Source organism: Rhodococcus indonesiensis, from assembly GCF_047782815.1.
Classification (GTDB): Bacteria; Actinomycetota; Actinomycetes; order Mycobacteriales; family Mycobacteriaceae; genus Rhodococcus; species Rhodococcus indonesiensis.
Window position 1 is genome coordinate 1 of record NZ_CP180630.1, and the last position, 57,671, is coordinate 57,671.

Consider the following 57,671-nt stretch of genomic DNA (forward strand, 5'->3'; position numbering starts at 1 on the left):
GTGACCGACGAGCCGAACGCGCTGGCCGACGTGTGGCCGGACGTCGTCGCGGAGCTGACCGCCGACGGCGAGGGCCTCAGCAAGGGCCAGAAGGCGTGGCTCGCCCTGGTCAAGCCGATCACACTGGCACAGGGATTCGCACTGTTGTCGGTTCCGTCCTCGTTTGCGCAGGAAGCCATCGAGCGGGATCTGCGCGAGCCGATCCTTCGTGCACTCCACCGCACCCTCGGGCATCGTGTGGAAGGACTAGGCGTCCGTATCGAGCCGTCCGCGACCGTCGACGATCCCGCCGAGGACCCGTACGCCGTGCCGCGGGACACGCTGCCTCTCGAGGGTCTGCCGCCGGACCCCCGTTCGCCCGAGCCGCACTCGTTCGACACGCGGCCCATCGTCGCCGGCCCGCCCGAGTCCCGCCCGCGCGAGTCCGAGCGCCACGACATGGCGCACCCGTTCCGGCGCCGCCGCCCGTCCTCCCTCGACCACGGCATGCTCGAGGTCGACACGGGGGAACTCGAGGAGGTCGACGACGACCGGGAGGCGATGACCGCGGTCCGCGAGTCGTGGCCGTCCTACTTCACGCAGCCGCCGCCCCCGGCCACCGCGTCCCCGACCGGCAGCAGCAGCCTCAATGCGAAGTACACGTTCGACACGTTCGTGATCGGAGCGTCCAACCGGTTCGCCCATGCGGCCGCGGTGGCGATCGCCGAGGCCCCCGCCCGCGCATACAACCCGCTGTTCATCTGGGGCGCCTCCGGATTGGGCAAGACGCACCTGCTGCACGCTGCCGGGCACTATGCACAACGACTGTTCCCGGGGATGCGGGTCAAGTACGTCTCCACCGAGGAGTTCACGAACGACTTCATCAACAGCCTGCGCGACGACCGCAAGGTGGCGTTCAAGCGCAGGTACCGCGAGACGGACATCCTCCTCGTCGACGACATCCAGTTCATCGAGGGCAAGGAAGGTATCCAGGAGGAGTTCTTCCACACCTTCAACACCCTGCACAACGCGAACAAGCAGATCGTGGTGTCGTCCGATCGTCCCCCGAAGCAGCTCGCGACGCTCGAGGAGCGCCTGCGGACCCGGTTCGAGTGGGGCCTGATCACCGACGTCCAGCCGCCCGAACTCGAGACCCGCATCGCGATCCTCAGCAAGAAGGCCCGCATGGACCGGCTGGACGTACCCCACGACGTCCTCGAGTTGATCGCCAGCAGGATCGAACGCAACATCCGGGAACTCGAGGGGGCGTTGATCCGGGTGACGGCCTTCGCGTCGCTCAACCGGCAGCCGCTGGACCTGACGCTGGCCGAGGTGGTGCTCCGGGACCTCATCCCGGACTCGACGGCTCTCGAGATCAACTCCGCCACCATCATGGCGGTGACAGCCGAGTACTTCGGTACCTCGATCGACGACCTGTGCGGGCCCGGCAAAGCGCGACCGCTGGCCCAGGCCCGGCAGATCGCGATGTATCTGTGTCGGGAGCTCACGGACCTGTCCCTGCCCAAGATCGGGCAGACCTTCGGCCGGGACCACACGACGGTCATGTACGCGGACAAGAAGATTCGCAAGGAGATGACCGAGCGGCGAAAGGTCTACGACCAGGTCCAGGAGCTGACCGCGCGCATCAAGCAACGCTCCAAGCGCTGAGCCCCGCCGAACTGGCGCACAGGGCCCGGACGATCGTGTCCGGGCCCTTCTTCGTGTCCGGAACCCGGCCGGCGGCCGGCGGCGGGCGTGATTCTCGAGACGAATCGACGGTGACTCACACCTGTGGACAACGGTGTGTACAACGTGGGATCTTTGTGGACGGACGGTGTACCGATGTTGAACACTCTCGAGCTGTCCACATCCGTCCTCGAGAATTCCTCGAGTTCATCCTCGAGAGTCCGAGTCTCGAGAAGCCCGCCCCACCAGCGTAGACGGTCGTCGGTCCACAGATTCCACAACCCCTATTACTACTTCTGTGTTTTCTCTCTGAGACTTCTCTTTCAAAACAGGGTTGTGGAGGACTCGAGTGCACAGGGTCTCGAGAGCCATGTCCCCCTCGAGGCTCCGGCTTTCCAACTGATCGACGAGCGCATACCGTGGAGCGACGTCCCCGCTGCCGACGTCGGTGTCGGGGCCTTGTGCCAGACTTCGTTGAATCGATCGACAGCCAGGAACAGCGAAAGGATCCGCGGGGCGATGGAGCTTGGAAGCATGAAGTTTCGTGTCGCTCGCGAGGACTTCGCCGACTCCGTCGCGTGGGTTGCGCGCAGTCTTCCGTCGCGACCGCCGGTGCCGGTGCTCGGTGGCGTCCTCCTCGGCGCGGACGACCAGGGACTGACAGTCTCCGGGTTCGACTACGAGGTCTCCGCGCAGGTCCACGTCTCCGCCGAGGTCATCACGTCCGGGCAGGTGCTCGTCTCGGGCCGCCTGCTCGCCGACATCACCCGCGCGCTGCCCAACAAGCCCGTCGACGTGGTGCTCGACGGAACGCGGGTGCTCATCAACTGCGGCAGCGCGAAGTTCTCCCTGCCGACGATGCCGGTCGAGGACTACCCGCAGCTGCCCGAGTTACCGCAGCAGACCGGTTCGCTGCCCGTCGAGATGTTCGCCGAGGCGATCAGCCAGGTCGCCGTCGCGGCGGGCAAGGACGACACACTGCCGATGCTGACCGGCATCCGGGTCGAGATCGACGGCACCCACATGGTCCTCGCGGCCACCGACCGGTTCCGTCTCGCGGTCCGCAAGATCGAGTGGATGCCCACCGTCGAGTCGGCGAGCGCCGCGGTGCTCGTGCCGGCCAAGACTCTCTCCGAGTCTGCGAAAACCGTTGGCGGATCCTCCAATTCGCCTGTCCAGCTCGCACTGGGCGCCGGCTCGTCGGTCGGCGCGGAGGGCCTGCTCGGTATCGTCGCGGACGGCCGTCGTACCACCACCCGTCTCCTCGACGCCGAGTTCCCCAAGTTCCGTCAGTTGCTGCCCACCGAGCACACCGCGATGGCGACCGTCGAGATCGCGCCGCTCGTGGACGCGATCAAGCGCGTCGCGCTCGTCGCCGAGCGTGGGGCGCAGGTGCGTCTCGAGTTCACCGAGGGCGGCCTGCTGTTGTCGGCCGGGGGTGACGACGCCGGCCGGGCGGAGGAGTCGCTCGCGGCGGAGTTCCAGGGCGAGCCGCTGATCATCGCGTTCAACCCCGGGTACCTGCTCGACGGCCTCGGTTCGCTGCACAGCGAGAAGGTGTCGTTCGGCTTCACTACGCCGAGCCGTCCCGCCGTACTGCGACCGGCGCTCGAGGAGGCGCCCGAGCCCGACGCCTCCGGCACGTTCGCCGCCCCGGACAGCGACTACACCTACCTGCTGATGCCGGTGCGCCTGCCGGGCTGACCCGGGGGAGGAAACGGTGGGCCCGTGTACGTTCGCACCTTTTCGCTACGCGATTTCCGTTCCTGGGAAGCCGTTTCGCTGAATCTCGCACCCGGACCGACGGTGTTCCTCGGCCGCAACGGACACGGCAAGACCAACCTGCTCGAGGCGCTGGGCTATCTGTCGACCCTGACCTCGCACCGGGTCTCCGGTGATGCGCCGCTGCTGCGGACCGGGACGTCGCGCGCCCTGGTGGGCGCCGTCGTCGTCAACGGTGGCCGGGAACTGGGCATCGACGTCGAGATCAACGAGGGCCGGCCCAACCGCGGCCGGATCAACCAGTCACCGACCCGGCGCCCACGGGAGATTCTCGGCATTCTGCGGACCGTGTTGTTCGCGCCGGAGGATCTGTCCCTGGTGCGGGGTGATCCGGGGGACCGGCGCCGGTTCCTCGACGAACTGCTCGCCACCCGCATCCCCCGGATGAGCGGCGTGCGTGCCGACTACGACAAGGTGTTGCGCCAGCGTTCCGCGCTGCTCAAGACGGCCGGAGGTGCGTTGCGCCGCGGCAGCCGGTCCGGCGACGGAGCGAACGCACTCGCGACGCTCGACGTGTGGGACGGTCATCTCGCGGCGCACGGTTCCGAGCTGCTCGCCGCACGCGTCGCCCTGCTGCACGAACTCGCCCCCCATGTTGCCGAGGCATACCGGTCGATCGCCCCCGAGTCGCGGCCGGCGCTGCTGCGTTACCGCAGCACGGTGGGCGAGGCGTTGCCGCCGGAGTTCGCCGACCCGGACCGCGCGCCGCTGTCCGACGACCGGGAGGTGATCGAGGCCGCGTTCCTGACCCGGCTGGCGCAGGCGCGGCCGAAGGAGATCGAGCGGGGCGTGTGCCTGGTGGGTCCCCATCGCGACGAGCTCGACCTGATTCTGGGGGACCAGCCGGCCAAGGGTTTCGCCAGCCATGGGGAGTCCTGGTCGTTCGCGCTGGCGCTGCGCCTGGGCGCGTTCTCGCTCCTGCGGGCGGACGGCACCGACCCGGTCCTCATGCTCGACGACGTGTTCGCCGAGCTGGATCGCCGGCGCCGCACGGCGCTCGCCGCCGTCGCGGCCTCGGCCGAGCAGGTCCTCATCACCGCCGCGGTCCCGGAGGACGTGCCGGCCGAGCTGGCCGCGGTCCGATTCGGGGTGCGGGCCGAGGACACCGACCGGGGACGGCTCTCGGCGCTGACCGCGCTCGACGGCGACGATCCCGCACAGCCGGATCTGGACGGAACCGTGGACGGAGCACTGCGATGAGCATCGAGAACCCGGACGAACAGCCGTCTCAGCCGCCGTTGCGCGGGATCGACCTGGCTCGTCGCGCACTGGAGGAGGCCCGGGCGGCAGCGCAGGCGAGCGGCAAGTCGGTGGGGCAGGGACGCGCCTCGCGCGGGGCGCTGCGACCACGGCGTCGCCGCCGCGGATGGTCCGGTCCGGGCCCCGATGATCGGGATCCGCAGCCGCTCGGCGCATTGACGAACGCGATAGCCAAGCAGCGGGGATGGGTAGGCCGCGTGTCGGAGGGCACCGTGCTCGGGAGTTGGGCACGCGTGGTCGGCGACGACATCGCCTCGCACGCGACGCCGACGACGCTGCGCGACAAGGTGCTGCACGTCTCGGCCGAGTCGACCGCGTGGGCGACCCAGCTGCGCATGATGCAGGCGCAGATCCTCGCGAAGATCGCTGCCGCGGTCGGGCACGGGGTGGTCGAGGAACTGCGGATCACGGGGCCGACGGCGCCGAGCTGGCGCAAGGGGGAGCGGCACGTCCGCGGCCGCGGCCCGCGGGACACGTACGGCTGAACCCAGCCTGGATTTATCTGTAACCCGATGTTACGTTCAAACGCGTCGATTGTGCGCTGTTCCACACTCCGCATCGGGAGGTTCGTCCATGTCCACATCGCTCACCGAACCGGACCGGGTGCTGCTCCAGGCCCGCGACGTCGAGTTCGACTGGAGCGCCCTGCCCCTGCACTGGGTGCCCGGTGATCCGTTCAGCACCCACGTGCTCAACGTCCTGCATCTGTTGCTGCCGGCGGGGGAGGAGTGGTTCGTCGAGACGTTCAAGGAGGCGTTGCCGCTCATCCGCGACGAACAACTGCGCGAGGACGTCGTGGGATTCATCGGTCAGGAATCGGTGCACGCCGACGCGCACCGGAGGGTACTCGAGCAACTCGAGGCGAAGGGTCTCGATCCCACCCCCTTCACGGACCAGATGCGGTGGCTGTTCGGCCGGCTGCTCGGCCGACGACCGCTCACGGGACTGCGGGCGGAGAACTATCTCGTCGAACGGCTCGCCATCATTGCCGCCGTCGAGCACGTCACCGCATTCCTGGGGGACTGGGTTCTCAACGCGAAGGGTCTCGACGCGGCGGGCACCGATCCGACCATGCTCGACCTGCTGCGCTGGCACGGTGCCGAGGAGGTCGAGCATCGCAGCGTCGCCTACGACGTGATGCGCTACTTCGACCCCGGGGAGGCGCGCCGGATCCGCACGCAGCTCATCGTCGCCCCGGTCCTGTTGTGGCTGTGGATCCGCGGTGCCCGCTTCCTGATGGCTCACGACCCCGTGCTGGCGGCTGCGCCCGGACATGCTCGCGCACCTCATCTTTCGGACTGGTCGGCGGCCAGTCGACGCGGTACGATGCCGGGGCCCGTGGACCTCGGCCGGCGCATGTCGCGATACTTCCGCCGCTCGTACCATCCCAGCCAGGAGGGTTCGACCGCCCAGGCGGTCCGCTACCTGGCGTCCTCGCCCGCGGCCCGGGCGGCAGCCCGATGACCGGCCTGCTGCCGCGGCACGGTCGCCCGTCGGACCTGCGGGGCCGGAACCGCCCCGACCGGGCGATGGGCGTGCTCGGATCCGTCGTGGACAGATACCTGAGCCTCGTCACCACGCTCGACTACGCCGGTGCCGCCGGCGCCGCGGACATCGATCGGCAGGTGGATCTTCTTGTGGCGGAGAAGATTCCCGTCACGGCCGACGGCGATGTGGTGCGGTTGACGCTGCGCGCCCCGGACGGTGCCGAGTTGCCGGCGTGGCACCCGGGCGCCCATCTCGACTTCCATCTGCCGTCCGGGCGGCGGCGACAGTACTCGCTGTGCGGGGATCACGAGGACCGCAGCCGTTACACCGTCGCGGTGCGCCGGATCCCCGGCGGTGGGGGAGGGTCGCTCGAGATGCATGCTCTCGAACCGGGTGACCTCGTGGCCGTGCGCGGTCCGCGCAACGGGTTCCCCTTCGTCGCCGAGGGGACGGCCCTGTTCGTCGCCGGCGGGATCGGCATCACCCCCGTCCTGGCGATGACCCGCGCCGCACACCGCGCCGGGATGGACTGGCGGCTCGTCTACACGGGCCGTACCCGGTCCGCGATGCCGTTCCTCGACGAAATCGGAACATGGGATTCGTCAAGGGTTTTCGTGCGACCGGACGACGAGTTCGGCACGCCGACGGGGTCCGATCTGCTCGCCGGCGCACCCGCCGGCGGAGCCGTCTACTGTTGCGGGCCCACCCCGATGCTGGACGCCGTGCGGGCCGGCATCGACGCCACACCGGCGTCGGCCCTGCACTTCGAACGGTTCGGTGCCCCGCCCGTCGTCGCCGGCCGGGCGTTCGAGGTCCAACTGGCAAGCACCGGGGAGGTGCTCGCCGTCCCGGCCGACGAGTCGGCGCTCGAGATCATCCGCCGGCGCCTGCCCGGCATCGGCTACTCCTGCCGCCAGGGTTTCTGCGGAACCTGCCGGGTGCGAGTCCTGTCCGGCACCCCCGACCACCGCGAGAACCGGCTCACCCCCGAGGAACGTCGCGAGGAGATGCTCGTCTGCGTCTCCCGCGCCGACGGTGGCCGGCTCGTACTCGATCTCTGAGGAGAACGCATGACCACTCGCACCGTCACGAACGGACCCGTCCGGCTCCACGTCGTCGAGGAGGGCAACCCGGCGGGGCCGGCACTGCTGCTGGTCCACGGCTGGCCCGACACCCACGCCCTGTGGGACCGCGTGGTACCCGAGTTGGCCCGCGACTTCCGGATCGTCCGGTTCGACAACCGCGGTGCCGGTGCCTCGACCGTGCCGCGCGACGTCGCGGACTACCGGCTCGAGCTGCTCGCCGGGGACCTGTTCGCGGTGATCGACGCGGTGAGCCCGGACGTGCCCGTCCACCTGCTCGGACACGACTGGGGGGCGGTGCTGTGCTGGGAGGCCGTATGCGAACCCGGGGCGGCCGAGCGGATCGCGTCCTACACCTCGGTGTCCGGGCCGAACCTCGACCATCTCGCCTCGTGGATGCGCCGTCGGCTGCGGGATCGGCGCCCGCTCGGTCCGCTCGAGCAGGCTGTGGCGTCGGCCTACACGGTGCTGTTCCAGACCCCCGGCCTGCCCGTGCCGGCGCTCCGGTGGTGGTTCTCGCGGCACTGGCCCGCATTCGTCGGATTCTTCGATCGCTCCGATCCGGCGCTGATCGGACCGGTCGCGCCCACGCTGGCCGACGACATGGTGCACGGACTGAAGCTGTACCGGGCGAACCTGCGCCGGCGTCTGCGTGCACCGCGCGAGCGGCACACCGACGTGCCCGTGCAACTGATCCAGGGGCTGCGGGACCGGGCGGTGCGGCCGGTCGGGTACGAGGACACCGAGAAGTGGGTGACCGATCTGCGCCGGGAACCACTCGACGCCGGACACTGGTCGCCCCGCTCGCACGCCGGGGAGCTCGCGGCCGCGGCCGCGCGCTTCGTGCGCGACGTCGAAGCGCGGCACACTGCCCGAACCCCTGCGCTCTAGACCCCCGCGCTCTAGCGATTCACCTTCCCGCCCTCGCGACGCCGCGCCTGCGGGCCGGTGAGCGGCGTCGACGGCCCGTTCTGTGTCGGACGGGGCAAGTACGGTCCCGGGCAGTAGGATGAATCCGAATGCGCGCGTGTGCGCGAGGCCCAGGCGGAAGAAGGAGAGCTACCAACCCGTGGCTGCCCAGAAGTCGAACAAGAGCAACAGTGACTACGGTGCTTCCTCCATCACCGTCCTCGAGGGGCTCGAGGCGGTGCGCAAGCGCCCCGGCATGTACATCGGTTCCACCGGTGAGCGCGGTCTGCACCACCTGATCTGGGAGGTCGTCGACAACTCGGTCGACGAGGCGATGGCCGGCCACGCCACCAAGGTCGAGGTGACCCTCCTCGAGGACGGCGGCGTGCAGGTCGTCGACGACGGCCGCGGCATCCCCGTCGGGATGCACGCCTCCGGTGTCCCGACCGTCGAGGTCGTGCTGACCCAGCTGCACGCGGGCGGCAAGTTCGATTCCGATGCCTACGCGGTCTCGGGTGGTCTGCACGGCGTCGGCATCTCGGTGGTCAATGCGCTGTCCACCCAGCTCCAGGTGGAGATCGACCGCGACGGCTACCACTGGGAGCAGACCTACCAGTCCTCCAAGCCCGGGAAGCTGGTCAAGGGCGAGCCCACGAGGGCCACCGGCACCACCGTCCGGTTCTGGGCGGACCCGGACATCTTCGAAACCACGACCTACAACTTCGAGACGGTCGCGCGGCGACTGCAGGAGATGGCCTTCCTCAACAAGGGCCTGACGATCACGCTGACCGACGAGCGGGTCGCACCGGAGGAGGTCACGGACGAGGTCGTCAGTGAGCTCGCCGAGGCGCCGAAGAAGGCCGAGGAGCAGGAACAGGCCGAGATCGAGCAGCAGCACAAGGTCAAGGTCCGCGTCTATCACTACCCGGGCGGCCTCGAGGACTATGTGCGGCACATCAACCGCACCAAGCAGCCGATCCACAACTCGGTCGTCGGCTTCACCGCGAAGGGCACCGGCCACGAACTCGAGGTCGCGATGCAGTGGAACTCGGGCTACTCCGAGTCCGTCCACACCTTCGCCAACACGATCAACACCCACGAGGGCGGTACCCACGAGGAGGGCTTCCGCGCGGCGCTGACCTCGGTGGTCAACAAGTACGCGAAGGACAAGAAGCTCCTCAAGGACAAGGATCCGAACCTCACCGGCGACGACATCCGTGAGGGACTGGCCGCGATCATCTCGGTCAAGGTCGGCGAACCGCAGTTCGAAGGCCAGACCAAGACCAAGCTCGGCAACACCGAGGTCAAGTCGTTCGTGCAGAAGGCCTGCAACGAGCACCTGTCGCACTGGCTCGAAGCCAACCCGGCCGACGCGAAGACCATTGTGACGAAGGCGGTCTCGTCCGCGCAGGCGCGCGTCGCCGCTCGTAAGGCGCGGGAACTGGTCCGCCGCAAGTCCGCCACCGACCTCGGGGGCCTGCCCGGCAAGCTGGCGGACTGCCGCTCCAACGATCCGAGCAAGTCCGAGATCTACATCGTCGAGGGTGACTCGGCCGGCGGCTCCGCCAAGTCGGGCCGGGACTCGATGTATCAGGCGATCCTGCCGCTGCGCGGCAAGATCATCAATGTCGAGAAGGCGCGCATCGACAGGGTCCTCAAGAACAACGAGGTCCAGGCGATCATCACCGCCTTCGGCACCGGTATCCACGACGAGTTCGACATCTCGAAGCTGCGCTATCACAAGATCGTGTTGATGGCCGACGCCGACGTGGACGGCCAGCACATCGCGACTCTGCTGCTGACGCTGCTGTTCCGCTTCATGCGCCCGCTGGTCGAGCACGGGCACGTCTACCTGGCGCAGCCCCCGCTGTACAAGCTCAAGTGGCAGCGTTCCGAGCCGGAGTTCGCGTACTCCGACCGCGAGCGCGACGGTCTGCTCGAGCGTGGGCTCGCGTCCGGCAAGAAGATAAACAAGGACGACGGCATCCAGCGGTACAAGGGCCTCGGCGAGATGAATGCCAAGGAACTGTGGGAGACCACCATGGACCCCAGCGTGCGCGTGCTGCGTCAGGTCACGCTCGACGACGCGGCCGCCGCCGACGAACTGTTCAGCGTGCTGATGGGTGAGGACGTGGAGGCGCGTCGCAGCTTCATCACCCGTAACGCGAAGGACGTCCGCTTCCTGGACGTCTGACTCGGTCTTGCGGACGCCGGAAGGGCGGTGCGAGTGGCGGTGTGACGAGGTTCACACTGTCGCTTTCGCCGCCCTTCGGCGCGTCGGCGGCGCGGGGTGGCCCCGCGAATGTTACTGGTCGGTATCGTTTTCGGCTCGGTGACCGGTTCGATACACGACTGCCGCCGGTCGGGGGAGTGATCGTGCTCCTTTCGTGATCCGCGCTCGGGCGGATATGGTGCGTGCACTCAGGAACGTCTCTTCCGACCACTCCACCCGCAGACGCACCTCCTCGACGCCGAGCGGTGTGGCGCGGGTGTGGGTCGGCGGCGGAAACCGGGTGGAAAGTGAGCTGGAAAGATGAGTGACGAATCGCCACCTCGGCAGCGGTGGTGGAACATCGAAGGGTGGGGCCTTCGCTGGAAGGTGACCGCCGTTCTCGCAGTTCCCGTGACCGTGGCCATGGTGCTGGGCGGCCTGCGCGTGCAGCAGGAGCTCTCCAACGCCGTCCACTTCTCGTCCGCTGCCGACCAGGTGGCCGTCGTGCCCGACCTCGTCGACTTCGGTACCGCCTTCGGTACCGCCTCCGCGACGCTGGCGGCCGGGACCGGTGTCACGAACGAGATCGAGAACCTCGACACGGCACTGGAACGCGTCCGGGCGGTGTCGCAGAATCCGGAGCTGGATCCGGTCATCGCCGCCGACCTCACCCGCACGGTGGCTGCCGCCGAGTCGTTGCGAGACCGCATCGCGGCCGGCGACATCCCGCTGCCCGAGCTCAATGAGCAGACCAACACCATCCGCAAGGACCTGATCCGCATCGTCGAAGCCATCGTCGAGCCGATCGAGGATCCGTCCGTGCTCGCCGAGGGCACCCGACTCGTCGATGCGTGGGCTTCCCAGCGCTATTTGTTCGACCAGGTGATGGGCATCGTGGCGATCCTGCGGGACCCGGACCAGCCCGGTACCGCACTGGTGTCCGCGTCCGGCTCCGAGCTCGCCATGCTCGAGACGCTCGCCCGGTCGTACCCGGCCTCCGATGCGCAGATCCAGGAGCTGCGCAGCGGCGTCGCCGAGCGCACCGCGATGATCGACGCCGCCGGCGACGGCCCGCTGCCCATCCTGAACCTGCGCTCGTCGCTGCTGGAGAGTGTCGAGGTCTACGGCACCCTCATCGACGAGGCGTCCGACGCGATCAGCAGCACCGTTCTCGCCCGCGCCTCCGACACCCGCTCCGCCGCCCTGCGTGACACCGCGATCGTGCTCGGCGCCCTGCTCGCCGCGCTGGTCCTGGCGCTTCTGGTGTCGCGGTCGCTCGTCGGCCCGATCCGGCGCCTGCGCTACGGCGCTCTCAAGGTCGCCCGGCAGGAACTCCCCGACGCGATCGACCGCATCAAGGTGGGCGACAACGTCGAGGACATCGAGTTCACCCGGGTCCCGGTGCACACCACCGAGGAGATCGGCCAGCTCGCCCGCGCCGTCGACGACATGCACGGGCAGGCCCTGCGCCTCGCCGGCGAGCAGGCCCACCTCCGCCTGCAGATCAACGACATGTTCGAAACCCTCGCCCGGCGCAGCAAGTCGCTCGTCGAGCAGCAGCTCGGCCTCATCGAACGGCTCGAGTACGAGGAAAAGGATCCGGCCCGGCTCGAGAGCCTGTTCCGGCTCGACCACCTGGCCGCGCGCATGCGCCGTAACGGTGACAACCTGCTGATTCTCTCCGGAACCCGGATGCGGCGCGGCCATTCGGCACCCGTGCAGCTCGGTGATGTCCTCCGTGCCGCGATGTCCGAGGTCGAGGACTACCAGCGGGTCCAGATCGGCTCGACGCCGGAAGGCGCCCTCAGCGGTACGGTCGCCACGGACATCGTGCATCTGCTCGCCGAGCTCGTCGACAATTCGCTGCGGGCGTCGCCGCCGGACAGCACCGTGACGTTCAGCTTCGCGCGCGCCGTCGACGGTGGCCTGCTCGTCGAGATCGCCGACCGCGGTATCGGTATCCCGGCCGAGGAACTCGACGCGATCAACGAGCGTCTCGCCCTCGGTGGCGAGGTCGGTCCCGACACCGCCCGTCACATGGGTCTGTTCGTGGTCTCGCGCCTCGCGGCCCGGCACGGCCTCACCGTGCGGCTGCGGCCGACGTTCGACACCGCGCGCAACCCGGGCATCACCGCCAGCGTCCACATCCCCGACGTGCTCCTCGTCTCGCCGCTCGCCCTGTCGCAGACCGGGCCGCAGCCGCGCACGGGCGAGGACGGACGTCCGGCCGAGACGCTCGCGCCGCGGCCGCCCCGCGATGTCACGGCCCCGGCCGCGTCGGACCATGCTTCTGCACCGGCACTGCCGCAGCGGCAGCCGGCGTCCGCACTGCCGCAGCGCGAGCCGGCATCCGCACTGCCGCAGCGGCAGCCGGCACCCGTGGTTTCGGAGTCGGCTGCGGGTCTGCCGCAGCGCCAGCCGGGTGCCACGCCGGGTCTGCCGCAGCGCCGGCCCGGATCCACTCCAGGCCTGCCGCAGCGTCAGCCGGGTGCCGCCGCGGAGCGCCAGCCCACGCCGCTGTCCGACCTGCCCCGGCGGCAACCCGGCCCGACGCCGGTCCTGCCGCCGCGTCGCACGGAGACGGTCTCGTCCGCTCCTGCTCCCGCCCCGACGGCACCGGCGCCACGGTCCCCGGGCAACGGGCTGCCGCAGCGACGGCCGGGTGCCACGCCGGGCATCTCGCCCCAGCCGACGACGGCCGCACCGAACAACGGTGCTTCGGGCAACGGTGCTTCGACCAACGGTGCCTCGGGCAACGGTCTGCCGCAGCGCCGGCCGGGGAGCACCCCCGGTCTGCCGACACCGCCGGCCGCATCGGAATCCGCGCTTCCGCAACGGAATTCCGAGCCGGCCGCCGTTCGGGACGAGGCGGCTGCGGCCGACGGACAGGCGGGCCGCGCCGCCCGGCACCGGTACCGGACGAACCCGGCCAAGACGGCGTCGTTCTTCCAGCCGCGTACCGAAGCCAACGCATTGCGTCCGGGTGCCGGCACGCCGATCTTCGCCGACATGATGTCGAGCTGGCTCGTCGATCCGACGACTCAGCCCGAGGACCGCCGTCCGGAGTGGAACTCACGGGCGGATGCCGGGTGGAGGGCCGCGCAGGAGGCCGCACAGGCTCCGGTGGAGCAACTCACCACCGCGGGTCTTCCGCGGCGTGCACCCGGTCATAGGCTGGTGCCCGGTGCGGTCGCCTCGCCGGCGACCGGATCCGTGCCGGCTGTCCGGCGGCGCGACCCGGAGACCATCCGGGCCAACCTGAGCCGTCACCAGCAAGGGGTTCGCAACGGGCGGGCCTCCGCGCACGCGTCCACCCAGACCGACGAACAGGGAGTTCGATGAACATTGACCATGGATCCGACGTGACTCGTCCTCTGGACTGGTTGGTGTCGAACTTCGCGCGCGAGGTTCCCGGCGTCTCCCACGCCGTGCTCGTGTCCGCGGACGGCCTCCTCATGGCGGCCAGCGCACACCTGCCCGTCGACCGTGCCGAGCAGCTCGCTGCCGTCACGTCCGGACTCGCCAGCCTGTCCAACGGCGTGTCCCAGCTCTTCGAGGGCGGCGGAGTGCTCCAGTCCGTCGTCGAGATGCAGCACGGCTACCTGCTGCTGATGAGCGTGGGCGACGGATCGCACCTGGCGGCCCTGACCGCCTCGGAGTGCGACATCGGGCAGGTCGGTTACGAGATGGCACTCCTGGTCGATCGTGTGGGGGCATCGGTCGAGGCCACTCCGCGCATCGGTCTGGGGTCCTGACGTCGAGGTGGCCATGGAAGAACGCAAGGCGGAGTCGCCGCCGGCCCAGCCCAGTCTGGTCCGGCCGTACTCACTGACCTCGGGGCGGACCAGCCCCGCGGTCGAGCTGGCGTTGGAGGCACTGATCCAGGTCCTCCCGGGCACGGACGACCGTGCCCGGGACCTGGACAACATCAACGCCACGATCGTGGCGTTGTGCAGGGAGTCCCCGTCGGTCGCCGAGATCGCGGCGCGGGTGGGTGTGCCGATCGGGGTGGCGCGCGTACTCGTGGCGGATCTCGTCGAAGCCGGGCACGTACGGATCCTGGCCACCCTGAAAGACGATTCGAGCGACGCGGAGCGTCGTGAGCTGATTGAAAGGGTCCTCAGTGGACTTCGCGAACTCTAACTCCCCGAAGCGGGTGACCTCGACGAAGATCGTGATCGCCGGGGGCTTCGGCGTCGGCAAGACCACGTTGGTGGGGGCGGTCTCGGAGATCGTGCCGCTGCGCACGGAAGCGTTGGTCACCAACGCCAGCGACGGCGTCGACAACCTGAGCGCGACACCGCAGAAGGCCACCACGACCGTCGCGATGGACTTCGGCCGGATCAGCCTCGCCGAGGATCTCGTGCTGTACCTGTTCGGCACGCCGGGTCAGCACCGGTTCTGGTTCATGTGGGACGACCTGATCCGAGGTGCGATCGGGGCCATCGTGCTCATCGACACCCGGCGGCTGGACGAGAGTTTCGCGGCGGTCGACTTCTTCGAGGCCCGGAACCTGCCGTTCATTGTCGCGATCAACGAGTTCGACGACGCCCCGCGCTACCCGACCGAGGACATTCGCCAGGCCCTCGCGGTCTCGGCGGACGTGCCGATCGTCTCGATCGACGCGCGCGATCGCGAGTCCGCCAAGTCGGCCCTCGTGACGGTGACCGAGTACGCGCTGCGCAAACTGCACCAGCCGGTAGCGCCCTGATGGACACACACGTGCACCTGTTCGGCATGGGCACGTGGGTGCTCGTCCTGGCGTACGTGACGGCGACGATCGGGTTGCTCGTGGGGCTGGCCAGTGCCCGCAAATCGTTGACGGCCGGATCCGAACGGTCACGGTTGTACTGGCTGATGCGGGCCGCGCTCTCGACCGGTGGCGTCGGGGTGTGGCTGGCGCACTTCCTGCCGATGGCCGGGTTCACGGTGGACGGCAGCATCATTCGATACGACCTGCCCGGGATCGTCTTCTCGATGGCGGTGGCGCTGGTGTCCGCCTTCGTCGCCATGGTGGTCGTGCAGCCGAAGCGGATGTCGCGCCGTGCCCGGCCCTCGCGTGGTGCCGCGGCGGTACGGCTGCTGGGCGGCTCGCTGGTCCTCGGTGCCGGGATCGCCGGCGTGCACTACTCGATCATGTGGGCGATGGAACTGCAGGGCACCGTCGCATACGACACGACCTACGTGGCGGTCTCCGTGGTGGCGGCCTGGCTCACCGCGGTGGTGATCCTGTGGCTGGTGACGGTCGCCGACCGCCGGTGGATGCGGATCGTCGGCAGCATCGTCGCCGGGGCGGCGGTGATCGGCGTGCACTTCCTCGCGATGGCGGCGGTACGCGTGACGGTGGATTCGTCGACGGCGGCGCCTTCGGGCGTCGAGGTGTTCGCGGTCCTCTTCCCCGTGTTCGTGCTCGGCATGCTGATCCTGACGGTTCCGATCATGGCGTTGCTCATGGCCCCCGATCGGGTGGCGGCCGCCCTCGAGGCCGAGGCCGAGGCGTGGGCGCAGGAACACCGTCCGATCGACCCGCGGAGCTCGGTCGCCTGATCCGACGGCTGCGGGACCGGGACCCTCCCGAATTACATCGATGCGATACGCTCCGATGGCTGTCGAGGGGGGCGGAGTCGCAGCCCGTATCGATTCGGTGAGGCGCGCCACCACGAGCACGGACCGCTTCGCGCGCCGTGCTCGGAAGGTCACGATGTCCCACGAAATGCACCACTTCTCCATGGGGATGTGGGTGTTCTTCCTCGCCTGTGCCACCTCCGTCGTCGGATCGTTCGTCGGTCTCTCCTGTGCCCGTCAGTCGCTGACCGCGCCCACTGCCCGCGGCCATCGCCGCTGGATGGCCATGGCGGCACTGTCGGTGGGCGGTGTGGCCGTCTGGCTCATGCACTTCATCGGGATGATGGGCTTCGACATCCCCGGTACCGCAATTCGGTACGCGCTGGGACCGACCGCCTTCTCCGTCGCGCTGTCGGTGGCCGCTACCTGGTTCGGGCTCTGGCTCGTCAGCTCCCGTGCCTCGTGGGTGAATCGCGTGCCGTCCCTCGCCCGCCTGCTCGTCGGCGGCCTCGGGATGGGTCTCGCGGTCAGCCTCATGCACTACAGCGGCATGTGGGCCATCCGGATCCAGGGCTCGCTCGAGCACGACCCGAGCTTCGTCGTCGCCTCGGTGGCCATCGGTGTCGTCGCGGCCACGGCCGCCCTGTGGCTCGCGCAGACCGCGGACCGATGGGTGCTCCGCGTTCCTGCCGCCCTGCTCATGGGCTGCGCGGTCGTCGCACTGCACTACACCGGCATGGCCGGCGTACGCGTCGAGGTCGATCCGACCGTCCCGCTGCCGTCGGGCCGGACCGTCACCGCTCTGCTGTTCCCCTCGTTCGTGCTCGGCATCGCCGTTCTCGCCGTGCCGATCGCGGCGCTGCTGCTCGCCCCCAGCCGGGGCGACATGGCACTGGAGGAGGAGTTCGCCCGCTGGGCCACCGACGACGACGCCTCCGTTCCGGGGCGGTCGTGACGGAAATTTCGGGCGCCGGGACGGACCGGCCGAGCGGAATCGCCGCATCGGTCGCTGTGCGAGCTGACCTGCACCTATAGACTCGGGTGGTTGCGAGACGCGCGCCGGACGGAAGTCCGCGGCGTTCGAGCCGAGTAGAAGAAGGAGCTCATGACCGACACCACGTTGCCGCCGGAGGGGCCGGGGCACGACCGCATCGAGCCCGTCGACATCCAGCAGGAGATGCAGAGCAGCTACATCGATTACGCGATGAGCGTGATCGTGGGCCGCGCCCTGCCCGATGTGCGGGACGGTCTCAAGCCGGTGCACCGCCGCGTCCTGTACGCAATGTACGACAACGGGTTCCGCCCGGACCGCGGCTACGTGAAGTCGGCACGTGCCGTCGCCGAGACGATGGGCAACTACCACCCGCACGGCGACGCCTCGATCTACGACACCCTCGTGCGGCTCGCGCAGCCGTGGTCGATGCGCTACCCGCTCGTCGACGGCCAGGGCAACTTCGGGTCCCGCGGTAACGACGGCGCAGCCGCGATGAGGTACTGCGTCCCAGGCGACACGCTCGTGCGAATGCCCCACGGCCAGAGCATCCGCATCTCGGAAATCCTGCCTGGCGTCGAGCCCGACAGCGACAACGAGATCGACCTGAAGGTTCTCGATCGTCACGGCAACCCGGTGATGGCCGAGATGTTGTTCCACTCGGGCACCCATCGCACGTACACCCTCAGCACGGTCGAGGGCTACGAGATGCGCGGAACCGCCAATCACCCGGTGCTCTGCCTGGTGGATGTGGCGGGTGTTCCCACCCTGCTGTGGAAGCTGCTCGACGAGATTCGCAGCGGTGACCGAGTGGTGCTGCAGCGTGTTCCCTCCGCCGAGGAGCACGGCAGGCACAACGAGTACGAGGCGGCTGCGGCCTTGCTGCTCGGTGCGTTCGTCAGCGAGGGCTTCGTCTCGGAGAACCGCGCGGGATTCAACAATCTCGACCGGGACTTCTTCGATCGCGTCGTGGATGCGTTCGATCGGGTCGTCGGTGGCCGGCGCTACGTCTACAGCCGGGTGAGCAAGTCGGGTTCGACGCTGCACGAGCTCGACGTCCAGGACCTGACGATGCTGCGACGCAGCGTTCTGGCGGACGTGATCGGTCAGCGCAGCGACCACAAGAGCGTTCCCGACTTCATCTGGGAGTCGCCGACCCCACTCAAGCGCATCTTCCTCGGTGCCCTGTTCGAGGGCGACGGATCGTGTTCGTCGCTGCCACGCAACACGGTGCAGGTGTCGTACTCCACCCGGAGCATGCAGCTGGCGAAGGACGTGCAGCAGCTGCTGTTGGAGTTCGGTGTCGTCAGCCGCCGGTATCGGCACGCGACCGGTGAGTACAAGGTCGCCGTCACCAACCGACGTGACGCCCGCCTGTTCGCCGAACGTATCGGCTTCGTCGGCTGCAAGCAGCGCAAGCTCGAGCAGGTCCTTGCCGCAGCAGAAGCGAGCAGCCCCGCGGCGGCGGCACGCTCCATGAGCACGGACTTCGTCCCTGGTCTCGCAGCGTTCCTCCGTACGCACGGCGCGACGGATCCGGCGAACGCGCACTGGCTCCGGCGGCACAACATCGATCGGATCGAACGTTGGGAGCACCGTGGCGACGAGATCGCGTCGCACATCACGGAACCCGATGCCCGAGCCATTGCTGAGGAGCTGACCGACGGCCGGTTCTACTACGCTGAGGTGGCCTTCGTCGTCGAGGGCGATGTGGAGCCGGTCTACAGCCTGCGGGTCGACACCGACGATCACGCGTTCATCACCAACGGATTCGTCAGCCACAACACCGAGTGTCGGCTCACCCCGCTCGCGATGGAGATGCTGCGCGAAATCGACCACGAGACAGTCGATTTCCAGCCGAACTACGACGGCCGCACGCTCGAGCCGGTGGTTCTCCCCAGCCGTATCCCCAACCTGTTGATCAACGGTTCGGGCGGTATCGCGGTCGGCATGGCCACCAACATCCCGCCGCACAACCTCCGTGAGGTGGCCGACGCGATCTACTGGGCGCTCGAGAACTTCGAGGCCGACGAGGAAGCCACCCTGGCGGCCGTCATGGAGCGCATCAAGGGCCCGGACTTCCCGACCGCGGGCCTGATCGTCGGCGGCCAGGGCATCAAGGACGCATACACCACCGGCCGCGGCTCGGTGCGGATGCGCGGTGTCGTGGAGATCGAGGAGGACGCCCGGGGCAAGACCTCGATCGTCATCACCGAACTGCCGTACCAGGTCAACCCGGACAATCTGATCACCTCGATCGCCGAGCAGGTCCGGGACGGCAAGATCGCCGGCATCTCCGACATCCACGACGAGTCGTCGGACCGTGCGGGCATGCGCATCGTCGTGACCGTCCGCCGGGACGCCGTCGCGAAGGTCGTCCTCAACAACCTCTACAAGCACACGCAGCTGCAGACCGGCTTCGGCTGCAACATGCTCTCGATCGTCGACGGCGTGCCGCGCACCCTGCGGCTCGACCAGATGATCCGGTTGTACGTCACCCACCAGATCGAAGTCATCGTCCGCCGGACCCGGTACCTGCTGCGCAAGGCGGAGGAGCGGGCCCACATCCTGCGCGGTCTCGTGAAGGCGCTCGACGCGCTCGACGAGGTCATCGCGCTGATCCGCGCCTCGGCGACGGTGGAGGACGCACGCACCGGCCTCATCGGACTGCTCGACGTCGACGAGATCCAGGCCGACGCGATCCTGGCGATGCAGCTGCGTCGCCTCGCGGCTCTGGAGCGGCAGAAGATCGTCGACGAACTCGCCGAGATCGAGCGCGAGATCGACAACCTCAAGGACATCCTCGCCAAGCCCGAGCGTCAGCGCGCGATCGTGCGGGACGAGCTGAAGGAGATCGTCGACAAGTACGGCGACGACCGTCGCACCCGCATCGTCGCGGCCGACGGGGACGTCTCCGACGAGGACCTCATCGCCCGCGAGGACGTCGTCGTCACCATCACCGAGACCGGGTACGCCAAGCGCACCAAGACCGACCTGTACCGGTCCCAGAAGCGCGGCGGCAAGGGCGTCAAGGGCGCGGATCTCAAGCAGGACGACATCGTCAAGCACTTCTTCGTGACGTCCACGCACGACTGGCTGCTGTTCTTCACCACCAAGGGCCGGGTGTACCGGGCGAAGGCCTACGAGCTGCCGGAAGCCAACCGCACCGCGCGCGGCCAGCACGTGGCCAACCTGCTGGCCTTCCAGCCGGACGAGCGGATCCAGGGCGTCATCCGGCTCAAGACCTACGAGGACGCCCCCTACCTGGTGCTCGCGACCCGCAACGGCCTGGTCAAGAAGTCGCGGTTGTCGGACTTCGACTCCAACCGGTCCGGCGGCATCGTCGCGATCAACCTGCGCGGCGACGACGAACTGGTCGGTGCGGTGCTGTGCTCGTCGGACGACGATCTGCTGCTGGTCTCCGCCAAGGGACAGTCGATCCGTTTCGTGGCGAGCGACGAGGTGCTGCGGCCGATGGGCCGGGCGACCTCGGGCGTCCAGGGCATGCGGTTCAACGAGGACGACGCCCTGCTCTCGCTGAACGTGGTCCGTGAGGGCACGTACCTGCTGGTCGCGACGTCCGGTGGGTATGCCAAGCGCACCCCGATCGAGGACTACATGGCGCAGGGACGCGGCGGCAAGGGCGTGCTGACCATCCAGTACGACCGCAAGCGTGGCACTCTGGTCGGAGCGCTCATCGTGGACGACGACGACGAGCTGTACGCGATCACCTCGGGCGGTGGCGTCATCCGGACCCCCGCGAAGCAGGTGCGCAAGGCCGGCCGACAGACGAAGGGTGTGCGGTTGATGAACCTGGGGGAGGGGGACACGTTGCTGGCGATCGCACGCAACGCCGACGAGCCCGAGGAGAGCGCCGCACTCGAAGCGAAGGAGTCGTAAGTGAGCACTCCCCAGGGCCCGAACGGCGCCGAGCAGCCGCCGAAGGGGCAGAACGGACGAGAGGTGCCCGGCAAGCCGGCCGGCGGTGCGACGCCGTCGGACGGTGCCGCCCGGAACCCCGGAGCGGGAGCGAACCCGGGCGTGCCGGCCGACGGCACGGCGAAGCCCCAGACGGCGGAGGGCGGGACGTCGCGTCCCGGCCAGCAACGTCCGGGCGGGCCCCCCACACCGCCGTGGCAGCGTGGGAACCAGCAGGAGACACCGCAGAACGTGCCGCAGACGAACCTGGCCCGACCCGGTCAGGCATCGCCCTCGACCGGACGTCCCGCGGTGCCCACACCGAGCGACACCCCCGGTGACAAGCCCGCTGCGCGCCCCGGGACGGATCCGGCCGGATCGGCGCAGCCGGGCGGGCAGACACCGGGCGGGCAGAAGCAGGGTGGACAGCAGCCGGGCCCGGCGAAGCAGGCGGCGGCTCGTTCCGGCGGAAACCCGGCCGGGAACCGGCCCGGCGCCGCGACGCCCCCGACGCGGCCTGTGGTCACCGGCACCGCGGCCGCCTCGATGAACGCGCCCACAGCAGGTGCGGACCGGTCGGCGGCCAAGACGAAGGCCGCCGTCATCGACGGCCCGACGCGGCACATCGAACGCAAGGACCTGGCGAAGGACCTGCCGGACCTGTCCACCGTCAAGCATCCGCTGCCGTCCGCGCCGGCCGAGGAAGCCCCGGCCGCGCAGCCGGCCGCCGCAGTCGCGACCGCGGCTCCGGTCGCAGGCGAGCCGTTGCGTGCGACGGTGCAGGTGCGTCGTATCGATCCGTGGTCGATGCTGAAGATCTCCTCGGTGATCTCCGTCTCGTTGTTCTTCGTGTGGATGGTCGCCGTGGGCCTGCTGTACGGCGTGCTCGAAGGCATGGGCGTGTGGGAACGGCTCAACAGCGCGTTCACCGACATGGTGTCCGACACCGGTGGGGGCGGCCTCATCACCGCCGGTCAGGTCTTCGGATACGCGACGGTGATCGGGCTGGTCAATACGATCCTCTTCACCGCCCTGGCCACTCTCGGGGCCTTCATCTACAACCTGTGCACCGACCTCGTCGGCGGCGTGCAGGTGACCCTCGCGGACCCGGACTGAGCTGGGAAAACGAGTCCCCACCGGGCCGATTTTGGACTTCGCGGCTCGGTGGGGTAGTGTTCCAACTCGGTTCGAGGGCCTATAGCTCAGGCGGTTAGAGCGCTTCGCTGATAACGAAGAGGTCGGAGGTTCAAGTCCTCCTAGGCCCACTCCCCGTGCCGAAAGGGCAGCGAGCATGAAGGTTCTTCTCTTTGTGGGAACCGTGGTGCTGGTGACCGTCGGACTCGCCCGGATGTTGCGGAGCGAGGACGAATGGCACGAGGTCACCGCCCGCTGAGGCGGCAGACGGGGCCTTAGCTCAGTTGGTAGAGCGCTGCCTTTGCAAGGCAGATGTCAGGAGTTCGAATCTCCTAGGCTCCACAACGATTCGACGACAGGCCCGGACAGCATCGATGTCCGGGCCTGTCGGCGTCTGCGCTCACTTCTGTTCGGCGAGTTCGTCGAGGACCGCCGAGAGCTGCCGCATCGCGGCCAGCGTGGCGGCCAGGCCTTCCGCACCCCCGGCGTCGGTCAGGCGCCGGGCGAAGGCGGCGTGCGCCGGATCGATCCCGGACACCGCGGCACGGCCCGCCGGGGTCGGCGCGACGAGCTTCGCGCGCCGATGGGCGGGGTTGGGTAGGTACTCGGCGAGGCCGCGCTCGACCAGTAGGTCGGCGATCCGCTGCACGCTCTGACGGGTGATCCCCATCGCCCGGGCGATGCCGGCGACCGGCAGGGGATCGCGCAGCACGGCACCGAGGACCTGCCACCACGCCGCCGTGAGACCCGCCGGGCGGGCCAGCGTCTCGGCGACCTCGAGGAACTGGCCGTTGAGGCGGAACGACGTCAGGGCGAGGTCGCTGAGCAGTTCCTGTTCCGGGCGCGCGCTCATCCGGCCATGAGTTCGTGGAAGCCGGCGGGGTCGCGTCGGCCGTAGAGCTTGAACCAGGATTCGAGGACGTGCGGTTCGAACACCTCCAGGCGTTCGAGGATCGCGCGGGCGAACTCGACCGGGGCCGTGGCACTCGCGGTGATCAGATTTCGATCGGTGACGGCCGGTTCGTCGCGATAGAGGTCGCCGCCGGCGTACCCCAGCCCGGCCAGGAACTCGGCGGCGTTGCTCGTGTGCGCGCGATCGTCGAGGAGTCCGGCGAGGGCGAGTCCGCCCGTGGCCCCGCAGATCGCGGCCACCGGAACACCGGCCTCGAGGAAGTCGCGCGCCCGGTCGGCGAAGGGGCTGAACTGCTCGGTGTTCCAGATGTCGTTGCCCGCCAGGATCAGCATCGCGCTGTTGTCGGGCCGCACCTCGTCCAGGGTGGTATCGGGGAGGATGCGGATTCCGCCCATGGTGGTGACAGGTTCGCGCGTGGTGCCGACGGTGGCGACAGTGTAGCGGCCGGGGTGCTTGTGCCAGAGCGGCTTGTTGATGTGGGCGATCGCATGCCCGACCTCCCAGTCGGCGAGGGTGTCGTACACGGCGACATGCACTGTCTCAGTCATGACAATATACTGTCGATTTGACAGTTTGTTGTCAATAGTCAGCTCCTGGTTTCACGTGAAACGACGCGCCGCGAATGCTGCCGCGGTCGGGTTCTTCACGATGCGTGCCGAACTGCCGGAGTGTCGCGTGTGAGAGTTGTTACTACTCTCCGTAGTAACGGGCGCGTATCCTGGCTGCATGTCTGCCGAGGAGGATGTCGTCGCGCGCGTACGCGGTGCCTTCGTCGGCGGTATGTCGGGGGCGGTGAGCGTCGCCGCCCATGCCCTCGCCGGTGGTTCCGTGCCGGGGCAGGTGCCGGCGGTACTGCTGCTCGCGGCCGCCGTGACGGTGGGCCTGCTCGCCGCGGGCACTCGCGTGCCGATCGTCGGCGTGCTCGCCGCCGGTCAGGTGATCGGCCACGGCGCCCTCTCGCTCGATGCGGGACACCTCCACGTCCCCGGCCCGGGCATGCTTGCCGCGCACGCCGGGGCGATCCTGGTCGCCGCGTTGCTCGTCCGCGGTGCCGAATACGGTTGCCGGGTCGGGCTGGCCGCCCTCGTCCGCGCGCTACCCGCCTCGTTCGCGCCGGCGCCCGTCGCCGTCCCCACGTGGACCCCGGTCGCCCACCGACCCCGGCTCCGTCGGGGCCTGCTCGTCGCCGCCGGTCTCGGCACTCGCGGCCCTCCCGTCACGGTCTGAGCCCATCCTTTTCGGTCGCCGCACCTCTGCGGTGACCGCGCGCACCCGTGCGCATTCGGACCGATATCGGAGAATCCCCATGAAGAAGACCCTGTTCCTCGCTGCCGCCGCGGCCGCGACCCTGTTTGCCGCTGGATGCTCGTCCGACGAGCCCGCCGCCGCGTCCGCGGACTCGCTCACCGTCTCCTCGGCGTGGGCGAAGGCCGCCGAATCCGGCATGACCGGCGCATTCGCCGAGCTCGAGAACACCGGCGACACCGACATCCACATCGTCTCCGCTGCCAGCCCCAGCTCGGCCCGGACCGAGATCCACGAGATGGCGGCCGGCGACGGCGGCGCCATGGTGATGCGCGAGAAGGCGGACGGACTGGTCATCCCCGCGCACAGCACCCACTCGCTCGCACCCGGCAACGACCACCTGATGCTCATGGACCTCGTGGAGCCGGTCCTGCCCGGCACCGAAGTGACCTTCGAGCTGACCTTCGAGGACGGCTCGACGACCGAGTTCACCGCACAGGTCCGCGACTTCTCCGGCGCGCAGGAGAACTACCAGCCGAGCGCGGGCGCGGGGGCGAACCACGGTGGCTGAGCTGAGCCGGCGGCGTCTCCTCGGTGGCGGCGCCGCCGTCCTGGGCGTCGCCGGTATCGGCGCGGCCGGAGTCGGGACGGGTCTCGGGTACGCCGCCACGCGGGAGCCCAAACCCACCGGTGGGCGCACGGTTGCCTTCTACGGCGTGCACCAGGCCGGCATCGATACCGAGCCGCAGGCCTTCGCCGCCTTCGTCGCCCTGGATCTGCGTCCGGGACTCGACCGTCGCGCGCTGGTCGGGCTCATGAAGGTGTGGGCCGAGGACGGTCGCCGGCTGGCCGGGGGCAGTCCTGCCCTCGGCGACACCGAGCCCGAACTCGCCCTCGATCCCGCCCGGCTGACCGTGACGGTCGGCTTCGGTCCTGCCGTGTTCGACGTGGCCGGTCTCGCGGCGCAGCGACCCGAGTGGTTGCGGCCGTTGCCGGCGTTCTCGATCGATCGCCTCGAGGAACGCTGGTCGGGCGGTGATCTGCTGCTGCAGGTATGTGCCGACGACCCGGTCACCGTCTCGCACGCGACTCGCACGCTCTCCAAGAGCGTGCGATCGCTGGCCACTGTGCGCTGGGCCCAGCGCGGATTCCGCAACGCGGTGGGCACCAAGCCCACCGGCACCACGATGCGCAATCTCATGGGTCAGGTCGACGGCACCGTCAACCCGGCTGCGGGAAGCACCGACTTCGACCGGCAGGTGTGGAATCCCGGTACCCCGGCCTGGTTGGCCGGGGGCACGTCCCTGGTGTTGCGGCGAATCCGTATGGAACTCGACACGTGGGACGAGCTCGACCGGCCGGCCCGGGAACTCGCGGTGGGCCGGGACCTGGCCGCCGGGGCGCCGCTGACCGGCAGCCGGGAGCACGACGATCCGGACTTCGCCGCCACCGACGTCCACGGCATTCCGGTGATCCCTCCGGAATCGCACGTCGCCCGGGCGCGGCCCCGGAACGCGAACGAGCAGTTCCTGCGCCGCGGCTACAACTACGACGATCCGGACGGCGCCGGACTGTTGTTCGCGGCGTACCAGGCCGACGTGGACGCGCAGTTCGTCCCGGTGCAGCAGCGGCTCGCCGAGCACGACGCGCTGAACCCGTGGATCACCCCGGTCGGGTCGGCGGTGTTCGCCGTCCCACCCGGATTCGGTCCCGGCGGATACCCGGGCGACACCCTGTTCGAGGGCTGACGGGCCGCGCCCCCGGCCGGGATCCGTGTGGAATCCCGGCCGGGGGAACCGCCGTACCTACAGTTTGTATGGTTCCCGTCACACCCCAGGGAAATGGGGCTACCGTCAGGACACGCGTCCATCCGCGTCGAGGAAAGGCGGCACGCTCATGACCACTGCACTGCCGGAACGTCAGGGCTTCGGGACCCTGCGCGCGGGGGGTCTGCACTGGGACGCTTTCCCGCTGCGGCTGTTCGCGAAGGGCAACGCGAAGTTCTGGGATCCGCTCGATCTGGACTTCAGCCGCGAGGCCGCCGACTGGAACGACCTCAACAGCGAACAGCACCGCAGCGCCACCTACCTCGTCGCGCAGTTCGTGGCCGGTGAGGAGGCCGTCACCCAGGACATCCAGCCGTTCCTGCGGGCGATGGCCGCCGAGGGCCGTCTCGGCGACGAGATGTACCTGACCCAGTTCTGCTTCGAGGAGGCCAAGCACACCCAGGTCTTCCGGCTGTGGATGGACGAGGTGGGCCTGACCGCGGACCTGCACCCCTATGTCGCGGACAACCCGTACTACCGGCAGCTGTTCTACGAGGAGCTGCCCCACTCGCTGCGCGTCCTCGAGACCGACCCGAGCCCCGCCAACCAGGTCCGCGCCAGCGTCACCTACAACCACGTCATCGAGGGCAGCCTCGCCCTCACCGGGTACTACGCTTGGCAGAAGGTGTGCACGAAACGCGGAATCCTGCCCGGGATGCAGGAACTCGTGCGCCGGATCGGCGACGACGAACGCCGGCACATGGCATGGGGAACGTTCACGTGCCGCCGCCACGTCGCCGCCGACGACTCGAACTGGGATGTCGTGCAGCAACGCATGGGCGAGTTGCTGCCGCTCGCGCTCGGCATGATCCAGTGGGTCAACGACCAGTTCGAGGAACAACCCTTCGGTCTCGATCCCGACGAGTTCGTCTCCTACGCCGCGGACCGCGCCCAGCGACGGCTCGGGACCATCGAATCCGCCCGCGGCCGGCCCGTCGAGGAGATCGATCTCGACTACAGCCCGGAAGTGCTCGAGGACAAGTTCGGTGCGGAGGATGCCGCGGAGCTGACCAGCCTCGCGGGGAACTGAACCGGGCGGTCAGAGCAGCGCGACGACCGCGAAGACCAGCAACAGGACCACCGCGACCACCGCTCCGATCGCCGAGTAGTTGCGGCTCGGCGGCGTCGCGGTGGTGGTGAGCGTCGTGCCCGCGGTGTCGTCGGCGTCGCTGTCCTCGGGCCGGGCACCGCCGGATCGCACGTCGGCGGCGGTCGTCGCAGGAACGGGTGCGGGGCTCGCGGGTGCGCCCGCTGCCCTGTCTCGTTCCGCCGCCGCTTCGGCCCGGGCACGTTCGGCCGCTTCGAGTTCACGGATACGCGGAATGCCACCGGTGAGAACGTCGGTGACGTCGTACGACGGGGGCAGGCCGATCCGCGCCTTGACCACGCGCGCGGGTGTGAAACCGGCCGCGAGGATGGCGGCACCGAGGGCGGCGGTCTGCTCGGGACCGGGTCCGACGAGGGTGCGTACCCCGAGTTTCGCGGCGAGGCTGTCCGCGATGGACTGCACGTGCGAGCGGTCGCGCGCGACGAACCCGTCACCCATCACCACGACGGCGTCGAGGTTGTGCGAAAGCCAGCCGAAGGCGCCGAGGGCGGTGGCCAGCTGGGCCGCGGGGGACGGGGCGCTCTTGGCGCCGAACCGGAACGCCTTGCCGGCCGAGACGCCGGACCGCACGAGGTTGACGGTCGAGCCGCCGTCGTCGACGTGGAAGATGCCGACGAGCTGTCCCGGAGTTTCCGAGATCTCCGAGGCGTACCACGTCGCGGCCGCCTCGGCGTCCGAGACGAGGGCGATGTGCCGCAGATCCGCATAGTCGAGCGCGGCCCGCAGTGCGGCCACGGTGGGCTGGTCCCACCGTGACGGGTAGGTGGCGGTGACACTCGGCAGGCCGCCGTCGGACCCGCTGTCCGGTGGCAGGGGGTGGCATTCGTGCAGCAGGCAGGCGATCGCCGTGGCCATCGAGTCCTCGGCTCGGTAGATGCGTCCGTCACTGGCGGTGACGCCGGCGGGATCGCCGACCCGGCCGAGGAATCCCGACAGGTAGCGGGCCTCACCGGCAGGATGCGGGGCGCCGCCGAGGACGGTGGTGCCGTCGGAATCGATGTGCAGGACGGTGTCCCGGGCTATGACCACGGGATCGGGACTGCCGGGGTCGTTGGAAGCGAGGACCGCGGTGGACACCACGCTCCCGATCCGGAGACCGACTCCCACAGCCATGTCAAACCTCCTGTAGACAACGATCGGCGTACATCTTGCTACCGACTCGGCCACAGCCGGGGAAGCCGCGCCGAAGCACCGCGCGGGAGATTGCCGTGACCACTAGGATTCGCGCGCCGCATCGGCACAGCCCGTGCGCGTCGCCGGGCCCGAGGCGTGCAGTCGTGGGCGGATGTCCGCGTACCCGGTGCCGTCAGGTTCTCGGCCGGATCGTCCGCCGGGGCGGGAACGCCTGCCGGGCATGGGTCAGCAGGAACAGGCTGATCACGGCCACCCACGCCGGGAAGACGAGGGTGAGCCACAGCGCCTCCGTCACCGCGAACAGCAGGATCAGGGCGATCAGGTAGGTGGGGGCGACCAGCCATCGTGGCATCAGCCCGGTGCGCATCCAGATGGTGCCCTGCGAGATCATGAAGACCGCAGCCATACGGATCGAGTAGACATTGCTGATCTGCAGGATCAGCGCATGCGCGAACGCGGCCGACTCCTGGGCGGGGACGGCCTCCGCCTGGTCCGTCAGGAGCAGGCCGCCGGCACTGGCCATCGTGACGAGGATGAGCGCCAGGAACAACAGACCACTGCCGACGAAGACCGTCGAGAAGAACTGGTCCTCGAGGTCGCCCAGCCGGTGCCGGAGCACACCGATGAACCACAGGAACGCGATGCAGGCGAACTGGGACAGCGTCAGCGCGACGGTGAGCCGTGAGCGGCCGGCCTCCAGCCACTCGGTCGTGCCGAAGGGATCCGCCGGGATCGCCTGACGGATCAGGATGATGCTCGCCGTGAACAGGACCGCGAACACGATCCCGACGGCGGCGGCGGTGTGCGGGGTGGTCAGCCGGTGCAGGTGCGGCTCGCTGCGCTCCGCGGTCATGCTCGGATTGTCCTCGACCAGCGGTGATGCGGTGGCACGAACGACGGATCGTGACCTCGAGTGCGGGTCACAAGAGGCGGAAAGCGCACTTACGCGTCGGTAAGTTAGCTGTTACAGTGCGTACCGCCTGTGTCGTCCGACACACAGGCACCGACCTGTGAAGGGACCGTGGGATGGGGATACGGATGGGGCGCGCCAGAAGATGGACCGGCGCCGCGGTAGCGACCGCGGCGCTGACGGGAACGATGCTCGCGATGCCGGCGACGGCGAGCGCGGACGCGTCCTTCTACGATCCTCCGTTCGATCTGGCCGGCACCTCCGGCGCCGTACTCCGTAGCGGGCCGTCCGATCTCGCCGTCCGCGTCCCGACGCCGCAGGGCGTGTTCCCGGCACAGGGCACCCGGCTGCTCTACCGCAGCCTCGACGCGAATGGCGAGCCCAACGCCGTCGGCGGCACCTACCTCGAGCCGTCGCTGCCCTGGAACGGTCCCGGCCCGCGGCCGCTCGTCGCGATCGCGCCGGGCACCCAGGGGCAGGGCGACCAGTGTGCGCCGTCCAAGCAGTTGAACTCGCTCGTCTCCTACACCCCGCCGCTCGACCTGTTCACCGAGTACGAACTGCTGTCGATCAACACCATGCTGCTGCAGGGCATCGCCGTCGTCGTCACCGACTACGACGGTCTCGGCACGCCGGGCCACCACACCTACGTCAACCGGCTGGCCGAGGCGCACGCGGTGCTCGACGCGGTCCGGGCGGCCCAGAGCCTGCCCGCCGCGTCCGTCACCCCCGACGGGCCGGTCGGCCTGTGGGGGTACTCCCAAGGCGGTGGCGCCGTGTCGGCGGCCGCCGAACTGCAGCCGACCTACGCACCCGAGTTGAACCTGGTGGGTGTCTATGCCGGTGCGCCGCCCGCGGACCTCGAGGCCACGCTGAACCAGGTCGACGGGACGGCGCTGACCGGCGTGATCGGCTACACGATCAACGGCCTCGGTGAGGCCTACCCCGAGCTCCGGGATCTCATCGATGCCGAGATCAACGACCGGGGACGCGAGATGCTGCAGTCGGTGGCGAACCAGTGCGCCCCGGAGACGATCTTCCGCTACGGCTTCCAGCGCACGAACGACTACACCCGCACGGGCGAGCCGCTGAGCGCCGTCGTCGATCGGTTGCCGGAGGCGAAGGAAGCCATCGCCGCGCAGCGGATCGGACGTCTGCAGCCGTCGGCGCCGGTGCTCGTGCAGCACGGAACGATGGACGACATCGTGCCGTTCGGTCAGGGTCGCCGGCTCGCGACGGACTGGTGCGCCCTCGGCGCCACCGTCCAGTTCTCCACGAACACCACCCCGCCCATCCTGCCGGGACTGGCCGTCAATCACGCGCTGCCGCTGGTCGCCGGCATGCCCGAAGCGGTCGCCTACCTGAACGACCGGTTCGCCGGGCGGCCCGCACCGTCCAACTGCGGCGCCTTCTGAGCGACAACCGCGAAGCGGTCGGCCGTGGCAGCGCTCCGAATCGCTGCCGCGGCCGACCGGAACTTCCGATTCACACCACCGGATGGTCGACCCGGACGAACCGGCGGGCGAGGTTCTCCTCGGCCGACGGTCCGGGGGCCCATTCGGCGATCCAGGGGCCGGTGCCCTCGCTGGGATCGATCACACCCTTCTCGAGCCAGGTGTAGCGCCCCTCGAGCACGCCCGTCGTGAGCTGCCGGTCGGCATCGTCGGTGTTCGTCCACAACGCATCGAACAGCGCCTCCACCCGCAGCCTCGACTGCCGGCAGAAGGCCTCGGCGAGTTCGTACGCCGCGTTCGCGTCGGGATGGTTGTCGCTGCGGTACATCTCTGCCCGCACGCAGCTCGCCGCCATCGCGAACAGTTCGGCCCCGATGTCGACGACCCGGCCGAGGAAGCCCTGCCGCTTCTCGAGGCCGGCCTGCCACCGTGCCATCCCGTAGAACGTGGACCGTGCCAGTTTCCGGGAGGACCGTTCGACGTAACGCAGATGCGCTGCCAGCGGCCCGAACTCGCTGTACGAGGTGGGCAACTGACCTCTGCCCGCGACCAGCTGCGGCAGCCACTTGGCGTAGAAGCCGCTCGCCTTGGCTGCCGCCCGGGCCCGCGCATCGAGGGTGGCCTTCGGGTCCGCCAGATCGCCGGCGGCCTGCAGATGCGCGTCGACAGCCTCGCGTGCCACCAGCAGCCGCATGATCTCGCTCGAGCCCTCGAAGATCCGGTTGATGCGCAGGTCCCGCACCAATTGCTCGGTGGGAACAGCCCGTTCACCGCGCGCCGCGAGCGAGTCGGCCGTCTCGTATCCGCGGCCCCCCCGGATCTGCAGGAGTTCGTCGGCGATCGTGCACGCCATCTCGCTGGACCACAGCTTGGCGAGCGCCGCCTCGATCCGGATGTCGTTGCGTTCCTCGTCGCACATCTGTCCCGACAGTTCCACCACGGCCTCGAGCGCGAACGTGGTGGCCGCGACGAATGCGATCTTGCCGGCGACCGCGCCGTGCTCGCCGACGGGCCTGCCCCACTGGACGCGGGTGGCGGACCACTCGCGGGCGATCTTCAGGGCCCATTTGCCGGCTCCGGCGCACATCGCGGGAATCGCCAGCCGGCCCGCGTTGAGCGTGGTCAGGGCGATCTTCAGGCCGTCGCCCTCGCGGCCGATGAGATTCTCCTTCGGTACCCGCACCTTGTACATGCGGGTGACACCGTTCTCGATGCCCTTCAGTCCCATGAAGGAGTTGCGGCGCTCGACGGAGATACCGGGCGAGTCCGCCTCCACGACGAACGCCGAGATCCCACCGCGATGCCCCTCGCTGCGTGGCACCCGGGCCATCACCACCAGCAGTTCCGCCACCACCCCGTTGGTGGTCCACAGTTTCACGCCGTCGAGTTCGTATGCCGCGCCGTCGTCGATCGGCACGGCCGTCGAGGCGAGGCGCGCGGGATCGGAACCGACGTCCGGCTCGGTGAGCAGGAACGCAGAGATCGCGCCGCGGGCGCACCGCGGCAGGAATGCACGCTTCTGCGCGGGCGTGCCGGCCAGCTTGAGCGGTTCGGGCACACCGATCGACTGGTGTGCGGACAGCAAGGCGCCCAGACTGGGATGCACGCAGGCGACGAGCATCAACGCCCGGTTGTACGCCACCTGCGACAAGCCCAGCCCGCCGTACTCCTCCGGAATCTTCATGCCGAAGCAGCCGAGTTCCGCGAAGCCTGCGACGTACTCGTCCGGAATGCGCGCGTCGCGTTCGATACGACTGCCGTCGAGCCCCTCGCAGTAGCGGCGAAGCTTGGCGAGAAACGCTTCCGTCTTGGCTTCGGCGTCCGGCGCCGGGCGCGGGAACGGATGAACGAGGTCGAGGGTCAGACGTCCGAGGAACAACTCCTTGGCGAAGGACGGCTTGTCCCAGTTCTCCTCTCGGGCCTCCTCGGCTACTGCGCGTGCCTGCTCCTCGCTGACCTGTACCTGTTGTGCCATGTGATGCCTCCCCGATAGATCGCTACCGGCGAGTATCCGCCTGTTCTGTGACGTGTATCACGAGATTCGCCGGATCGGTACCGGTGAGTAACTCGAGGGTGTGCGGCAGATCACGGAGCGGCGCGGTGGTCGTCCCGACAGGCACCCCGTGCCGGTCCGTACGCTGGAGTGGTCACCGACGACGCACCCGAGCACCTCCACCTTCCCGCCCGCGCGGACCACCCTGGAGGCCGACATGGAATTTCTTGCGTCCGTACCCGTCGTACTACTGCTGACCGTCCTGATCTACGTTGTCGCCGGCCGCATCGTCGACCTGGAACTACGCGTCACCGAACGCCGACTTCTCGAAGAAGGGCAGGCCGCGCACGACGCGACCTGCCCCGGATCCGACTCCGTCCCGTGATCCCGGGCGGACCTCAGTCCTGCTTCTTCGGTCCCCCGGCAGGACCGCTCGGCGGCTGCGGCTTCGCGGAGGTTCCCTTGCCACCGGCAGCCGCGTTCTTCGACGCGGGGGTCGGCTTGCGAGCCGGTTCCTCCTTGGCCGCGTGCTTCCCGGTCGGGGCCGCATCGGCCGTGCCCTTCGGTGCCGCATCTGTGCTCTTCGGCGCCGTGTCGGCCGCCGGGGCCGGCTTCGGGGCCGGTGTGGGCTTGGGGGCCACAGCCTCGGGTGTCGCGGCCGGCTCGGGCTTCGGTGCTGCGGTCTCGGGCTTCGGTGCTGCGGTCTCGGGCTTCGGTGCTGCGGCTTCGGGTGTCGCGGCGGGCGCGGGCTTCGCGTTTGTCGTGGCCGCCGGTTTCGGTGCGGGTGCTTCGGCCTTCGGTGCTTCGGCCTTCGGTGCTTCGGCCTTCGGTGCGGCAGCCTCGGGCGCTGCGACCGGCGCGGGCGGAGTCGACTCGATCCGCGGCGGTTCCGGCGCGACGGGCGGGTGATCCCCGAGCCGGCTGCGGTAGAACACCACTCCGCCCGCGGCGACGACGCCGAGCGCGCCGACAGTCACCAGGAGCTTGCGGCCCCGGCCCCGGGAACCGGACTCGATCGTCGCTGCGGCCTGTGCGCGGCGGCACTCTCGGTTGCCGGCCATGTTCCGGGCGACGTCGAGACCCTTTCGGGCGACGAACAGGCCGGTGACGAGCGGCCCCCGCGCCAGGGCCGTCGCGCCTTGACCTGCAAGCTTCAGGTAGCCACCGGCACCCTTGGATTCCTTCGGGGGGCACACGAGTTCGCTACCGGTGCCGGACCCGCTCTTGGTTCTGGACTCGCTCACACTCGTCATGTACCCACTTTTGCACAGCGAACCCCCGCGTCCGTGTACAGACGACGCTCGCGTCCGTGCACAGAGGACGCTCGCGTCCGGGTTCGCGAGACGGACCGCTCCGGTGTCGCAGACCCGGATGGCACGATGGAGGGGTGACTTCACCTCAAAAGACTGCAACCGCGACTCTGCACACCAACCGCGGCGACATCGTGATCGAGCTCTTCGGCAACCATGCCCCGAAGACCGTCGAGAACTTCGTCGGCCTCGCGAACGGCACCAAGGAGTACAAGACCGAGAACGCCAAGGGCGAGACCAGCGGCCCGTTCTACGACGGTGCGGTCTTCCACCGCGTCATCGACGGCTTCATGATCCAGGGCGGCGACCCGACCGGCACCGGCCGCGGCGGCCCGGGTTACCAGTTCGGCGACGAATTCCATCCCGAGCTGCAGTTCGACCGCGGCTACCTGCTCGCCATGGCCAATGCTGGACCGGGCACCAACGGTTCGCAGTTCTTCATCACCGTCGGGCCGACCCCGCACCTGAACCGGCGCCACACGATCTTCGGTGAGGTCACCGACGAGGCGTCGAAGAAGGTCGTCGACGCGATCGCCACGACGGCGACGGACCGTGCGGACCGCCCGGTCGAGCCGGTCGTCATCGACAGCATCACCATTTCCTGAGAGAGACCGACATGACGAACCCCGGCTGGGGCCACGCGGCCGGCGGGGGCGGCCACCCGCCCCAGCCGCGGTGCGTCCGGCATCCCGATCGCCCGACGCTGCTCGCGTGCAGCCGATGCGGACGACCGGCCTGCCCCGACTGCCTGCGGTCCGCCGCGGTGGGTCAGCAATGCGTCGACTGCGTCGCGGCCGCGCAGCGTGACGTCCCGCAGGCCCGCACCGTCGCGGGCGCACCCGCCCGGTCGCAGGCGAACACCCCGCTGGTGACGTACATCCTGATCGCGCTGAACACCGCAATCTTCGCGATCACCGCCGCCCAGTCCGGCAGCGTGATGAACAACGAGCGCTCGTCGAGCCTGTTCTTCGAGTGGGCGCTGTGGCCGCCGATGATCGCCGCTCGTGACGAGTACATCCGGGTGCTGGGCAGCGGATTCCTGCACTTCGGGGTGCTGCACCTCGCGGTCAACATGTTCGCGCTGTACGTGATCGGCCGAGACACCGAACTCGTCCTCGGCCGGCTCCGGTACCTGGCCGTGTACCTGGTGTCGATTCTCGGCGGGTCCGCTGCGGTGATGCTGCTCGAGACCGACGCCGTGACCGCCGGCGCCTCCGGCGCCGTGTTCGGCCTGCTGGGAGCGCAGGCGGTGATCCTGATGCGGCTGCGGCGCAGCCCCGCGCCGGTGCTGGCGATCGTCGTCCTCAACGTCGTCATCAGCATCACCATCCCCGGCATCTCCCTGTGGGGACACCTCGGCGGCCTGGCCGCGGGTGCGGCGGCGACGGCGGCGCTGTTGTTCGCTCCGCGCGCACTGGGTGCGGGCGACGACCGCGCCCGCTTCGTCCGGACGGGATGGCTCGCCCTGGGCGGCGTCACGGTGGTCACCGTGCTCGTCCTCGCCCTGGCCGTCCTGCGCCTGCGGGCTCAGCTCGGGGTCTGATCCGGCGCCAGTCCCCGCACCGCGAGTGCGTCGTACACCGTGCGGGGATCGGTGCCCAGGTCCCAGCGCCCGAAGATAAGCAGTTGCTCGTCGCCGCGGGGGTCGCGCACGTCGATCTCCAGCATCGGGACCCGCCGGCCGAGCCGCGGATACGCGACGATCCGTACCCGCGTCAGGGCTGCGCGGGGCAGCTCACGCCGTCCCGTCAGGCGGGTAACGGCCAGTCCGGCGTCGTCGGGAAGCACCTCGAGCCGCGGGCGTTGCCGGGCCGCGAGAGCCGCGACGACGAGTGCGACCGCGGCCGCGAGCCCGACGAGGGTGCGGCCGGCAGGATCGGGAGTCGTCGCCGCGGCCACCGCGAGCACGATGCCGCCCACCACCAGCGCGACGATCGCGAGCGGGGGTGTGGACCAGCGGAGGGGTTGTTCACCGGACACGGGGAGCTTTCCCCAGTTCGTCCACAGGTTTGTCCACAGGTGGGGATGAACTACACTCCTGTAACCTCACCGCCACCTCATGGTCATGATCAGGCCGACGATCATGAACCCGAAACCGATGAGGAAGTTGTACGCGCCGAGGTCGTTCATCCACGAGATCTGCTCGGCCGCGAGGTAGTAGACCACCAGCCAGGCCAGACCGATCAGCATGAAGCCGAGCATCACCGCGACGTACCAGGTGCTCGACGGTCCCGCCTTCACCTTCACGGGGGTGCGGCTCACCGGGTTGATCGTGTAGTCGGTCTTCTTCCGGACCTTCGACTTGGGCATGACGTCCTCGTTCGTGCGGTACCGCGCGGGGCGGACAGGTAGGTTGGGCAGCTACCTGGCGTGTACTACCAGTGCGTGTACTACCAGTGTGAGTACACGCTAACGCAGAATCCGGAACGGAGGGTCCACGTGTCGGACGGCCGGGCCCGCGCGCTCGGGTGGACTGCCGCCGCGCTGGCCGTGTGCCTGCTCGCCGGGTTGCTGCTCGGCACCACCCGCGGGGTCTCCGACGGCGAGGAACTGCGCGTGAGCGACTCCGCGCGGCTGTCCGACCTCGTGCGGGCAGCGCAGGCCAAGGCGGACGAGCTCGCCGCCACCCGCGACGACCTCGCGGGACGCGTCGCCGAGCTGCAGGCCCAGGCCGCGGCCACCGACGGCGACGTCGCCGCAGTGCTCGCCGACACCTCCGGCCTCGAGGACCCGGCCGGGCTCACCGCACGACGGGGCCCGGGGGTCACCGTCAGCCTCACCGATGCGCCGCGCGGCGCCGACGGCAGGTATCCGACGGATGCGTCGCCCGACGATCTCGTGGTGCACCAGCAGGACGTGCAGAGCGTGCTCAACGCGATGTGGGCCGGCGGGGCCGAGGCGATCGCGATGCAGGATCAGCGGCTCGTGGCGACCTCGGCGCCGCGGTGCATCGGCAACACCCTGCTGCTGCACGGCCGTACCTACTCTCCGCCGTACGTGATCACCGCGCTGGGCGACCCGGCGCGACTCGAGGCCGCCCTTGCGGCCGAGCCGGGCATCCGCGTGTACAAGCAGTACGCGGCGCGCTACGGGCTGGGCTACACGCAGCAGTCGTCGGAGTCGTTGTCGGTTCCGGCCTACACGGGCGGAGCAACGCTGCGCTGACGGGTCGGTACCCTTTCCGCATGCGCATCCTCGTCGTCGACAACTACGACAGCTTCGTCTTCAATCTCGTGCAGTACCTGGGGCAGCTCGGGACCCGGGCCGAAGTCTGGCGCAACGACGACGAGCGGCTCACCGGCGCAGCGGACCGGATCGCGGCCGAGTTCGACGGCATCCTCCTGAGCCCCGGGCCGGGCACGCCGCAGCGCGCCGGTGCGAGCATGGACCTCGTCCGGGCCTGCGCCGACGCGGGCACGCCGCTGCTCGGGGTCTGCCTCGGTCATCAGGCGATCGGTGCCGCCTTCGGGGCGACCGTGGACCGGGCCCCCGAGCTGCTGCACGGCAAGACCAGTTCGGTCTGGCACGACGGCACCGGCGTGCTGGCCGGCCTGCCGGATCCGTTCACCGCGACGCGCTACCACTCACTCACGGTGCTGCCCAACACGCTGCCGGACGAACTCGTCCCCACCGGATTCACCGAGAGCGGCATCGTCATGGCCCTGCGGCACCGCGAGCTGCCCGTCCACGGCGTCCAGTTCCACCCGGAATCGGTCCTCACGCAGGGCGGCCACCGGATGCTGGCGAACTGGCTCGGCGTGTGCGGTGAGGCACCGGACGAACCGCTGGTCGCCCGTCTCGAGGCGGAAGTGGCTCAGGCGCTCGCCGGGGGCGTCGCCTGAGCCGTCCGCACGGCATCCGAGCGCAGCTCAGCGGATACCCAGCACGCCCACACCCACGGTGATGGTCTCCGACTTGGAGATCTCCGACCCCGGCGGCTGCTGCTGGGCGATGACCTTGCCCACCAGCTCCGGGTCGAGGGTGGCCTCGCGGTTCTGCACGAGCTGTGCCGGCGAGCCCGTCCAGCCGGCCGCCCGCAGTTCCGCGAGTGCCTCGGACACCGTCCTGTTCGTCAACGCGGGCATCTCGATGCGGTTGCCGTTGGACACCTGGATGGTGACCGTGTCGCCCTCCGTCGCGCTGGTACCGCCCGCCGGGCTGCTCGACACCACCGTCCCGGTCGGCTGGCTGGAGTCGATCTCGTCGACCACGACGGTGAAACCGGCAGCCTCGATGTTGTCACGCGCCACCTCGGTGGCCTGACCCACGACGTTGGGCACTCGGATCTGCTCGGGTCCGCTGCCGAGCGTCACCCGCACCGCGCTGTCGCGGTCGGCGTCGGCTCCCGGGGCGGGGCTCTGGTCGACGACGGTGTCGCGTTCGGCCGCCGCCGACGGTGCGCGGGCCACGTTCGGATCGAGGCGCAGTCCGGCGTCGGTCAGGGCCTGCAGCGCCTCCTGCTGGTTCATGCCCGCCAGCCGCGGGATCTCCACCTGTTCGGGGCCGCTCGAGACCTCGAGGGTGACGGTGCTGCCCTCCTCGGCCTGGACCCCGGCGACCGGCCGGGTGTTGACGACGTTGCCGGTGGCGACCACGGCGTCGGGTTTCATCTGCACCGAGACTTCGAACCCGGCATCCTGCAGCCTGCTCTCCGCGATCTCCGCGGCGAGGTTGCGCACGTCGGGGACGGGGATCTGCGCGGCGGTCGATCCCGGGCCCGAGGTCCACAGGAACACCCCGACGATGCCGACGATCACGACCGCCGCCAGGCCCAGCAGCGTGTTGCGCAGCACCCGGGAGCGCTGGGGCGTCGCCACGGTCCCGCCGGCAGCGGCTGCGGCGGCCCCGCGGTCCGCGCCGTTGCGAGGTGTCCCGGCACCGTCGACGGCCCCGAGGATGGTGGTGCGGTCCTCGTCGGTCATCACCATGGGTGCGCTGGGCTTCTGGCCGCTCAGCACGCGGATCAGGTCGCTGCGCATCTCGGCGGCGCTCTGATACCGGTTGGCGGGGTTCTTCGCCATCGCCTTGAGGATCACCGAGTCCAGCTCCGGCGGGACGGCGGAGTTCACCGACGACGGCAGCGGCGGATCCTCCCGGACGTGCTGGTACGCGACGGCCACGGGGGAATCGCCCTGGAACGGCGGCTTACCGGTGAGGATCTCGAACAGGACGCAGCCCACCGAGTACACGTCGGAGCGGGCGTCGACCTGCTCACCGCGGGCCTGCTCCGGCGACAGGTACTGGGCGGTGCCGATCACCGCGGCGGTCTGCGTCATCGGGCTCGCGGCGTCCGAGATGGCCCGGGCGATGCCGAAGTCCATGACCTTCACCGCGCCGGAACGGGTGATCATGACGTTGGCAGGCTTGACGTCGCGGTGGACGATCATGTTGCGGTGGCTGAAGTCCAGGGCGGCGCACACGTCCGCCACGACCTCCATGGCCCGCTTCGGGGTCATCGGCCCCTGGGAGCGCACGATGTCGCGCAGCGTGTCGCCCTCGACGAACTCCATGACGATGTACGGCAGCGGGCCGGACTCGGTCTCCGCCTCACCGGTGTCGTACACGGCGACGATCGCCGGATGGTTCAACGCCGCGGCGTTCTGGGCTTCGCGGCGGAACCGGAGATAGAACGTGGGGTCGCGCGCGAGATCCGCGCGCAGCACCTTGATCGCCACGTCGCGGTCGAGCCGCAGATCCCGGGCCAGGTGCACCTCCGACATGCCACCGAAGCCGAGGATCTCACCCAACTCGTAGCGGGAAGAGAGCTTGCGGGGTGTGGTCATGACTGTCCTCGGGTGACTGGCTCGATCGGGGTGAACGGGTTGTCTATGGCTCCGGGTTCGAGACCGCCCTCACCGTCACCTGGCAGGGAGACGGTGGTGGTGGTCGTCTCGGCCGTCGTCGTGGTGGCGGCTGTCGTCGTGGCCGTCGTCGTGGTGGGCGCCGTGGTGGTGGTCGGCGCCTCCGTCGTCGTCGGCGGTGGGGTGGTCGTCGTCGGCTCGGGGGTGGTCGTGGGGGCCTGCGTCGTGGTGGGGGGTGCCGTCGTGGTCGGCTCCACCGTCGTGGTGGTGGTCCGCGGCGGCCTCGTGGTGGTCGTCGTGGCACGGGTGGTGGTCGTCGGTGCCTGCGTGGTCGTGGACCGTGCGGGGCCCGCGTCCCCGGAATTGTCGCCGCCCAGCAGCACCAGCGCCAGCGCAACGAGTGCGAGGGCCACAGCCGCCCCGGCCGCCCAGGCGATGGCCTTCGGGCTCGGTGAGCGTTTGTCCCCGGACGGGGCGGATCCGGTGGGGGGCTGGTCCCCGCCGTTCGCGTACGCCGGGGCGTAGTACGGCCGCGACGGCGGTGGCGGCGGGGTGGGCCCGAGCGCGCGGGTCGCGGCCGGGGACGTGGTGCCCGGGACGCCGGGCGGCAGGATCCGCGTGGCACCGGTGACCGGCGGCACGTTGCCCGGCGGCGGCACCGATCGGCCGGACCGCACGGCGGCGACGGCGTCGGCGAACTCGCCGCCGCTGGTGTACCGGTGCGCCGGGTCCTTCGTCATGGCGATCTCGATGAGCTCACGCACCCCCGCCGGCAGATCGGTGGGCAGCGGAGCGGGCGTCTCCTGCACATGCTTCATCGCGACGGTGACGACGCTGTCGCCGAGGAACGGCCGCCGGCCCGCGAGAGCCTCGTATCCGACGACGCCGAGCGAGTACACGTCGCTCGCCGACGTCGCCTCCTGGCCGAGGGCCTGCTCGGGGGCGATGTACTGGGCGGTGCCCATGACCATCCCGGTGCGCGTCACCGGTGACGCGTCGACGGCCTTGGCGATGCCGAAGTCGGTGATCTTGACCTGGCCGGTGGGGGTGATGAGGATGTTCCCGGGCTTGACGTCGCGGTGCACGACTCCCGCGTCATGGGCCGCCTGCAGCGCCCGTCCGGTCTGTTCGAGCATGTCCAGGGTGTGCGGCAGCGACAGGCGGCCCACCCGGGCGAGCACGGCATTGAGGGGTTCGCCGTGCACCAGTTCCATCACCAGGTACGCGATGGACTGTCCCTCGGCGTCGGTGGTCTCGCCGTAGTCGAACACACCCGCGATGCCGGGGTGGTTGAGCTGTGCGGTGGTGCGCGCCTCGAACCGGAATCGGGTCAGGAAGTCCGCGTCGCCGGAGAGTTCGGCCTTGAGGACCTTCACCGCCACCCGGCGGTCGAGGCGGGTGTCGAGCCCTTCCCACACCTGTCCCATGCCACCGGTGGCGATGAGCCGTTGCAGCCGGTAACGGTCGGCGATCATGGCGCCGCTGTGCAAAGCCATAATCAGCCTCTCTGCATTCCCGCCGCGATCACGGCACGTCCGATCGGCGCGGCAACCGAGCCTCCCGTGGCGGCGAGAGCGCGGTCGCCGCCGTCCTCCACGATGACCGCCACGGCAACAGTGGGCTGCTGGGCAGGCGCAAAGGCGATATACCACGTGTGCGGGGGAGTGTTACGGGGGTCGTCGCCGTGCTCGGCGGTACCGGTCTTCGACGCGATCTGGACCCCCGGGATCTTCCCCTCGCCGCCGGAGAAGTTCTCGGATCCGATCATCAGGTCGGTCAGGGTGGCCGCGACCTGCGGCGACATCGCCTGCCCGGCCGAGACCGGTGAGGTCTCCGCCAGCACCGACAGGTCCGGCGACTGCAGCTGGGACACCAGATGCGGCTGCATCCGGACGCCGCCGTTGGCGACGGTGCCGGCAATCACGGCGTTCTCCAGCGGGGTGAGCGCGACGTCACGCTGGCCGATGCTGGACTGGCCCAGCGCGGCGCCGTCGGGGATCGGCCCGATGGTGCCCGCCGCGACGGGGACAGGGATGTCCATGGATTCCCCGACACCGAGCGCCTCCGCCTGCTCGGCGATGGCCTCCTTGCCGGTGTTCAGACCCATCTCGACGAAGGCGGTGTTGCAGGAGCGGGCGAAGGCTTCGCGCAGGGAGGCCGTGGGGCCGCCACCGCACGTCGCGCCGCCGTAGTTCTCCAGCGTGGTCGCGGTGTCGGGCAGCGTGATGTTGGGTGCGGCGGTGAACTGGTCGTCGGGGGTGGTACCCGCGGCGAGCGCCGCGGCGGTCACGACCACCTTGAAGGTCGAGCCCGGCGGGTAGGTCTGCGAGATGGCACGGTTGAGCATCGGTTTGTCGGGGTCGGCGTTGAGTTCCTCCCAGGCCTGCGAGGTGGCTGCGCCGTCGTGGCCGGAGAGCCGGTTGGGGTCGTAGCTCGGGGTGCTCACCATCGCCAGGATGCGACCGGTGCTCGGTTCGATGGCGACGACCGAGCCGGTGTAGCCCTTGGCGGTGAGTTCGTCGTACGCCACCTGCTGCATGACGGGGTCGATGGTGGTGACCACGTTGCCGCCGCGCGGGTCCCGTCCGGAGACCAGATCGAAGAAGCGCCGGCCGAACAGCCGGTTGTCGGACCCGTTGAGCACCTCGTCCTCGGTGCGCTCGAGCCCGGTGCTGCCGTACTGCATCGAGTAGAACCCGGTCACGGGTGCGTAGGCGAGCGGACTCGCCGGCTGCTCGGGGGCGGCCGGGTAGGTGCGCAGGTACTTGTAGCGGCTGTCGGTGGGGACCGACACCGCCAGGACCTGCCCGCTCGCGGAGATCTGTCCGCGCTGACGCGAGTACTCGTCGATGAGCACCCGCGAGTTGCGCGGGTCGGTGCGCAGGTCGTCGGCTTTGATGACCTGGACGTAGGTGGCGTTGGCAAGCAGCGCGACGACCATGAACATCACCGCCATCGCGACTTTGCGGAGCGGTGTGTTCATCCGCGCCCCAGCATTTCCGTCGGCGCGTCCGCAATCGGTGGCGGTGCCTTCTTACGTGGGGCGGCGGGCTCGCGGGCCGCGTTGGAGATCTTCACCAGCAGTGCCAGCAGGAGGTAGTTCGCCAGCAGCGACGAACCACCGTAGGACATGAACGGCGTGGTGAGACCGGTGAGCGGGATCAGCTTGGTGACGCCGCCGACGACGACGAACAGCTGGATCGCGATGGTGAACGACAGGCCGGCGGCCAGGAGCTTGCCGAAGCTGTCGCGGACGGCGAGCGCGGTGCGCAATCCCCTCGTGATCAGGATCAGGAAGAGGACGAGAATGGCACTGAGGCCGATGAGCCCGAGTTCCTCACCGATCGTGGCGACGATGAAGTCGGTCTTGGCGAACGGCACCTGCGCGGGACGTCCGCTGCCGAGCCCGGTGCCGGCGACACCACCGGTGGCGAGACCGAACAACGACTGCGAGATCTGGTAACCGGTGTTGTTGTAGTCGGCCAGCGGGTCGAGCCAGGTCTCCACACGCACCCGCACGTGACCGAACATCTGGTACGCGAAGTAGAAGCCGACGACGAGCAAAGCGCCACCGATGAGCAGCCAGCCCACCCGTTCGGTCGCGATGTACAGCATCACCAGCACCGTGCCGAACAGCAGCAGCGACGTGCCGAGGTCCTTCTCGAACACCATGACGCCGATCGAGAGGATCCATGCCGCGAGGATCGGGCCCAGGTCGCGGGCGCGGGGGAAGTCCATGCCGAGCACGTGTTTGCCGGCGGTGGTGAACAGGTCGCGCTTGGCCACCAGCACGGACGCGAAGAAGATGATGAGCAGGATCTTGGCGAACTCGCCGGGCTGGATGCTGAATCCGGGCAGCCTGATCCAGATCTTGGCGCCGTTGACCTCGGAGAAGCGGGACGGCAGCAGGGCCGGGACGGCGAGCGCGACGAGACCGATCAGGCCCAGGGTGTAGCTGAACCGGGCGAGGAGCCGGTAGTCGTGCAGCAGCGCCAGCACCGCGACGAAGCCGGCGATGGCGAGCGCCGTCCACAGCACCTGCTGGTTGGCGTCGGGGGAGGGGATCGGCTGGCCGAGGTAGCGCGCGTTCTCCTCGTCGGCGAGGTCGAGCCGGTGGATCAGGACCAGGCCCAGGCCGTTGAGCAGTGCGACGATCGGCAGCAGCAGCGGGTCGGCGTAGGGCGCGAACCGGCGCACCGCTAGATGCGCGGCGAGGAACAGCACCGCGTACGTCAGCCCGTACTTGGCCAGGTCCATGGTCAGGGTCTGTTCCTGGCTGGCTTCGACCAGCATCAGCGACACCGTGGTGATCGCGATGGCGGCGACGATGAGCAGCAGCTCCGTGTTCCGCCGCGTGGACACGGCGGGAGCCGGGGCGAAGCCTCCGGGAGGACTGGGGAAGGAGGCTCCGGGTGCGTGGGACACCGACATCAGGCGCCCACCCGGCAGTTCTGGCCCGGCACCTGCGGGACCGCCGGCTCGGGCGCCGGGGCCGGTGCGGGGGCGGGTGTCTCGGCGGATGCGGGTTCCGACGCGGGAGCCGCCGGAGGGGCCGGGGCGGGGGCCGGCTCGGGCGCCGGAGCCGGGGCTGGCAACGGAGCCGCCTGTTCCTCGACGCACACCGGGAGCAGGTCGTTCTCCGCGAGCCGGTTCATCTGCGTGCGCGCGTCGTCGAGAGACCCGGACGGCAGGCCCGCCCGCACCTGCTCACGGGCCGCCGGCTGCAGATCGTCGACCAGCATGACGCGGCAGTCCGCCTCCTGCGGAGAGGTCAGGGTCAACGTTCCGTCGTCGGCGAGACAGCCGACGAGGGACTGTTCCTGCAGGGAGTAGCCGAGGATGTTGCCGGGCACGCCGCGCAGCACCGTGACACGGCCGTCGTCGTCGCCGACGTAGTAGTAGCTGCGGATCATCGTCCGGCCCACGGCCGCACCGGCGACGAGCAGTCCGAGCACCACGATCGCGACGAGCGGCCACCACATCCGGCTGCGCTTGCGCGCGGGCTCGGGATCCTTCTGCACGACGACACGCTTGGGCGTGGCGCGGGGCGGGCGCATCGCGGCGGCACGGCCCGCGGCGGTGTTGGGCGGCGGGGTGTCCTCGTCGTCCCCCGACGCGGCACCGGCGACGATCGGATGGCTCTGTCCGTAGTCGAGATCGATGACGTCGGCGACGACGACGGTGACGTTGTCGGGTCCGCCGCTACGCAGGGCGAGTTCGATGAGCCGATCGGCGCACTCGTCGTGCGTGCCTTCGCTCAGGGTGTTGGCGATGGTCTCGTCGCTGACGACGTCGGACAGGCCGTCGGAGCAGATGAGGTAGCGGTCGCCGGCGCGTGCCTCGCGCACGGTGAGGGTCGGTTCGACCTCGCTGCCGGTGAGAGCGCGCATGATGAGCGAGCGCTGCGGGTGGCTGTGTGCCTGCTCGGGCGTGATGCGTCCCTCGTCGACGAGGGACTGCACGAAGGTGTCGTCGCGGGTGATCTGGGTGAGCTGGCCCTCGCGCAGCAGGTAGGCACGCGAATCGCCGATGTGGGCGAGGCCGAGTTTGCTGCCGGCGAAGAGGATGGCGGTGAGCGTGGTGCCCATGCCGTCGAGTTCGGGTTCCTCCTCGACCTGATCGGCGATGGCGGCGTTGCCCTCGCGCACGGCGGCGGCGAGCTTGCCGAGCAGGTCCCCGCCGGGTTCGTCGTCGTCGAGGTGGGCGAGGGCCGCGATCATCAGTTGCGAGGCGACCTCGCCGGCGGCGTGGCCGCCCATGCCGTCGGCGAGGGCGAGCAGGCGGGCCCCCGCGTACACGGAATCTTCGTTGTTGGAACGCACCAGGCCACGGTCGCTCCGGGCGGCGTATCGCAGTACAAGGGTCACGGGCGGAGCTCGATCACGGTCTTCCCGACCCGGACAGGAGTGCCCAGGGGTACGCGGACGGCGGTGGTGACCTTGGCACGGTCCAGATACGTGCCGTTGGTCGAGCCCAGATCCTCGACGTACCAGTCCGACCCGCGCTGCGACAGGCGGGCGTGCCGGGTGGATGCGTAGTCGTCGGTGAGGACCAGGGTCGAGTCGTCGGCCCGGCCGATCAGGACCGGTTGGGAACCGAGCGTGATGCGGGTGCCTGCGAGAGCGCCCTGGGTCACCACCAGGTACTTCGCCGACTTGCCGCGGCCCAGCGACGGCAGCACCGACTGGTTGCGCGGCGAGTAGCGCGGGACTGGACGTGCGGCACCGGCGTAGATGTCCGATCGCAGCGTGCGCAGGATCGCCCAGATGAACAACCACAGCAGGAGCAGGAACCCCGCCCGGGTCAGCTGCAGAATCAGCCCCTGCACGGCTCGCCCTCCTTCTGCGTATCGGCCCGGTGCGGTGTCGTCCGGTGCACTGCGGTCACCCACAATACGGACCCCGGGCGACGAGACGCATCGTCCGGCGCGTCGCCGACGCGTCGGATGGGTCTCGGGCCGGTTCCGATCGGGTCTCGGTCCTCGGCGCTCAGAGAATGCGCACCAGGATCTCCGAGTGACCCGCCCGGATCACATCGCCGTCGGCGAGCTGCCAGTCCTGCACGGACGCACCGTTGACGGTGGTGCCGTTGGTCGAGCCGAGATCCGAGAGCATGGCCACCTGCCCGTCCCAGCGGATGTCGATGTGGCGGCGGGAGACGCCGGTGTCCGGCAGCCGGAACTGGGCGTCCTGCCCACGTCCGACGATGTTGCTGCCCTCCCGGAGCTGGTAGTAGCGTCCGCTGCCGTCCTCGAGCTGGAGCGTCGCGGTCAGCACCCGGCCGGCCTGCGGAGGCTGGTACGCGCCGGCGCCGTAGCCCTGGTCTGCGTACCCCTGCTCGGGGTAGCCCGGCTGGCCGTAACCCGGGTCCGCGTACCCCTGGTCGGGGTAGCCCTGTCCGGCATAGCCCTGCTGGCCGTAGCCCTGATCCGGATAGCCCTGGTCGTAACCACCGGGCTGGGCGTATCCGCCCTGGTAGCGGTCGTCGCCGTAGGCCTGCTGGGACGGGTACTGCGGTGAGTAGTCACGGCCGTAGTCCTGGCTGTACGCCTGTCCGGAGTAGCCGCCGTAACCCCGGTCTTCGCCGTAGCCCCGGTCCTCGTGCCCGCCGGGCGCGCCGTAGCCCTGCTGGTCGTACCCGCCGGCGTCGTAACCGCCCTGCTGCTCGCCGCCGTACGGTGCCTGCGCGGAGGGATACGCCCCGCCGTTCCGCTGGCCCTGCTGGTAGCGCTGATCCTGGCCTACGTGTGCGTGACCGTTCCGCGCGTACTGCGGCTCGGCGCTCTCGGCGGGGTCACGGCTTGGGTCGTAGCCTGGATTCTGCGTCATCGAGCCAACTCCTGGGTCGGGGGTCACGGTTGAACGGTGGTGCGGTGTCCGCGCGGCCGGGGCGCGCCCGACGTCGGGGTCGACCGACCCGTGCGTGCGGAACTGCCCGGTGTGCAGCGCCGCCGACGACTCGAAGCCGATCTGGATCTGACCGTAGGTCTGCCACCCCTGCTCGCGGATGAAGTCCTCAAGGTGACGCGCGAACGCCTTCACCGTCAAGTCCCGATCCGCGGCGAGGGCTTCGTGATCGGATTCGCTGATCGTGATCACGTACCGGTTGGGGGCCAGCATGTGGCCCCGGTCGAGCTGCTGGACGCCGTCGGTGGCCTCGCGCTGGAGCGCGGCCTCCACCTCCTGCGGGACGACGCCGCCACCGAAGACGCGCGCGAACACGTCGCTGACGGCAGCCTGCAGCTTGCGTTCGAATCGCTGCGCGATACCCACGGCGACCCCCTTTCCGGTCTGCGTGTCGCAATGCAGAGCTCGCTTCTGAATGGTATCGACTTTTCGTCCGATCCGGCCGGGTGGTGGGGGCGGCCCCGCTCCCACTGCCCGGCGCCGCGTCCGGAAAGGCCTCTGTGCAGGCGAATCGTTGTTCGCCGAGGGGGTGTGTTACTGTTTTCCAGTCGCTCGGGCGAGTGGCGGAATGGCAGACGCGCTGGCTTCAGGTGCCAGTGTCCTTCGGGACGTGGGGGTTCAAGTCCCCCTTCGCCCACCACATCGGGCCCCCGATCCTCGCGGATCGGGGGCCCGAGTCGTTGTCGGGCCGCTCGGTGTGTCCGCTCAGGAGCCGGACGTCGCGAAGCGTGCCCGCAGGTTCGCGATCATGCAGTGCAGCTCCCGCTGGGTCTCGCGTAACCGCCGGACCTCCGACTCGTACCGCTGTGCGGCGGCGACGGAGCCGCTGCCGCGTTCGATCCGTGCGCAGGTCTCGGCGGTCGTGAGTGCCGCGGTGACGCTGTCGTTCTCGCGATGGAGGATGCCGAGGAACACCTGCCCCTGGTGGACATCGGCGACGGTGTGCTCGTCGGCGGCGGCCGCGAGATCCGTCAGGCTCGTCGCGCCGTGGCGTGGGTTCGGGACTGCGGTGCGGGTCGTGCTCATGGCGAGCAGTCTGGCATCTCGGATCGGATTACATGCAGGATGCACGGTCTGTTCTGCCCGATTCGGGACGTTTTCCCAGATAGTTGAGTGTTCAATCAGTCGTTACGTGACGGACGTCTCCGCGCAACTGTTCACGGGACGGTTCCCGGTGTCGGCCAGGGTCAAACCTGCTGTGACTCACTTCACGGAACTTTTGTTTCCGTACCCTAACAACTGCCTGTTACCCTTTCGATACCGCTGACCGCAGCTGATTTACTCGCTGCGGTCAGTTGTTATTTGTGGGGTTGTCACCTTCCCGCGGGGACGGGGATGTCGACGGACCCGCGAGACGCCCCGCAGCCTGCTGTGAGCCGAGAGGGAGGATCTCGCGGCATCGGCCGAGTGGGTTCGACGACAACCTCCCGCTGGACGCGGAATCCGCCCGCTCACCGCCGCTGTGGCCGACCTCGAAGTTGTCCACAGCCCGGCCCACAGTTTTCGCCCGCGCTCAGATTCCGGTGGTGCCCCGCGGATACGCCGCAGTGACGTCCGTCAGCACGTTTACCAGGTACGGCACCCCGGACGCGAATGCCCGGTCCAGCGCCGGACCGAGCTCCCGCGGATCCGTCACCAGCTCGCCGCCCGCGCCCAGCGCCGTCGCCACCAGGTCGTACCGCGTGCCGGGTGCCAGGTCGGCGGCCACGTCGTAGCCGTACAGCAGCTGCATCGGGCCCTTCTCCAGCCCCCATGCCGAGTTGTTGCCCACCACGATCACCACGGGCAGTTCGTGCCGCACCAGGGTGTCGAGGTCCATCAGGGACAGCCCGGCCGCGCCGTCGCCGAGCAACAGCACCACCTGACTCGCCGGCCGTGCCACGCGCGCCGCGACGGCCGCGCCGAGCCCGGCGCCCAGACATCCGTACGGCCCGGGATCGAGCCACTGGCCGGGCCGTTTCGGTTCGACGAACTTGCCCGCGAACGACACGAAGTCGCCACCGTCCCCGATGACCACGGCGTCGTCGGCCAGCCGCGGCAGCAGTTCCCCGTAGATCCGGGCCGGGTGGATCGGGTCGGTATCGGCAGCCAGAAGGGTCGCGTCGCGCTGAGCGGCGGCCGTCGCTTCCTCGCGCAGGCCCCGCACCCAGGCGTCCGTGTCCGGACGCGAGGGCAGCGCCGAGAGGATGCCGTCGAGGCAGGCGGTGAGATCGCCGGATACCGAGGCGGCGAGTTCGGCGTGTGCCGACACCTGCCCCGGTGAGTCGGCCACGTGCACCACCCGGGCCGCGGGCGCGCCGTCGCGTCCACCGAACCGGCCGTAGCCGAGGCGGAAGTCCAGCGGCGTGCCCACGACGATCGCCAGATCGCAGGTCCCCACCGCGGTGCCGCGGGCCTTGGTGACGAGTAGTGGGTGCCCACCGGGGACCACGCCCCGGCCCATGCCGTTGGTGATCACCGGGATCCCGACCTCGTCGACGAACCGCAGCGCCGCCTCCTCGGCGTGATCGGCCCACACGTCGGTGCCCAGCACGAGCAACGGCCGCTGCGCCCCGGCGAGCAGGGCGGCGATCTCCGCCTGTGCCTCGGAATCGGGCTCGAGCCGGACCACGGTCGGCGGCGACGGCGACGGCAGCGTGGCACGTCCGAACAGTTCGTCCATCGGCACGTCCACGAATGCCGGCCCCCGGTGCGACGCGCGGGCCGTACCGAACGCCTCGTCGACCAGTGGACCCACGCGGTCCAGCGTCCTCGCCGTCTCGGACAGCTTGGTGACGGTGGACAGCAGCGGCGGCTGGTCGAGTTCCTGCAGGCTGCCCATGCCCCAGCGGGCGTTGGGTGCGCGGCCGCCGAGCACGACCAGCGGTGAACCCGCGAAGTACGCCTGGGTGACGGCACTGATACCGTTCGTCACTCCGGGCCCGGCGGTGAGCACGGCCAGTCCGGGGTGCCGGAGGAGCTTGCCCGTGGCCTCCGCGGCGAACACCGCGGTCTGCTCGTGTCGCACGTCGATCAACCGCATGCGTGCCGCGCCTTTGACGGCGGCGTCGTACAGGGGGAACACGTGCGCGCCGGAAAGGGTGAACATCGTCTCGACACCGTGGGCGCGGGCCACCGCGGCGGCGTGGTCGCCGCCGTGGCCCTCGAGGTCCGGGCTCATGGCGCGAAGGGTACGGGTGCGGGCAGTGCCGTGGGGCGGGTTCGGTGAACTCCGTCCGCGCCGGACGTCCGCGCCGGACCGCGAACACGTATCGAAAAGCGTTGTAGTACAGGTGGATACAATGACGCCGACGGAGTGTCACGTCCGCTGCGGCGCGAGTCGCAGCACGGCGTCGCGCAGGGCCGTCCCGCGTTCGGCGGTCGCCACCCGGCTCGCGGCGTACGACGCCCGCACGAGGAGCCGGGTGGTGCGGCGCCGCGCCCGGTCGTAGCGGACGAGCGCTTCGGGCACCTCGAATCGGGCGAGCAGCTCCGCGAGGGTGGCCGCGTCGACGATCGCCTCGCAGGCGCCGCGGCCGAGATTGGGCGTCATGGCATGGGCGGCGTCGCCGAGCAGCGCGACGTTGCCGCGCACGTACGACGGCAGCGGCGGGGACTGGTAGATCTCGTGGTGGAGCACGGTTGCGGGGTCCAGACGGTCGAGTACGTCGCGCACGGCCGGATGCCACTCGCCGAACCGGGCGGCGAGGTCGTCGGCGCCGCCGGTGGTGCCGACGGGCGCGCGGACCGCGGCGAACCAGTTGATCAGGCCGCCCTCGCGGGGAGTGATCCCGAAGAGTGCGCCCGCGCCCCATGTTTCGGTCGCGGTGTCCGCGGTGCCGTCGACCCAGCCGCGCCAGGCCGCGAGGCCCGCGTGGACGGGCCGGTGACCCGGGCCGAAGAGTGTGTCGCGGGTCTGGCTGCCCAGGCCGTCCGCGCCGATCACGACGTCGTAGCCGCCGAGCTCGGTCAGTGGCGGGGCGGGCCGGCCGAGCCGCAGGACCTCGCCGGGCAGACTCGCGGCGAGCAGACCCAGCAGTGCCGGTCGCGAGAGCAGTACGGCCTGCCGCCGGGTGCGCATCGTCGCGAGCGGGCGTCCGTCGGGCCGGACGATCGCGCCGCGGTCCAGGGCGACGCCGAGGCGCTCGACGGCGCCGGCGAGCCCTGCCGAGGCGAGAGCGTCGAGTGCGGCCGGCCACATCCCCAGTGCTGTCCCGGTGGCCGGCAACGCGGGGGAGCGCTCGAATACGTCGACGTGCCAGCCCCGCTGGACGAGTGCGTTCGCTGCGGTGAGCCCACCGATGCCTCCGCCGAGGACCGCGGCCTTTCCGCCGTTGCTCCTGGTCATGATGTCAAGCTACTACGGATGTAGTGCCGTGTCACTACTGTTGTAGTGTCGAGAGGTGACCGACAAACGTGCCGCGGTCCTCGACGCCGCGATCGAGCTGCTCGGCCGGGAGGGGTTGCGCGGGCTCACCCATCGCGGCGTCGACGCGGTCGCCGGCGCGCCGGCCGGTTCCACGTCGAACTACTTCCGCACGCGCCGGGCCCTGCTCGAGGGCGTCCTCGACCGTCTCGTCGAGCGCGACCGGTCCGACATCGCCGCCCTGGGGGGTGGAAACCTCCCGCGCACCGAGGACGAACTCGTCGACGTGCTCGCGGGATACGTGATGTTCGCGACAGGTCCCGATGCACTGCGTACCCGGGCCCGGTTCGCCCTGTTCGTCGAGGCCACCGCCTCGCCGTCGCTGCGACGGTCCGTGCAGCGACGGCGCGACGAACTGCAGGGCATGGGGCTCACGGTGCTCGCCGCTCTCGGCTCCGCGGATCCCGCCGGCGGGTCACGCATCCTCGCCGACCACCTCGACGGGATGATCCTGCACCGGCTGACCTCGGAGAATGCGGATTCCGACCCGCGCGACGACCTCCGCCGGCTGGTGCGCGCGCTGCGGTGACGCCGGGTGCCGCATGGGCCTGCGTCAACCGCGTGTTAACGGGCGGTCACCGGGTCGTTAGGGATGGATAGGATAGCCTTGGTTGCGTCGTCCCCCGGCGGCTGACATATCGTTGTATGCAACACGGTGGACACACGACGTCCAAGCCGACCGGGAGATCCGGCCCGAGCTGCCTAAAAATGGCACCCGCATCGTCGCGGAAGGGCGGATACTGAACGGTGATCGGTGCCGATCCACCAGGTGTCGGTACTTGCTCACGCAAGTAGATGGCCATCAGCGCTGCTGGTCGTCGCTGCAGTCAAACGCAACGAAGGCTAGGTATGAAGCATCTTCCCGGGCCGCAAGGGCTCTACCACCCGGCGAACGAGCACGACGCCTGTGGTGTCGCATTCGTCGTCGACATGCATGGTCGCCGCAGCCGGGACATCGTGGAGAAAGCGATCACCGCGCTGGTGAACCTCGAGCACCGCGGTGCCGCGGGTTCCGAGTCGAACACCGGCGACGGTGCCGGCATCCTCATCCAGGTTCCGGACCGCTACCTCCGTGAGGTCGTCGACTTCGACCTGCCGCCGGCCGGCTTCTACGCCACCGGTATCGCGTTCCTGCCCCAGGACGAGAAGGCTGCCGACGAAGCCGTCGCCGCCGTCGACGCGATCGTCGCCGAGGAGGGCCTGCAGGTCCTCGGCTGGCGCGAGGTTCCCGTCGATCCCTCCGACCTGGGCACGCTGGCGAAGCAGGCCATGCCGAGCTTCCGTCAGATCTTCCTCAGCTCGCCCGACCGCACCCTCGGCGGACTCGACCTCGAGCGCCGGGCCTACGTGGTCCGCAAGCGCACCGAGCACGAGCTCGGCAGCAAGGGCGCCGGCCAGGACGGCCCCGGCAGCGAGACCGTGTACTTCCCCAGCCTCTCGGCGTCGACCTTCGTGTACAAGGGCATGCTCACCACGCCGCAGCTCGAGGGCTTCTACCGCGATCTGCAGGACGAGCGCGTCGAGTCGGCACTGGGCCTGGTGCACTCGCGCTTCTCCACCAACACCTTCCCGTCGTGGCCGCTGGCGCACCCGTTCCGCCGCGTCGCCCACAACGGCGAGATCAACACCGTCACCGGCAACGCCAACTGGATGCGTGCCCGCGAGGCGCTCATCGATTCCGACGTGTTCGGCGGCCGGGAGAAGCTCGACAAGATCTTCCCGGTCTGCACCGAGGGCGCGTCCGACACCGCCCGCTTCGACGAGGTGCTCGAGCTCCTGCACCTCGGCGGCCGCAGCCTGCCGCACGCCGTGCTCATGATGATCCCCGAGGCGTGGGAGCGGCACGAGTCCATGGACCCGGCCCGCCGCGCGTTCTACGAGTACCACGCGGCACTGATGGAGCCGTGGGACGGCCCGGCGTCGGTGTGCTTCACCGACGGCACCGTCGTCGGCGCCGTCCTCGACCGCAACGGCCTGCGCCCGTCGCGGGTGTGGGTCACCGAGGACGGCCTCGTCGTCATGGCCTCCGAGGTGGGCGTGCTCGACATCGAGCCGCAGAAGGTCGTGCGCAAGCTGCGCATGCAGCCCGGCCGCATGTTCCTCGTCGACACCTCGCAGGGCCGCATCATCGACGACGAGGAGATCAAGAGCGCCCTCGCCGCCGAGCACCCCTACCAGGAGTGGATCGACCAGGGCATCGCCCGGCTCGAGGATCTGCCCGAGAGCAAGTACACCTACATGTCGCACGAGCGGGTCGTGCTGCGGCAGCAGGTGTTCGGGTACACCAGCGAAGAGGTCAACCTGCTCGTCAAGCCGATGGCGGCGACGGGTGGTGAGGCGCTCGGTTCGATGGGCACCGACACTCCCATCGCGGTGCTCTCCTCGCGTCCGCGCATGCTCTTCGACTACTTCTCGCAGTTGTTCGCGCAGGTCACCAACCCGCCGCTCGACGCGATCCGCGAAGAGGTCGTCACCAGCCTCGGCGGCATGCTCGGCCCCGAGGGCGACCTGCTGAATCCCACCGCCGAATCGTGCCGGCAGATCCTGATCTCGGCCCCGGTCATCGACAACGACGACCTGCAGAAGCTGATCCACGTCAACGACGACGGAAAGTTCCCCGGCTTCAACAGCGTCATCGTCCGCGGTCTGTACCCCGTCGCCGAGGGCGGCGAGGGTCTGCGCCGCGCGCTCGAGAACATCCGCGCCCAGGTCTCCGAGGCCATCGACAAGGGCGCTCGCCTGATCGTGCTCTCGGACCGGGAGTCCGACGAGAACCTCGCCCCGATCCCGTCGCTGCTGCTCACCTCGGCGGTGCACCACCACCTCGTCCGCGAGAAGACCCGCACCAAGGTGGGGCTGCTGGTCGAGGCCGGCGACGCCCGCGAGGTGCACCACATCGCCGCGCTGTGCGGTTTCGGTGCGGCCGTGGTGAATCCGTACATGGCCTTCGAGACCATCGACGAGCTGCTGCAGAACGGCGACCTGCCGGACGGCATCACCCTCGACAAGGCCCTCGCGAACTACATCAAGGCCGCGTCCAAGGGCGTGCTCAAGGTGATGTCCAAGATGGGCATCTCCACCCTCGCCTCCTACACCGGTGCGCAGCTGTTCCAGGTGATCGGCCTGTCGCAGGAGATCGTCGACGAGTACTTCACCGGGATGCAGTCGCAGCTCGGCGGCATCGGCCTCGACGAGATCGCCCAGGACGTCGCCGCCCGGCACTCGCTCGCCTTCATGGACCGTCCCTCCGAACACGCCCACCGCGAGCTCGAGGTCGGCGGCGAGTACCAGTGGCGCCGGGAGGGCGAGTACCACCTGTTCAACCCGGACACGGTGTTCAAGCTCCAGCACGCCACCCGCACCGGGCAGTACTCGATCTTCAAGGAGTACACAAAGCTCGTCGACGACCAGTCGGAGCGGCTCGCGTCGCTGCGCGGCCTGTTCCAGTTCCGTACGGGAGAGCGCCCGGCGGTGCCGCTCGAGGAGGTCGAGCCGGCCAGCGAGATCGTCAAGCGGTTCTCGACGGGCGCGATGAGCTACGGCTCGATCTCCGCGGAGGCACACGAGACCCTCGCGATCGCGATGAACCGTCTCGGCGGCCGCTCGAACTCCGGTGAGGGCGGCGAACATCCGGACCGCTTCACCCCGGACGAGAACGGTGACTGGCGGCGCTCGGCGATCAAGCAGGTCGCCTCCGGCCGGTTCGGTGTCACCGCGCACTACCTGACCAACTGCACCGACATCCAGATCAAGATGGCGCAGGGCGCCAAGCCGGGTGAGGGTGGCCAGCTGCCGCCGCACAAGGTGTACCCGTGGGTCGCCGAGGTGCGTGGCTCGACGCCGGGTGTGGGTCTGATCTCGCCCCCGCCGCACCACGACATCTACTCGATCGAGGATCTCGCGCAGCTGATCCACGACCTGAAGAACGCCAACCCGCAGGCCCGCATCCACGTGAAGCTGGTCTCCGAGATCGGCGTCGGCACCGTCGCCGCGGGCGTGTCGAAGGCGCATGCCGACGTGGTGCTGATCTCCGGTCACGACGGCGGCACCGGCGCGTCCCCGCTGACCTCGCTCAAGCACGCGGGTGCGCCGTGGGAGCTCGGTCTCGCCGAGACGCAGCAGACGCTGCTGCTCAACGGTCTGCGCGACCGCATCGTCGTGCAGGTGGACGGGCAGATGAAGACCGGCCGCGACGTCGTCGTCGCCGCCCTGCTCGGCGGTGAGGAATTCGGTTTCGCCACCGCTCCGCTGGTGGTGTCCGGTTGCATCATGATGCGCGTGTGCCATCTCGACACCTGCCCGGTGGGTGTGGCAACGCAGAATCCGGTGCTGCGCAAGCGATTCACCGGCAAGCCGGAGTTCGTCGAGAACTTCATGCTCTACGTCGCCGAAGAAGTGCGCGAGTACCTGGCCGAGATGGGCTTCCGCTCCCTCGACGAGGCGATCGGGCGCGTCGACATGCTCGACACCACCAAGGCCGTCGACCACTACCGTGCCTCGAAGCTGGACCTGTCGCCGCTGCTCGAGCAGACTCGTTCGCCGATCTTCTGCGAGCAGGACCTGCACTGCACCAAGGAGCAGGACCACGCGCTGGACAAGGCGCTCGACAACGAGCTCATCACCCAGGCTCGGCCGGCTCTCGAGTCGGGTACGCCGGTGACGATCGAGACCAAGATCGCCAACGTCAACCGCACCGTCGGCACCATGCTCGGTCACGAGCTCACCAAGGTGTACGGAGGGGAAGGTTTGCCGGACAATACGATCGACATCACGTTCACCGGTTCGGCCGGCAACAGCTTCGGCGCGTTCGTGCCCAAGGGCATCACGCTGCGGCTGTTCGGCGACGCCAACGACTTCGTCGGCAAGGGCCTGTCCGGCGGTCGGATCGTCGTCCGCCCGCCGCTCAACGCGGCGCTGGGCTTCGTCGCCGAGGACAACATCGTCGCCGGCAACGTGATCCTGTTCGGTGCCACCAGTGGCGAGGCCCTCATCCGCGGCGTGGCGGGTGAGCGGTTCGCGGTACGTAACTCGGGTGCCACGGCCGTCGTCGAGGGTGTCGGCGACCACGGCTGCGAGTACATGACCGGTGGCAAGGTCGTCATCCTGGGCAAGACCGGCCGCAACTTCGGCGCCGGCATGTCGGGCGGCGTCGCGTTCGTGTACAACCCGGACCGCGACTTCGAGGCGAACCTGAACACCGAGCTGGTCGACCTCGAGGACCTCGAGGGCGAGGACTTCCTCTGGCTCAAGGGCGCCATCGAGCGCCATCGTGACGAAACGGGCTCCGAGGTTGCAGCCCGCATCCTGGCCGACTGGTCGCAGCAGGTCAGCCACTTCGCGAAGGTCATGCCTCGCGATTACAAGAAGGTACTCATGGCTATCAAGGACGCCGAGATTCGAGGCGCGAACGTGGACGAGGCGATCATGGAGGCCGCTCGTGGGTGATCCAAGCGGCTTCCTCAAGCACGGCTCGCGGGAGACGCCGGTTCGCCGGCCTGTTCCGCTGCGGCTGCTCGACTGGAAGGAGGTGTACGAGCCGTTCCCGCTCGACACCCTCCAGGTCCAGGCCAGCCGCTGCATGGACTGCGGTATCCCGTTCTGCCACAACGGTTGTCCTCTCGGAAACCTGATTCCCGAGTGGAACGACCTGGCCTACAAGGGCAAATGGGACGACGGCATCGAACGTCTGCACGCCACCAACAACTTCCCGGAGTTCACCGGCCGGCTGTGCCCCGCGCCGTGTGAGGCCTCCTGCGTCCTGGGCATCAATCAGGATCCGGTGACCATCAAGCAGGTCGAGGTCGAGCTCATCGAGAAGGCCTTCGACGAGGGCTGGGTCGCACCGGTCATGCCGTCGAAGCTGACGGGCCGGAAGGTCGCGGTCGTCGGCTCCGGTCCGGCGGGTCTGGCTGCGGCGCAGCAGCTCACCCGCGCCGGCCACGCGGTGACCGTGTTCGAGCGCGAGGACCGCATCGGTGGTCTCCTGCGCTACGGCATCCCCGAGTTCAAGATGGAGAAGGCCGTCATCGATCGCCGTCTGGCGCAGATGGAGGCCGAGGGAACCGTCTTCGAGACGGGCGTGAACGTCGGTGTCGACATCACCGCCGATCAGCTGCGCGAGCAGTTCGACGCGGTCGTGCTCGCCGGTGGTGCCACCGAG

General features: G+C 69.6%; 47 protein-coding genes and 3 tRNA genes (1 of these 50 running past the window's edge). 32 read left to right on the forward strand and 18 right to left on the reverse strand.

The window, feature by feature from the left end:
* The 18 genes from dnaA to ACM26Y_RS00090 all read left to right on the forward strand — a co-directional run bounded on the left by dnaA (position 1) and on the right by ACM26Y_RS00090 (position 22,348).
* Positions 1-1,647, forward strand: coding sequence for a chromosomal replication initiator protein DnaA (gene dnaA, locus ACM26Y_RS00005; RefSeq protein ID WP_003936646.1), 1,647 nt, complete (start codon positions 1-3; stop codon positions 1,645-1,647).
* A 537-nt stretch (positions 1,648-2,184) separates the two neighbouring features.
* Positions 2,185-3,369, forward strand: a complete 1,185-nt coding sequence (gene dnaN / locus ACM26Y_RS00010) for a DNA polymerase III subunit beta (protein WP_003936645.1) — start codon at positions 2,185-2,187, stop codon at positions 3,367-3,369.
* 24 nt (positions 3,370-3,393) lie between these two features.
* Positions 3,394-4,647, forward strand: a complete 1,254-nt coding sequence (recF, locus tag ACM26Y_RS00015) for a DNA replication/repair protein RecF (protein ID WP_416062312.1) — start codon at positions 3,394-3,396, stop codon at positions 4,645-4,647.
* On the forward strand, positions 4,644-5,192 hold the full coding sequence (locus tag ACM26Y_RS00020; RefSeq protein WP_054370842.1) for a DUF721 family protein: 549 nt from the start codon (positions 4,644-4,646) through the stop codon (positions 5,190-5,192). The genes recF and ACM26Y_RS00020 overlap by 4 nt, the downstream gene beginning before the upstream one ends.
* An 88-nt stretch (positions 5,193-5,280) precedes the next feature.
* Positions 5,281-6,171: a metal-dependent hydrolase gene (locus ACM26Y_RS00025; protein ID WP_054370845.1), complete on the forward strand. Its 891-nt coding sequence runs from the start codon at positions 5,281-5,283 to the stop codon at positions 6,169-6,171.
* On the forward strand, positions 6,168-7,256 hold the full coding sequence (locus tag ACM26Y_RS00030) for a PDR/VanB family oxidoreductase (RefSeq protein ID WP_416062313.1): 1,089 nt from the start codon (positions 6,168-6,170) through the stop codon (positions 7,254-7,256). The genes ACM26Y_RS00025 and ACM26Y_RS00030 overlap by 4 nt, the downstream gene beginning before the upstream one ends.
* 9 nt (positions 7,257-7,265) lie before the next feature.
* A complete protein-coding gene (locus ACM26Y_RS00035) occupies positions 7,266-8,168 on the forward strand; it encodes an alpha/beta fold hydrolase (protein WP_416062314.1) in 903 nt (300 codons plus the stop codon).
* Between the two features lie 178 nt (positions 8,169-8,346).
* A complete protein-coding gene (gene gyrB, locus ACM26Y_RS00040) occupies positions 8,347-10,380 on the forward strand; it encodes a DNA topoisomerase (ATP-hydrolyzing) subunit B (RefSeq protein WP_054370848.1) in 2,034 nt (677 codons plus the stop codon).
* A 339-nt stretch (positions 10,381-10,719) separates the two neighbouring features.
* Positions 10,720-13,740 (forward strand): ATP-binding protein, encoded by a 3,021-nt coding sequence (locus ACM26Y_RS00045; protein ID WP_416062315.1) that lies wholly within the window; start codon positions 10,720-10,722, stop codon positions 13,738-13,740.
* Positions 13,737-14,153 carry a roadblock/LC7 domain-containing protein gene (locus ACM26Y_RS00050; RefSeq protein ID WP_003936637.1) on the forward strand — a complete coding sequence of 139 codons (417 nt, stop codon included), beginning with the start codon at positions 13,737-13,739 and terminating at the stop codon, positions 14,151-14,153. Before ACM26Y_RS00045 ends, ACM26Y_RS00050 begins: the two co-directional genes overlap by 4 nt.
* Before the next feature lie 13 nt (positions 14,154-14,166).
* A complete protein-coding gene (locus ACM26Y_RS00055) occupies positions 14,167-14,541 on the forward strand; it encodes a DUF742 domain-containing protein (protein ID WP_003936636.1) in 375 nt (124 codons plus the stop codon).
* Between the two features lie 13 nt (positions 14,542-14,554).
* Positions 14,555-15,109, forward strand: coding sequence for a GTP-binding protein (locus ACM26Y_RS00060; RefSeq protein ID WP_003936635.1), 555 nt, complete (start codon positions 14,555-14,557; stop codon positions 15,107-15,109).
* Positions 15,109-15,945 carry an MHYT domain-containing protein gene (locus ACM26Y_RS00065; RefSeq protein WP_040782328.1) on the forward strand — a complete coding sequence of 279 codons (837 nt, stop codon included), beginning with the start codon at positions 15,109-15,111 and terminating at the stop codon, positions 15,943-15,945. The genes ACM26Y_RS00060 and ACM26Y_RS00065 overlap by 1 nt, the downstream gene beginning before the upstream one ends.
* A gap of 40 nt (positions 15,946-15,985) precedes the next feature.
* A complete protein-coding gene (locus tag ACM26Y_RS00070; RefSeq protein WP_371384436.1) occupies positions 15,986-16,918 on the forward strand; it encodes an MHYT domain-containing protein in 933 nt (310 codons plus the stop codon).
* Positions 16,919-17,068: 150 nt separating this feature from the next.
* A complete protein-coding gene (gene gyrA / locus ACM26Y_RS00075) occupies positions 17,069-20,854 on the forward strand; it encodes an intein-containing DNA gyrase subunit A (protein WP_416062316.1) in 3,786 nt (1,261 codons plus the stop codon).
* Positions 20,855-21,988 carry a DUF3566 domain-containing protein gene (locus ACM26Y_RS00080; RefSeq protein WP_416062317.1) on the forward strand — a complete coding sequence of 378 codons (1,134 nt, stop codon included), beginning with the start codon at positions 20,855-20,857 and terminating at the stop codon, positions 21,986-21,988.
* Positions 21,989-22,063: 75 nt separating this feature from the next.
* Positions 22,064-22,137 (forward strand) — tRNA-Ile (locus ACM26Y_RS00085).
* Positions 22,138-22,275: 138 nt separating this feature from the next.
* Positions 22,276-22,348, forward strand: a tRNA-Ala gene (locus ACM26Y_RS00090).
* 58 nt (positions 22,349-22,406) lie between these two features.
* On the opposite strand, the gene ACM26Y_RS00095 is transcribed toward ACM26Y_RS00090, so the two are convergent.
* Positions 22,407-22,859 carry a MarR family winged helix-turn-helix transcriptional regulator gene (locus ACM26Y_RS00095; protein ID WP_416062318.1) on the reverse strand — a complete coding sequence of 151 codons (453 nt, stop codon included), beginning with the start codon at positions 22,857-22,859 and terminating at the stop codon, positions 22,407-22,409.
* On the reverse strand, positions 22,856-23,467 hold the full coding sequence (locus tag ACM26Y_RS00100) for a type 1 glutamine amidotransferase family protein (protein ID WP_003936629.1): 612 nt from the start codon (positions 23,465-23,467) through the stop codon (positions 22,856-22,858). The genes ACM26Y_RS00095 and ACM26Y_RS00100 overlap by 4 nt, the downstream gene beginning before the upstream one ends.
* A 178-nt stretch (positions 23,468-23,645) precedes the next feature.
* On the opposite strand from ACM26Y_RS00100, the gene ACM26Y_RS00105 reads away from it, so the two are divergent.
* The 4 genes from ACM26Y_RS00105 (at position 23,646) to ACM26Y_RS00120 (ending at position 27,020) form a co-directional block, all read left to right on the forward strand.
* On the forward strand, positions 23,646-24,146 hold the full coding sequence (locus ACM26Y_RS00105) for a hypothetical protein (protein WP_416062319.1): 501 nt from the start codon (positions 23,646-23,648) through the stop codon (positions 24,144-24,146).
* A gap of 79 nt (positions 24,147-24,225) precedes the next feature.
* The gene (locus ACM26Y_RS00110) at positions 24,226-24,735 is read left to right on the forward strand and encodes a copper chaperone PCu(A)C (RefSeq protein WP_003936627.1); all 510 of its coding nucleotides are present in this window, start codon (positions 24,226-24,228) and stop codon (positions 24,733-24,735) included.
* Positions 24,728-25,912 carry a Dyp-type peroxidase gene (locus tag ACM26Y_RS00115; RefSeq protein ID WP_416062320.1) on the forward strand — a complete coding sequence of 395 codons (1,185 nt, stop codon included), beginning with the start codon at positions 24,728-24,730 and terminating at the stop codon, positions 25,910-25,912. Before ACM26Y_RS00110 ends, ACM26Y_RS00115 begins: the two co-directional genes overlap by 8 nt.
* Positions 25,913-26,060: 148 nt before the next feature.
* On the forward strand, positions 26,061-27,020 hold the full coding sequence (locus ACM26Y_RS00120) for a R2-like ligand-binding oxidase (RefSeq protein WP_416062321.1): 960 nt from the start codon (positions 26,061-26,063) through the stop codon (positions 27,018-27,020).
* A gap of 9 nt (positions 27,021-27,029) precedes the next feature.
* On the opposite strand, the gene ACM26Y_RS00125 is transcribed toward ACM26Y_RS00120, so the two are convergent.
* Complete coding sequence (locus ACM26Y_RS00125; protein WP_416062322.1) at positions 27,030-28,211, reverse strand: hypothetical protein; 1,182 nt, start codon at positions 28,209-28,211, stop codon at positions 27,030-27,032.
* Positions 28,212-28,404: 193 nt separating this feature from the next.
* Positions 28,405-29,085, reverse strand: coding sequence for a hypothetical protein (locus ACM26Y_RS00130; RefSeq protein WP_416062323.1), 681 nt, complete (start codon positions 29,083-29,085; stop codon positions 28,405-28,407).
* 185 nt (positions 29,086-29,270) lie between these two features.
* Here ACM26Y_RS00130 and ACM26Y_RS00135 point away from each other — a divergent pair, with 185 nt between their 5' ends.
* Positions 29,271-30,557 (forward strand): lipase family protein, encoded by a 1,287-nt coding sequence (locus ACM26Y_RS00135; RefSeq protein ID WP_416063751.1) that lies wholly within the window; start codon positions 29,271-29,273, stop codon positions 30,555-30,557.
* A 70-nt stretch (positions 30,558-30,627) separates the two neighbouring features.
* Here the strand turns inward: ACM26Y_RS00135 and ACM26Y_RS00140 are convergent, their stop codons facing one another.
* Positions 30,628-32,571, reverse strand: coding sequence for an acyl-CoA dehydrogenase family protein (locus ACM26Y_RS00140; protein WP_371384505.1), 1,944 nt, complete (start codon positions 32,569-32,571; stop codon positions 30,628-30,630).
* 235 nt (positions 32,572-32,806) lie between these two features.
* Here ACM26Y_RS00140 and ACM26Y_RS00145 point away from each other — a divergent pair, with 235 nt between their 5' ends.
* On the forward strand, positions 32,807-32,974 hold the full coding sequence (locus ACM26Y_RS00145; RefSeq protein WP_371384506.1) for a hypothetical protein: 168 nt from the start codon (positions 32,807-32,809) through the stop codon (positions 32,972-32,974).
* Between the two features lie 13 nt (positions 32,975-32,987).
* On the opposite strand, the gene ACM26Y_RS00150 is transcribed toward ACM26Y_RS00145, so the two are convergent.
* Positions 32,988-33,842, reverse strand: a complete 855-nt coding sequence (locus tag ACM26Y_RS00150) for an alginate biosynthesis protein AlgP (protein ID WP_416062324.1) — start codon at positions 33,840-33,842, stop codon at positions 32,988-32,990.
* 134 nt (positions 33,843-33,976) lie between these two features.
* Between ACM26Y_RS00150 and ACM26Y_RS00155 the strand changes: the two genes are divergently transcribed.
* Together ACM26Y_RS00155 and ACM26Y_RS00160 are read left to right on the forward strand one after the other, a co-directional pair.
* Positions 33,977-34,504 (forward strand): peptidylprolyl isomerase, encoded by a 528-nt coding sequence (locus ACM26Y_RS00155; RefSeq protein ID WP_054370860.1) that lies wholly within the window; start codon positions 33,977-33,979, stop codon positions 34,502-34,504.
* 11 nt (positions 34,505-34,515) lie between these two features.
* Positions 34,516-35,442, forward strand: a complete 927-nt coding sequence (locus ACM26Y_RS00160; protein WP_003936618.1) for a rhomboid family intramembrane serine protease — start codon at positions 34,516-34,518, stop codon at positions 35,440-35,442.
* Here the strand turns inward: ACM26Y_RS00160 and ACM26Y_RS00165 are convergent.
* Together ACM26Y_RS00165 and crgA are read right to left on the reverse strand one after the other, a co-directional pair.
* The gene (locus ACM26Y_RS00165; RefSeq protein ID WP_416062325.1) at positions 35,427-35,879 is read right to left on the reverse strand and encodes a PH domain-containing protein; all 453 of its coding nucleotides are present in this window, start codon (positions 35,877-35,879) and stop codon (positions 35,427-35,429) included. The genes ACM26Y_RS00160 and ACM26Y_RS00165 overlap by 16 nt on opposite strands.
* Positions 35,880-35,945: 66 nt before the next feature.
* Complete coding sequence (gene crgA / locus ACM26Y_RS00170) at positions 35,946-36,209, reverse strand: cell division protein CrgA (RefSeq protein ID WP_003936616.1); 264 nt, start codon at positions 36,207-36,209, stop codon at positions 35,946-35,948.
* 129 nt (positions 36,210-36,338) lie between these two features.
* Between crgA and ACM26Y_RS00175 the strand changes: the two genes are divergently transcribed.
* Positions 36,339-37,064: a DUF881 domain-containing protein gene (locus ACM26Y_RS00175; RefSeq protein WP_289379267.1), complete on the forward strand. Its 726-nt coding sequence runs from the start codon at positions 36,339-36,341 to the stop codon at positions 37,062-37,064.
* Positions 37,065-37,084: 20 nt separating this feature from the next.
* Positions 37,085-37,741, forward strand: a complete 657-nt coding sequence (locus tag ACM26Y_RS00180; protein WP_003936614.1) for an aminodeoxychorismate/anthranilate synthase component II — start codon at positions 37,085-37,087, stop codon at positions 37,739-37,741.
* Positions 37,742-37,768: 27 nt separating this feature from the next.
* On the opposite strand, the gene pknB is transcribed toward ACM26Y_RS00180, so the two are convergent.
* The 7 genes from pknB to ACM26Y_RS00215 form a co-directional block, all read right to left on the reverse strand.
* Positions 37,769-39,682: a Stk1 family PASTA domain-containing Ser/Thr kinase gene (gene pknB / locus ACM26Y_RS00185; RefSeq protein ID WP_289379269.1), complete on the reverse strand. Its 1,914-nt coding sequence runs from the start codon at positions 39,680-39,682 to the stop codon at positions 37,769-37,771.
* Positions 39,679-41,196, reverse strand: coding sequence for a serine/threonine-protein kinase (locus tag ACM26Y_RS00190; RefSeq protein WP_416062326.1), 1,518 nt, complete (start codon positions 41,194-41,196; stop codon positions 39,679-39,681). Before ACM26Y_RS00190 ends, pknB begins: the two co-directional genes overlap by 4 nt.
* A 2-nt stretch (positions 41,197-41,198) precedes the next feature.
* The gene (locus tag ACM26Y_RS00195; protein WP_416062327.1) at positions 41,199-42,683 is read right to left on the reverse strand and encodes a peptidoglycan D,D-transpeptidase FtsI family protein; all 1,485 of its coding nucleotides are present in this window, start codon (positions 42,681-42,683) and stop codon (positions 41,199-41,201) included.
* Positions 42,680-44,131, reverse strand: coding sequence for an FtsW/RodA/SpoVE family cell cycle protein (locus ACM26Y_RS00200; protein WP_040782317.1), 1,452 nt, complete (start codon positions 44,129-44,131; stop codon positions 42,680-42,682). The genes ACM26Y_RS00195 and ACM26Y_RS00200 overlap by 4 nt, the downstream gene beginning before the upstream one ends.
* Positions 44,131-45,567, reverse strand: coding sequence for a PP2C family protein-serine/threonine phosphatase (locus tag ACM26Y_RS00205; RefSeq protein ID WP_416062328.1), 1,437 nt, complete (start codon positions 45,565-45,567; stop codon positions 44,131-44,133). The genes ACM26Y_RS00200 and ACM26Y_RS00205 overlap by 1 nt, the downstream gene beginning before the upstream one ends.
* On the reverse strand, positions 45,564-46,028 hold the full coding sequence (locus tag ACM26Y_RS00210; RefSeq protein WP_003936608.1) for an FHA domain-containing protein FhaB: 465 nt from the start codon (positions 46,026-46,028) through the stop codon (positions 45,564-45,566). The genes ACM26Y_RS00205 and ACM26Y_RS00210 overlap by 4 nt, the downstream gene beginning before the upstream one ends.
* Before the next feature lie 160 nt (positions 46,029-46,188).
* Positions 46,189-47,472, reverse strand: a complete 1,284-nt coding sequence (locus ACM26Y_RS00215) for an FhaA domain-containing protein (RefSeq protein WP_416062329.1) — start codon at positions 47,470-47,472, stop codon at positions 46,189-46,191.
* 188 nt (positions 47,473-47,660) lie between these two features.
* Between ACM26Y_RS00215 and ACM26Y_RS00220 the strand changes: the two genes are divergently transcribed.
* Positions 47,661-47,746, forward strand: a tRNA-Leu gene (locus ACM26Y_RS00220).
* Between the two features lie 65 nt (positions 47,747-47,811).
* Here the strand turns inward: ACM26Y_RS00220 and ACM26Y_RS00225 are convergent.
* From ACM26Y_RS00225 to ACM26Y_RS00235, 3 genes are all read right to left on the reverse strand, one after another.
* Entirely contained in the window at positions 47,812-48,132 is a 321-nt protein-coding gene (locus ACM26Y_RS00225) for a hypothetical protein (protein WP_054370867.1), read from the reverse strand.
* A gap of 487 nt (positions 48,133-48,619) precedes the next feature.
* Positions 48,620-50,266, reverse strand: a complete 1,647-nt coding sequence (locus tag ACM26Y_RS00230; RefSeq protein ID WP_416062330.1) for an acetolactate synthase — start codon at positions 50,264-50,266, stop codon at positions 48,620-48,622.
* Positions 50,267-50,404: 138 nt separating this feature from the next.
* Positions 50,405-51,433 carry an FAD-dependent monooxygenase gene (locus tag ACM26Y_RS00235; RefSeq protein WP_416062331.1) on the reverse strand — a complete coding sequence of 343 codons (1,029 nt, stop codon included), beginning with the start codon at positions 51,431-51,433 and terminating at the stop codon, positions 50,405-50,407.
* Positions 51,434-51,488: 55 nt separating this feature from the next.
* Between ACM26Y_RS00235 and ACM26Y_RS00240 the strand changes: the two genes are divergently transcribed.
* The 3 genes from ACM26Y_RS00240 to ACM26Y_RS00250 form a co-directional block, all read left to right on the forward strand.
* Positions 51,489-52,040, forward strand: a complete 552-nt coding sequence (locus ACM26Y_RS00240; RefSeq protein WP_003936603.1) for a TetR/AcrR family transcriptional regulator — start codon at positions 51,489-51,491, stop codon at positions 52,038-52,040.
* A 320-nt stretch (positions 52,041-52,360) separates the two neighbouring features.
* Entirely contained in the window at positions 52,361-56,956 is a 4,596-nt protein-coding gene (gltB, locus tag ACM26Y_RS00245; RefSeq protein WP_416062332.1) for a glutamate synthase large subunit, read from the forward strand.
* Positions 56,949-57,671 carry the start of a glutamate synthase subunit beta gene (locus ACM26Y_RS00250; RefSeq protein ID WP_416062333.1) on the forward strand. The gene runs 729 nt beyond the window's last position, so 723 of the gene's 1,452 nt are visible here — the first part of the coding sequence; it begins with the start codon at positions 56,949-56,951; the stop codon falls past the right edge of the window. Before gltB ends, ACM26Y_RS00250 begins: the two co-directional genes overlap by 8 nt.

Bases quoted from the DNA above. Each gene is read 5' to 3' on its own strand.
- dnaN (WP_003936645.1), top strand. From the start codon at position 2,185: ATGGAGCTTGGAAGCATGAAGTTTCGTGTCGCTCGCGAGGACTTCGCC.
- ACM26Y_RS00020 (WP_054370842.1), top strand. From the start codon at position 4,644: ATGAGCATCGAGAACCCGGACGAACAGCCGTCTCAGCCGCCGTTGCGC.
- ACM26Y_RS00025 (WP_054370845.1), top strand. From the start codon at position 5,281: ATGTCCACATCGCTCACCGAACCGGACCGGGTGCTGCTCCAGGCCCGC.
- ACM26Y_RS00030 (WP_416062313.1), top strand. From the start codon at position 6,168: ATGACCGGCCTGCTGCCGCGGCACGGTCGCCCGTCGGACCTGCGGGGC.
- ACM26Y_RS00035 (WP_416062314.1), top strand. From the start codon at position 7,266: ATGACCACTCGCACCGTCACGAACGGACCCGTCCGGCTCCACGTCGTC.
- ACM26Y_RS00045 (WP_416062315.1), top strand. From the start codon at position 10,720: ATGAGTGACGAATCGCCACCTCGGCAGCGGTGGTGGAACATCGAAGGG.
- ACM26Y_RS00050 (WP_003936637.1), top strand. From the start codon at position 13,737: ATGAACATTGACCATGGATCCGACGTGACTCGTCCTCTGGACTGGTTG.
- ACM26Y_RS00055 (WP_003936636.1), top strand. From the start codon at position 14,167: ATGGAAGAACGCAAGGCGGAGTCGCCGCCGGCCCAGCCCAGTCTGGTC.
- ACM26Y_RS00065 (WP_040782328.1), top strand. From the start codon at position 15,109: ATGGACACACACGTGCACCTGTTCGGCATGGGCACGTGGGTGCTCGTC.
- ACM26Y_RS00070 (WP_371384436.1), top strand. From the start codon at position 15,986: ATGCGATACGCTCCGATGGCTGTCGAGGGGGGCGGAGTCGCAGCCCGT.
- gyrA (WP_416062316.1), top strand. From the start codon at position 17,069: ATGACCGACACCACGTTGCCGCCGGAGGGGCCGGGGCACGACCGCATC.
- ACM26Y_RS00095 (WP_416062318.1), bottom strand. From the start codon at position 22,859: ATGAGCGCGCGCCCGGAACAGGAACTGCTCAGCGACCTCGCCCTGACG.
- ACM26Y_RS00100 (WP_003936629.1), bottom strand. From the start codon at position 23,467: ATGACTGAGACAGTGCATGTCGCCGTGTACGACACCCTCGCCGACTGG.
- ACM26Y_RS00105 (WP_416062319.1), top strand. From the start codon at position 23,646: ATGTCTGCCGAGGAGGATGTCGTCGCGCGCGTACGCGGTGCCTTCGTC.
- ACM26Y_RS00110 (WP_003936627.1), top strand. From the start codon at position 24,226: ATGAAGAAGACCCTGTTCCTCGCTGCCGCCGCGGCCGCGACCCTGTTT.
- ACM26Y_RS00120 (WP_416062321.1), top strand. From the start codon at position 26,061: ATGACCACTGCACTGCCGGAACGTCAGGGCTTCGGGACCCTGCGCGCG.
- ACM26Y_RS00125 (WP_416062322.1), bottom strand. From the start codon at position 28,211: ATGGCTGTGGGAGTCGGTCTCCGGATCGGGAGCGTGGTGTCCACCGCG.
- ACM26Y_RS00130 (WP_416062323.1), bottom strand. From the start codon at position 29,085: ATGACCGCGGAGCGCAGCGAGCCGCACCTGCACCGGCTGACCACCCCG.
- ACM26Y_RS00135 (WP_416063751.1), top strand. From the start codon at position 29,271: ATGGGGCGCGCCAGAAGATGGACCGGCGCCGCGGTAGCGACCGCGGCG.
- ACM26Y_RS00140 (WP_371384505.1), bottom strand. From the start codon at position 32,571: ATGGCACAACAGGTACAGGTCAGCGAGGAGCAGGCACGCGCAGTAGCC.
- ACM26Y_RS00145 (WP_371384506.1), top strand. From the start codon at position 32,807: ATGGAATTTCTTGCGTCCGTACCCGTCGTACTACTGCTGACCGTCCTG.
- ACM26Y_RS00150 (WP_416062324.1), bottom strand. From the start codon at position 33,842: ATGACGAGTGTGAGCGAGTCCAGAACCAAGAGCGGGTCCGGCACCGGT.
- ACM26Y_RS00160 (WP_003936618.1), top strand. From the start codon at position 34,516: ATGACGAACCCCGGCTGGGGCCACGCGGCCGGCGGGGGCGGCCACCCG.
- crgA (WP_003936616.1), bottom strand. From the start codon at position 36,209: ATGCCCAAGTCGAAGGTCCGGAAGAAGACCGACTACACGATCAACCCG.
- ACM26Y_RS00180 (WP_003936614.1), top strand. From the start codon at position 37,085: ATGCGCATCCTCGTCGTCGACAACTACGACAGCTTCGTCTTCAATCTC.
- pknB (WP_289379269.1), bottom strand. From the start codon at position 39,682: ATGACCACACCCCGCAAGCTCTCTTCCCGCTACGAGTTGGGTGAGATC.
- ACM26Y_RS00190 (WP_416062326.1), bottom strand. From the start codon at position 41,196: ATGGCTTTGCACAGCGGCGCCATGATCGCCGACCGTTACCGGCTGCAA.
- ACM26Y_RS00195 (WP_416062327.1), bottom strand. From the start codon at position 42,683: ATGAACACACCGCTCCGCAAAGTCGCGATGGCGGTGATGTTCATGGTC.
- ACM26Y_RS00200 (WP_040782317.1), bottom strand. From the start codon at position 44,131: ATGTCGGTGTCCCACGCACCCGGAGCCTCCTTCCCCAGTCCTCCCGGA.
- ACM26Y_RS00225 (WP_054370867.1), bottom strand. From the start codon at position 48,132: ATGAGCACGACCCGCACCGCAGTCCCGAACCCACGCCACGGCGCGACG.
- ACM26Y_RS00230 (WP_416062330.1), bottom strand. From the start codon at position 50,266: ATGAGCCCGGACCTCGAGGGCCACGGCGGCGACCACGCCGCCGCGGTG.
- ACM26Y_RS00235 (WP_416062331.1), bottom strand. From the start codon at position 51,433: ATGACCAGGAGCAACGGCGGAAAGGCCGCGGTCCTCGGCGGAGGCATC.
- gltB (WP_416062332.1), top strand. From the start codon at position 52,361: ATGAAGCATCTTCCCGGGCCGCAAGGGCTCTACCACCCGGCGAACGAG.